Annotated in this window: 51 protein-coding genes and 1 tRNA gene (2 of these 52 running past the window's edge); 26 read left to right on the top strand and 26 right to left on the bottom strand. The window is 53.4% G+C overall.

Annotation, left to right across the window (positions count from 1 at the left end; all coding sequences use genetic code 11):
• From ACZ51B_RS16875 to ACZ51B_RS16865, 3 genes are all read left to right on the top strand, one after another.
• Positions 1-1,397 carry the 3' portion of a hypothetical protein gene (locus ACZ51B_RS16875; protein WP_464294513.1) on the top strand. 274 nt of this gene lie to the left of the window's left edge, so 1,397 of the gene's 1,671 nt are visible here — the last part of the coding sequence; its start codon lies off the left edge, out of view; it ends in the stop codon at positions 1,395-1,397.
• Between the two features lie 139 nt (positions 1,398-1,536).
• A complete protein-coding gene (locus ACZ51B_RS16870; protein ID WP_464294512.1) occupies positions 1,537-2,361 on the top strand; it encodes a prepilin-type N-terminal cleavage/methylation domain-containing protein in 825 nt (274 codons plus the stop codon).
• A gap of 6 nt (positions 2,362-2,367) precedes the next feature.
• Complete coding sequence (locus ACZ51B_RS16865) at positions 2,368-2,577, top strand: hypothetical protein (RefSeq protein WP_464294511.1); 210 nt, start codon at positions 2,368-2,370, stop codon at positions 2,575-2,577.
• Positions 2,578-2,610: 33 nt separating this feature from the next.
• Here ACZ51B_RS16865 and ACZ51B_RS16860 read toward each other — a convergent pair whose 3' ends face one another.
• Entirely contained in the window at positions 2,611-3,456 is an 846-nt protein-coding gene (locus tag ACZ51B_RS16860) for a prepilin-type N-terminal cleavage/methylation domain-containing protein (RefSeq protein ID WP_464294510.1), read from the bottom strand.
• Positions 3,457-3,550: 94 nt separating this feature from the next.
• Here ACZ51B_RS16860 and ACZ51B_RS16855 point away from each other — a divergent pair, with 94 nt between their 5' ends.
• Positions 3,551-4,249, top strand: coding sequence for a hypothetical protein (locus ACZ51B_RS16855; protein ID WP_464294509.1), 699 nt, complete (start codon positions 3,551-3,553; stop codon positions 4,247-4,249).
• On the opposite strand, the gene ACZ51B_RS16850 is transcribed toward ACZ51B_RS16855, so the two are convergent.
• Complete coding sequence (locus ACZ51B_RS16850; protein WP_464294508.1) at positions 4,246-5,670, bottom strand: aminotransferase-like domain-containing protein; 1,425 nt, start codon at positions 5,668-5,670, stop codon at positions 4,246-4,248. The two genes, ACZ51B_RS16855 and ACZ51B_RS16850, sit on opposite strands and share 4 nt — an antisense overlap.
• Before the next feature lie 149 nt (positions 5,671-5,819).
• On the opposite strand from ACZ51B_RS16850, the gene ACZ51B_RS16845 reads away from it, so the two are divergent.
• Positions 5,820-6,083 carry a DUF2917 domain-containing protein gene (locus ACZ51B_RS16845; protein ID WP_464294507.1) on the top strand — a complete coding sequence of 88 codons (264 nt, stop codon included), beginning with the start codon at positions 5,820-5,822 and terminating at the stop codon, positions 6,081-6,083.
• Here ACZ51B_RS16845 and ACZ51B_RS16840 read toward each other — a convergent pair.
• Positions 6,070-6,516, bottom strand: a complete 447-nt coding sequence (locus ACZ51B_RS16840; protein ID WP_464294506.1) for a carboxymuconolactone decarboxylase family protein — start codon at positions 6,514-6,516, stop codon at positions 6,070-6,072. The genes ACZ51B_RS16845 and ACZ51B_RS16840 overlap by 14 nt on opposite strands.
• 128 nt (positions 6,517-6,644) lie before the next feature.
• On the opposite strand from ACZ51B_RS16840, the gene ACZ51B_RS16835 reads away from it, so the two are divergent.
• Entirely contained in the window at positions 6,645-8,597 is a 1,953-nt protein-coding gene (locus tag ACZ51B_RS16835) for an alpha-L-arabinofuranosidase C-terminal domain-containing protein (protein WP_464294505.1), read from the top strand.
• Between the two features lie 65 nt (positions 8,598-8,662).
• On the opposite strand, the gene ACZ51B_RS16830 is transcribed toward ACZ51B_RS16835, so the two are convergent.
• Positions 8,663-10,963 (bottom strand): peptide-binding protein, encoded by a 2,301-nt coding sequence (locus tag ACZ51B_RS16830; protein WP_464294504.1) that lies wholly within the window; start codon positions 10,961-10,963, stop codon positions 8,663-8,665.
• A 218-nt stretch (positions 10,964-11,181) separates the two neighbouring features.
• Entirely contained in the window at positions 11,182-12,660 is a 1,479-nt protein-coding gene (locus ACZ51B_RS16825; protein WP_464294503.1) for a S10 family peptidase, read from the bottom strand.
• A 113-nt stretch (positions 12,661-12,773) separates the two neighbouring features.
• Between ACZ51B_RS16825 and ACZ51B_RS16820 the strand changes: the two genes are divergently transcribed.
• Positions 12,774-14,378 (top strand): M14 family metallopeptidase, encoded by a 1,605-nt coding sequence (locus tag ACZ51B_RS16820; protein ID WP_464294502.1) that lies wholly within the window; start codon positions 12,774-12,776, stop codon positions 14,376-14,378.
• A 62-nt stretch (positions 14,379-14,440) separates the two neighbouring features.
• Here ACZ51B_RS16820 and ACZ51B_RS16815 read toward each other — a convergent pair whose 3' ends face one another.
• Positions 14,441-14,668 carry a type II toxin-antitoxin system ParD family antitoxin gene (locus ACZ51B_RS16815; protein WP_464294501.1) on the bottom strand — a complete coding sequence of 76 codons (228 nt, stop codon included), beginning with the start codon at positions 14,666-14,668 and terminating at the stop codon, positions 14,441-14,443.
• 195 nt (positions 14,669-14,863) lie between these two features.
• Between ACZ51B_RS16815 and ACZ51B_RS16810 the strand changes: the two genes are divergently transcribed.
• On the top strand, positions 14,864-15,148 hold the full coding sequence (locus ACZ51B_RS16810) for an integrase core domain-containing protein (RefSeq protein WP_464294500.1): 285 nt from the start codon (positions 14,864-14,866) through the stop codon (positions 15,146-15,148).
• Between the two features lie 350 nt (positions 15,149-15,498).
• Here the strand turns inward: ACZ51B_RS16810 and ACZ51B_RS16805 are convergent, their stop codons facing one another.
• The 6 genes from ACZ51B_RS16805 to ACZ51B_RS16780 all read right to left on the bottom strand — a co-directional run bounded on the left by ACZ51B_RS16805 (position 15,499) and on the right by ACZ51B_RS16780 (position 20,530).
• Entirely contained in the window at positions 15,499-16,101 is a 603-nt protein-coding gene (locus tag ACZ51B_RS16805; protein ID WP_464294499.1) for an RHS repeat-associated core domain-containing protein, read from the bottom strand.
• A gap of 529 nt (positions 16,102-16,630) precedes the next feature.
• Positions 16,631-16,780 carry a hypothetical protein gene (locus tag ACZ51B_RS16800; protein ID WP_464294498.1) on the bottom strand — a complete coding sequence of 50 codons (150 nt, stop codon included), beginning with the start codon at positions 16,778-16,780 and terminating at the stop codon, positions 16,631-16,633.
• A gap of 325 nt (positions 16,781-17,105) precedes the next feature.
• The gene (locus ACZ51B_RS16795) at positions 17,106-17,837 is read right to left on the bottom strand and encodes a hypothetical protein (RefSeq protein ID WP_464294497.1); all 732 of its coding nucleotides are present in this window, start codon (positions 17,835-17,837) and stop codon (positions 17,106-17,108) included.
• Between the two features lie 488 nt (positions 17,838-18,325).
• The gene (locus ACZ51B_RS16790; RefSeq protein ID WP_464294496.1) at positions 18,326-18,973 is read right to left on the bottom strand and encodes a hypothetical protein; all 648 of its coding nucleotides are present in this window, start codon (positions 18,971-18,973) and stop codon (positions 18,326-18,328) included.
• A gap of 15 nt (positions 18,974-18,988) precedes the next feature.
• Positions 18,989-19,273, bottom strand: a complete 285-nt coding sequence (locus ACZ51B_RS16785) for a hypothetical protein (RefSeq protein WP_464294495.1) — start codon at positions 19,271-19,273, stop codon at positions 18,989-18,991.
• A gap of 861 nt (positions 19,274-20,134) precedes the next feature.
• Positions 20,135-20,530 (bottom strand): ketosteroid isomerase-related protein, encoded by a 396-nt coding sequence (locus ACZ51B_RS16780; protein WP_464294494.1) that lies wholly within the window; start codon positions 20,528-20,530, stop codon positions 20,135-20,137.
• Positions 20,531-20,729: 199 nt separating this feature from the next.
• Between ACZ51B_RS16780 and ACZ51B_RS16775 the strand changes: the two genes are divergently transcribed.
• The 5 genes from ACZ51B_RS16775 to ACZ51B_RS16755 are packed head-to-tail and all read left to right on the top strand — an operon-like array spanning position 20,730 to position 25,172.
• Entirely contained in the window at positions 20,730-21,665 is a 936-nt protein-coding gene (locus ACZ51B_RS16775) for a proline racemase family protein (RefSeq protein WP_464294493.1), read from the top strand.
• Complete coding sequence (locus ACZ51B_RS16770) at positions 21,662-22,771, top strand: NAD(P)/FAD-dependent oxidoreductase (protein WP_464294492.1); 1,110 nt, start codon at positions 21,662-21,664, stop codon at positions 22,769-22,771. Before ACZ51B_RS16775 ends, ACZ51B_RS16770 begins: the two co-directional genes overlap by 4 nt.
• Complete coding sequence (locus ACZ51B_RS16765) at positions 22,764-23,003, top strand: (2Fe-2S)-binding protein (RefSeq protein ID WP_464294491.1); 240 nt, start codon at positions 22,764-22,766, stop codon at positions 23,001-23,003. The genes ACZ51B_RS16770 and ACZ51B_RS16765 overlap by 8 nt, the downstream gene beginning before the upstream one ends.
• Positions 22,996-24,273: an FAD-dependent oxidoreductase gene (locus tag ACZ51B_RS16760; RefSeq protein ID WP_464294490.1), complete on the top strand. Its 1,278-nt coding sequence runs from the start codon at positions 22,996-22,998 to the stop codon at positions 24,271-24,273. Before ACZ51B_RS16765 ends, ACZ51B_RS16760 begins: the two co-directional genes overlap by 8 nt.
• A gap of 5 nt (positions 24,274-24,278) precedes the next feature.
• Complete coding sequence (locus ACZ51B_RS16755; protein WP_464294489.1) at positions 24,279-25,172, top strand: dihydrodipicolinate synthase family protein; 894 nt, start codon at positions 24,279-24,281, stop codon at positions 25,170-25,172.
• An 89-nt stretch (positions 25,173-25,261) separates the two neighbouring features.
• On the opposite strand, the gene ACZ51B_RS16750 is transcribed toward ACZ51B_RS16755, so the two are convergent.
• The 4 genes from ACZ51B_RS16750 to ACZ51B_RS16735 all read right to left on the bottom strand — a co-directional run bounded on the left by ACZ51B_RS16750 (position 25,262) and on the right by ACZ51B_RS16735 (position 29,135).
• Positions 25,262-26,707: an aldehyde dehydrogenase family protein gene (locus ACZ51B_RS16750; protein ID WP_464294488.1), complete on the bottom strand. Its 1,446-nt coding sequence runs from the start codon at positions 26,705-26,707 to the stop codon at positions 25,262-25,264.
• A gap of 155 nt (positions 26,708-26,862) precedes the next feature.
• Positions 26,863-27,342: a MarR family winged helix-turn-helix transcriptional regulator gene (locus ACZ51B_RS16745; protein WP_464294487.1), complete on the bottom strand. Its 480-nt coding sequence runs from the start codon at positions 27,340-27,342 to the stop codon at positions 26,863-26,865.
• Between the two features lie 417 nt (positions 27,343-27,759).
• Positions 27,760-27,990: a hypothetical protein gene (locus ACZ51B_RS16740; protein WP_464294486.1), complete on the bottom strand. Its 231-nt coding sequence runs from the start codon at positions 27,988-27,990 to the stop codon at positions 27,760-27,762.
• 170 nt (positions 27,991-28,160) lie between these two features.
• Positions 28,161-29,135 (bottom strand): glycosyl hydrolase family 18 protein, encoded by a 975-nt coding sequence (locus ACZ51B_RS16735; RefSeq protein WP_464294485.1) that lies wholly within the window; start codon positions 29,133-29,135, stop codon positions 28,161-28,163.
• Positions 29,136-29,311: 176 nt separating this feature from the next.
• Between ACZ51B_RS16735 and ACZ51B_RS16730 the strand changes: the two genes are divergently transcribed.
• Entirely contained in the window at positions 29,312-29,605 is a 294-nt protein-coding gene (locus ACZ51B_RS16730) for a hypothetical protein (protein ID WP_464294484.1), read from the top strand.
• A gap of 52 nt (positions 29,606-29,657) precedes the next feature.
• On the opposite strand, the gene ACZ51B_RS16725 is transcribed toward ACZ51B_RS16730, so the two are convergent.
• Both ACZ51B_RS16725 and ACZ51B_RS16720 read right to left on the bottom strand, forming a co-directional pair.
• A complete protein-coding gene (locus ACZ51B_RS16725) occupies positions 29,658-30,395 on the bottom strand; it encodes a hypothetical protein (RefSeq protein ID WP_464294483.1) in 738 nt (245 codons plus the stop codon).
• A gap of 17 nt (positions 30,396-30,412) precedes the next feature.
• On the bottom strand, positions 30,413-31,069 hold the full coding sequence (locus tag ACZ51B_RS16720; RefSeq protein WP_464294482.1) for a hypothetical protein: 657 nt from the start codon (positions 31,067-31,069) through the stop codon (positions 30,413-30,415).
• Between the two features lie 177 nt (positions 31,070-31,246).
• Between ACZ51B_RS16720 and hisC the strand changes: the two genes are divergently transcribed.
• Both hisC and aroF read left to right on the top strand, forming a co-directional pair.
• A complete protein-coding gene (gene hisC, locus ACZ51B_RS16715) occupies positions 31,247-32,359 on the top strand; it encodes a histidinol-phosphate transaminase (RefSeq protein WP_464294481.1) in 1,113 nt (370 codons plus the stop codon).
• Complete coding sequence (gene aroF / locus ACZ51B_RS16710; protein WP_464294480.1) at positions 32,356-33,405, top strand: 3-deoxy-7-phosphoheptulonate synthase; 1,050 nt, start codon at positions 32,356-32,358, stop codon at positions 33,403-33,405. The genes hisC and aroF overlap by 4 nt, the downstream gene beginning before the upstream one ends.
• 50 nt (positions 33,406-33,455) lie before the next feature.
• On the opposite strand, the gene ACZ51B_RS16705 is transcribed toward aroF, so the two are convergent.
• Positions 33,456-34,421 (bottom strand): tetratricopeptide repeat protein, encoded by a 966-nt coding sequence (locus ACZ51B_RS16705; RefSeq protein WP_464294479.1) that lies wholly within the window; start codon positions 34,419-34,421, stop codon positions 33,456-33,458.
• A 130-nt stretch (positions 34,422-34,551) separates the two neighbouring features.
• Here ACZ51B_RS16705 and ACZ51B_RS16700 point away from each other — a divergent pair, with 130 nt between their 5' ends.
• A complete protein-coding gene (locus ACZ51B_RS16700; protein WP_464294478.1) occupies positions 34,552-36,051 on the top strand; it encodes an AAA family ATPase in 1,500 nt (499 codons plus the stop codon).
• Between the two features lie 40 nt (positions 36,052-36,091).
• Positions 36,092-38,065, top strand: coding sequence for a glycoside hydrolase 5 family protein (locus tag ACZ51B_RS16695; protein WP_464294477.1), 1,974 nt, complete (start codon positions 36,092-36,094; stop codon positions 38,063-38,065).
• Here the strand turns inward: ACZ51B_RS16695 and glpX are convergent.
• On the bottom strand, positions 38,062-39,021 hold the full coding sequence (gene glpX, locus ACZ51B_RS16690) for a class II fructose-bisphosphatase (protein ID WP_464294476.1): 960 nt from the start codon (positions 39,019-39,021) through the stop codon (positions 38,062-38,064). The two genes, ACZ51B_RS16695 and glpX, sit on opposite strands and share 4 nt — an antisense overlap.
• 96 nt (positions 39,022-39,117) lie before the next feature.
• Positions 39,118-40,335 (bottom strand): rhomboid family intramembrane serine protease, encoded by a 1,218-nt coding sequence (locus tag ACZ51B_RS16685; protein WP_464294475.1) that lies wholly within the window; start codon positions 40,333-40,335, stop codon positions 39,118-39,120.
• A gap of 181 nt (positions 40,336-40,516) precedes the next feature.
• Here ACZ51B_RS16685 and ACZ51B_RS16680 point away from each other — a divergent pair.
• A tRNA-Asn gene (locus tag ACZ51B_RS16680) sits at positions 40,517-40,591 on the top strand.
• Between the two features lie 113 nt (positions 40,592-40,704).
• On the opposite strand, the gene ACZ51B_RS16675 is transcribed toward ACZ51B_RS16680, so the two are convergent.
• On the bottom strand, positions 40,705-40,953 hold the full coding sequence (locus ACZ51B_RS16675) for a hypothetical protein (protein WP_464294474.1): 249 nt from the start codon (positions 40,951-40,953) through the stop codon (positions 40,705-40,707).
• A 72-nt stretch (positions 40,954-41,025) separates the two neighbouring features.
• On the opposite strand from ACZ51B_RS16675, the gene ACZ51B_RS16670 reads away from it, so the two are divergent.
• A complete protein-coding gene (locus ACZ51B_RS16670) occupies positions 41,026-42,351 on the top strand; it encodes a hypothetical protein (protein WP_464294473.1) in 1,326 nt (441 codons plus the stop codon).
• A gap of 356 nt (positions 42,352-42,707) precedes the next feature.
• Positions 42,708-44,822, top strand: coding sequence for a hypothetical protein (locus ACZ51B_RS16665; RefSeq protein ID WP_464294472.1), 2,115 nt, complete (start codon positions 42,708-42,710; stop codon positions 44,820-44,822).
• Positions 44,823-44,852: 30 nt separating this feature from the next.
• Here the strand turns inward: ACZ51B_RS16665 and ACZ51B_RS16660 are convergent, their stop codons facing one another.
• Positions 44,853-45,218, bottom strand: coding sequence for a hypothetical protein (locus tag ACZ51B_RS16660; RefSeq protein ID WP_464294471.1), 366 nt, complete (start codon positions 45,216-45,218; stop codon positions 44,853-44,855).
• Between the two features lie 68 nt (positions 45,219-45,286).
• Here ACZ51B_RS16660 and ACZ51B_RS16655 point away from each other — a divergent pair, with 68 nt between their 5' ends.
• The 4 genes from ACZ51B_RS16655 (at position 45,287) to ACZ51B_RS16640 (ending at position 49,720) form a co-directional block, all read left to right on the top strand.
• Positions 45,287-46,288 carry a sialidase family protein gene (locus ACZ51B_RS16655; protein ID WP_464294470.1) on the top strand — a complete coding sequence of 334 codons (1,002 nt, stop codon included), beginning with the start codon at positions 45,287-45,289 and terminating at the stop codon, positions 46,286-46,288.
• A gap of 100 nt (positions 46,289-46,388) precedes the next feature.
• On the top strand, positions 46,389-47,852 hold the full coding sequence (locus tag ACZ51B_RS16650; protein ID WP_464294469.1) for a circularly permuted type 2 ATP-grasp protein: 1,464 nt from the start codon (positions 46,389-46,391) through the stop codon (positions 47,850-47,852).
• A complete protein-coding gene (locus tag ACZ51B_RS16645; RefSeq protein ID WP_464294468.1) occupies positions 47,849-48,844 on the top strand; it encodes an alpha-E domain-containing protein in 996 nt (331 codons plus the stop codon). The genes ACZ51B_RS16650 and ACZ51B_RS16645 overlap by 4 nt, the downstream gene beginning before the upstream one ends.
• 6 nt (positions 48,845-48,850) lie before the next feature.
• Positions 48,851-49,720: a transglutaminase family protein gene (locus tag ACZ51B_RS16640; RefSeq protein WP_464294467.1), complete on the top strand. Its 870-nt coding sequence runs from the start codon at positions 48,851-48,853 to the stop codon at positions 49,718-49,720.
• Positions 49,721-49,727: 7 nt separating this feature from the next.
• Here ACZ51B_RS16640 and ACZ51B_RS16635 read toward each other — a convergent pair whose 3' ends face one another.
• Both ACZ51B_RS16635 and ACZ51B_RS16630 read right to left on the bottom strand, forming a co-directional pair.
• Positions 49,728-52,388, bottom strand: coding sequence for a response regulator (locus ACZ51B_RS16635; RefSeq protein ID WP_464294466.1), 2,661 nt, complete (start codon positions 52,386-52,388; stop codon positions 49,728-49,730).
• 57 nt (positions 52,389-52,445) lie between these two features.
• A complete protein-coding gene (locus ACZ51B_RS16630) occupies positions 52,446-55,103 on the bottom strand; it encodes a tetratricopeptide repeat-containing hybrid sensor histidine kinase/response regulator (protein ID WP_464294465.1) in 2,658 nt (885 codons plus the stop codon).
• Between the two features lie 151 nt (positions 55,104-55,254).
• On the opposite strand from ACZ51B_RS16630, the gene ACZ51B_RS16625 reads away from it, so the two are divergent.
• Positions 55,255-56,013: a prepilin-type N-terminal cleavage/methylation domain-containing protein gene (locus ACZ51B_RS16625; RefSeq protein WP_464294464.1), complete on the top strand. Its 759-nt coding sequence runs from the start codon at positions 55,255-55,257 to the stop codon at positions 56,011-56,013.
• A 3-nt stretch (positions 56,014-56,016) separates the two neighbouring features.
• Here ACZ51B_RS16625 and ACZ51B_RS16620 read toward each other — a convergent pair whose 3' ends face one another.
• Positions 56,017-57,252, bottom strand: the 3' portion of a protein-coding gene (locus tag ACZ51B_RS16620) for a transporter substrate-binding domain-containing protein (protein WP_464294463.1). 714 nt of this gene lie beyond the right edge of the window; 1,236 of the gene's 1,950 nt are visible here — the last part of the coding sequence; the start codon falls outside the window, past its right edge; the stop codon is at positions 56,017-56,019.

The following is a 57,252-nucleotide window of genomic DNA, read 5'->3' as shown; positions in this document are numbered from 1 at the left end:
CAGAGTTTCAACGTCAACTCCTAGCCAGCACCACCGAAAAATCCCCCCTCAGAAGCATCCCAGCAAAAGACCTCTACGAACTTCTCCCGGGCCACATCCTCCGCTACTCCTCAAAACCCAGCCCCTACGCCGCGCCCCTTCCAGCCTCGATTGCAAAAGCCAATCCCGAAGGCACCGTCCTCATCCGCAGGTTCACCTATGGAGCCTTCGAGACAAGGTTGGCTTTGGGCAATCTCAGTCAGGGCCCCTTCGACCTGGACGCAGGGATCAACTTCAAAAAACTTCCTCCAGAAGTCGAAACCCTCCTTAAAGACGACCTAGATACAACCGCATTCACCAAAGAAGAGCAGGCAGCCATTCAAGCGACAGCGTCCCCCGATAAAATGGGCATCGACTGGAAAAAACTCCTCGAAAGAGATCCTATAGCAATCATAGCCCAGCCCATCAGCAAAGGACTCTCCACCCACATCCACACAGACTTCGCCATCGCACTTCCAGACCCATCACTCATGGGCATCGGCCTCTCAGGAGGCTTCGAAACACCAACAGTACGTAAAGCCCTTGAGGGACTATCCATTGCCATACGATGGGCCTCGGAAGACGGCGCACTCATCGGCAAACTCCCCGTCACCGAGCGAGCACACCCAACACAAGTAGACCGCGTCGTCCTCAACAAGTTCATCCAACAAACCAAAAACGTCGGCGTAGCCAGCATCGCTCCCCTCTCCGAATACGTCGCCGCACAAAAACCCGGAGCCAGCGAATGCTGGATGGACGCAGTCATGCTCGTCTTAGCCCAAATCGTCATCGACGAACAATACGTAGGCGACTACCCCTTCAACGTAAGACTCCACACCGCCCTAACAGAATCCGACTGGAATGTCCTCCGCTCCCAAGCCACACTCAACCAGCTCAGCGACAAAGCCCAAGCCCAGGTCCAAGAACTCCTCATCCAATCCAGAGAAAGAATGGACACCCACTTCTCAGACCCAGCCTTCTGGCCCAGCCTGCGAGCCGACCAAATCGGCATCAAAGCCGAACTCGAAGAAAAACCCATCCTCCTCATGCACGCGGGCATGAACCAGTCCGTCAGCACAACGGAAGAAGCCGCCAGGGACTACGACTCCCGTAAGCGCTACGCCAAAACCGAACCCCTCTACAAAACCGGCATGCGCAAGAAACTGAAACTCACCCTCTTCTCAATAACTCAACCCACGCTCACCGTGGAAACCGGCTTCTCAGAAGTCACCCCCGATCCCAAAAGCACCTTCATCCCCTGGACCAAACTCCCACCCGCCATCGCCAAAACCTTCGAACTCACCCTGAAAGGAATGCCAGAAGAAGCACCCGCAACAGCAGTCCCACCCCCTGCAACCATCCCACCCCGAAATCCCTAACAGACGCGATGGCTGAAAAGTATGATTTTCAGCCATCTAATCTACTGTTTTCGGTCGGATTTAATAAGTCTATTGGATACTTCAACTTTCAACGATACGATGTTGATTGGACTCAACTCAATGAAGAAGTGAAGATCCTATGAAAAAAACAAACACATTGAAGCCATCCACTAGAGGCTTTACTCTTATTGAACTGCTCGTCGTAATCGCGATCATTGCGATTCTCGCTGCCATTCTATTCCCCGTTTTTGCACAAGCCAAAGCCGCAGCAAAAACAGCCGCAACCATATCCGGCCTCAAGCAAACAGGTCTCGCAGTCGTCATGTACGCAGGTGACAACGACGACATGATGCTGATGCCAACAGGAGCGGACTACTACAACGATCCAACAACCCTACAAACGCTCTACCCATACGTCAAAAACGTCGGACTCTTCTGGGACGTCTCCGGAGGCGTGTATCCCGGCCCCTACCCGATGGTAAACGGCGGCCCTCCAGACGGACTCACCAACGCCTGGGGCTGGTGGGACTGGAACATCACCATATCCCTCAACAGAAACGCATCCTACATCTCCACCGGAGGCGTGCGTACCGTCCGAAATATGAGTTCACAACAGTATCCAACCGAACTCTCAACACTCGCAGTCATCCGCGCTCCCGGCTACAACGATGACACCATCGGTGCACCCCAATGGCTCGGCTACACAGCCATATGCTCCCAACAAGCCAAGGACGACCTATCCAATGACACCTACGCCAACTACTGGTTTGGAATGCTCGCCCTAGGTGCAAGCCGTCACAACGACCTCATCCTATCCTCATACATGGATGGGCACGCAGGCAAGAAGGCTCGCAAAGCGATCGTTCTGCAAAACTGCACCTACCAGTCCACCGACTACTACAACTGGTACGCCCAGCCAACAGTAAGTCACTTCGCAGGTACCACCTTCGATGCAACTCAATAAACGCCGATGAAGAAACAACTATCACCGGCAGCAATAGCGGGAAGTATCGGCGGACTTGTGGTTCTGCTCGCCGCGGTAGCATTCATGGTGTTCCGAGATCCCAAGCCAGAGAAGCACCCAAGCATGGACCCACGCGACAAAATCCCGGCCGCCCCAGTAGCCGGGGAACCACCCGAGTGGTTCAAAGAAAAAATAAGACAAAACAGTAACAAGTAGCCAATAGGGGCTGTACCAACAGCCCCCACTTTCTCAGTTCCAACTTCGAGCTTTATCAGCCAAGTACTGAGCCACATCCCCACAAGCAATATCCTGAGGCCGCATCCCAGTCGTCACAGGCACCAAAACCGTAGGATCAGCACAGAACGACCGACCGTAAGTCTTCAGATCCTTGGGAAACAGATACTTAGGCGCAGGACCAACAGGTCGAGACCGCACAATCCCCAAATGCCAAGGAAGCGACTTAGCATGCCCATCGGCAAATGTCATATTGAACTGCCCACCGTGCTCAAGCCCACTCGTCGAGTCCCCCTCATAAGTGGTCAAAATCGTATTCGTGGAGATCGTATACCAAGTCCGATCATGCGACTCCCCAAAAGCAAACGTATCCGCCGGAGCCACCACCTGACTGCTATTCCGCCCCTCAGCACCCTGCCCACCGGCTTCATAAAAGTGATAAGCACCCAGCAGTCCACCCTCATCAACCCCGTCCGTAAACTCCTGAATCGGCCCCCAGTTAAACCCATAACCGATGCACCGCGAGGTATCCCCATTCCCCGGATCTCCCGTGCATCCCGTATCCATCCTATCCGGACAATAAAACAGATCCATGTTCTTCGTGTAAGGCATCACCAGGTTCCAAACGTCGTAGTAACTCCCGTCCAAAGCCGATTGATAAGGTGAAGGAAACGTATCATCCGCATCCTGCAAATAAAGCGTCACAGCCGTCCCCTGCTGCCGCGTATTACTCAAACAAGCAGTCCGCTTGGCCGCAGCCTTCGCCTGAGCAAAAACCGGAAACAGAATCGCAGCGAGAATTGCAATGATCGCGATAACAACAAGGAGCTCTATAAGAGTAAAAGCATTGCGATTATTCATACTATGAATATCTTTAACGAGAATTTTCAGGCGTCAAAGCACGCCTCCGAGATTGATCGGCCTAGTTGGGACATAGCCCGCACTTTGGGTCAACATGCCAAAGGAATTTGATTTAGAAGAGGAAAAACGGATCCGAGAAACCCTGCAATACGCAGGCACACAAATGCGTAAATTCCGAACCGCACTCGGCTTCACCGTCCGCTCCGCAGCCGAACGAGCCCAGATCAGCAAGAACACCGTCCTCCGAGTCGAAGCCGGTCTACCCGTCCAAAGAAGCAACTGGGACCGACTCCGCAGAGCCTACTCCCTAGTAGCCATAGACCCCCTCACCCTAAAACCAAGCCCAGACCAAATCGCCACCCACAGAATCCACCGCCGCGAATCCGACGCCTGGTACGCAACCAAAGTCGACGCAGAAGGAAACGGAACAACCGTCCAAAGAGACGACCTCAACAACGAACAAGAACGCCACCGACTAGGAATCAACAACCTCGTCAACCACTTCGGACTCCCACTCCGATGCCGACGAGAACACACCAAAATCGTCCCCTTCCTAGTCGAAATCTACGGCCCCACCGACCGCACCGAAATCATGGACGGCGAACGCTTCCTCTACATGGTCCGAGGCAGCGTCCGAGTCCACATAGGCGAAGAATCCTTCGAACTTCACGAAGGAGAAGCAGCCACCTTCGACAACGCCGCCTCCACCTGGATGGAACCCCTCCACCCCATAGGCCGCGAAGACCGAGCCCCCCTCATGCTCAACGTCGGATGGATCAACCTCCAAGACTAACGTAGCATCTTCCCAAGCTTCTCCAGCGCAGACTCATGCTGCGGACTCCAAACACCCGCACTCAACCGGATGTAGTGCCGATACGTATCCCCAACCCCAAACAAATACCCCGGAGACAAAGCAATCTTCTCCTGCAAAGCCCGGTTATAAAGCTCCAAAGAGTCCACACCCTTATCCAACTCCACCCAAAGTAAAAACCCGCCCGCAGGCCGAGTCGCACACGTATCCTTAGGAAAGAAGTAAGCAATCGCCTCCGACATCCGCTCCACATTCTGCTGATAATGCTTCCGAGCACGCCGAAGACTCTGGTCATACCCCCCATCCGCCAGAAAAGCAGCCACCACCAACTGCTGCAATCCCGGATCCCCAATACTCGCAACGTACTTCAAACGCTCAATCTGTGAGTGCCACTTCGATCCCAACACCCACCCAATCCGGTACCCAGGAGCAATCGTCTTGGAAAAAGACGACACCGTAATCACACACTCGCTCCCCTCAAAAGACCGCAGCAACCGAGGCCGATCCTCCTGAAACCCAAGGTCCCCATAAACGTCGTCCTCAAGCAAAATCAACCCAGTCCGATTCGCAATCGAAACCAGCTCAGCCTTATCCGCATCGCTCATCAAAGACCCCAAAGGATTCTGGTAATTCGGACTCACAATAGCCGCCACCACATCCGGCAACTTAGCCGCCTCCTCCAAAGCCTCCAAATGAACCCCTTCCCGGGTCCGAGTCGAAACCTCCAAACTCCGCATCCCCGCCAACTGAACCGCCTGCAAAATCCCATAGTGGAAAGGCGACTCCACCAACACAATCCCACCCGGCTTCCCAATCGACTTCAAAGTGAGACAAAGCGCGTCCTGACACCCTGTCGTAATCACAATCTCATCCGGAGAAACCACCGCACCCGCCGCAAAAGCCCGCTGAGCAATCTGCTCCCGCAAAACCCGGTGCCCAGAAACCGGGCTGTACCCATAAGTAGCCTCCGGATGCTCCCGAGCAATCTGCCCAATCAACCGAGACAACCGAGCATGAGGCAACAAATCAGGGTTCGGCAAAGCCAGCGCCATATGGCAAAACCCAGGACTCTCCACCTGCTGCGCCATCGAGTGCACCAACTCATCACAGTCAAAAACAGAAACAACCGGAGCAGGCATCGACCGAGGAGGCTCTGCCACATGCACAGCCCGCGCGCGCACAAAATAGCCCGACTTAGGCCGAGGATGAATCAACCCCTGATCCTCCAACAACCGATAAGCCTCCAAAACCGTCGTCACACTCACCCGCATCTGACGACTCAAATCCCGAACAGAAGGCAAGCGATCCCCCGGACGATAAGTCCGACCCAGAATCATCCCCCGAACCTTCCCCGCTACCTCCTGGTACAGCAATTTCTCTTGCGACGCTGCAGGCGTGACCATACAATGATCATATCGCAGATTTACACAACCAACAAGTACAGATACAGGTTCTTTTACAATACACAGCAAACATCACTGAATCTGTTATGGTCCCGCACAGTCCCGGGTGTCCATGGAAACCACACCCCTAAATGACCAATCATAGAAGCATGCTGAGAAAAACACACATGCTCACAATCCCTGTCGCAGAAGCCGCCCAAAAGCAGCTCGAGTTCCGACTGGTAGATGGCGGCGTGTGGAGCTATCGGCCCTCCACACACCAAACCCTCCGAGTCCTCGACGGCGAAGCCTACGTCACCGTACAAGGCTGCCGCGATGACCTCTTCCTAACCGAAGGCCAAGCCCAACAGCTCCCCGCCCACAAGCTAGCAGTCATCCAAGGCTCATCCAGCGCAACCTTCATCCTTCAATAACAGCCGGCTCCGACCGAAACCCAATCGCAAACCGATTCCAGGTGTTGATCTGACAAATCACCATCTGGAGATCCACCACCTCGCGCTCACTCAAAAACTCCCGCAACCGCTCATAAGCCGCATCAGGAGCGTGAGTCTCAGCGATCAAAGTAACCGCCTCCGCCCAACCCAAAATCGCTTTCTCACGATCCGTAAACAACTGCGTCTCCCGCCAAGCAGGCAAACAGTCCAACCGCTGCTGACTCTCCCCCAACGCCCGCAACTCACGCGAGTGCATGTCCAAACAAAACGCACACCCATTCATCTGAGAAACCCGCAACTCAACCAAATGACGGGTCGCAGCATCAATCACCGACGTACGCGACAAATAGTTGTGCGTGTTGTAAAGAGCTTTCAAAGCCTCAGGAGCAATCTCGGGATAATTAATTCTCATGTTTTTGTATCCTGGATATATTTTATCCATATATAAGCAATAACAGTTCAACATTCACAAAAAATCAGGTCAACCCGCAACCCCACCCAAAACAAATTGGCATGATCTTAACAACGCACAGAAGGATCATGAAACTCACAGCACTCCTCGGTTGGACACTCCTCGCCTCAACAGCCACTGCCCAACAAACCAACATCGAAGTTCAACTTGGCAAAGGCCAGAAGCCCATCAGCACAGACCTCTTCGGCATCTTCTTCGAAGACCTCAACTACGCCGCCGACGGAGGCCTCTACGCCGAGCTCATCCAAAACAGATCCTTCGAGTACTCACACCAAGACAACAAAAACTGGAACCCCCTCACCTCCTGGGAACTCCAACCATCCAACGCCAAAGGCTCACTCTCGGTACAAACCGACCAAGCACTCAACCCCAACAACCCTCACTACGCAGTGCTCACCGCCGATACCGACCAAGAAACCGGCCTCCTCAACAAAGGTTTCGATGGCATCCCAATCAAAAAAGGCAACAAGTACAACTTCTCCTGCTTCGCCAAACGCCTCACCGGCCAACCATCCCTCCTGATCGTCCGACTCATCAACACCCAAGGCACCGTCCTTGCCCAAACCACCCTCGCCAAACCAGGCAAAGACTGGACCCAATACACAGCCACCCTCACCGCAACAGCAACCGATCCAGAAGCCCGATTCGTCCTCGCCACAACCGGAGCCGGCAGCATCGCCCTAGACGAAATCTCCCTCTTCCCAAAGAAGACTTTTCACAACAGACGTAACGGCCTCCGCCCAGACCTAGCGCAAACCATCGCCGACCTCCACCCCAAATTCATCCGATTCCCAGGCGGCTGCCTCGTCCACGGCGACGGTCTCAACAACATCTACCACTGGAAAAACACCATCGGCCCCACCGAACAACGTAAGGGCCAATCCAACATCTGGGACTACCACCAATCCGTCGGCCTCGGCTACTTCGAATACTTCCAATTCTGCGAAGACATCGGCGCAAAACCACTCCCCGTCGTCGCCGCAGGCGTCTGCTGCCAAAACTCCGAAGCAAAGATCAACGGAAAGTGGGGCCAAGGCCAAAAGGGAATTCCCATGGACGAAATCCCCGCCTACATACAAGAAGTCCTAGACCTCATCGAATACGCCAACGGCCCAACCACCTCAACCTGGGGAGCCAAACGAGCACAAGCAGGCCACCCCAAACCCTTCAACCTGCAATACCTAGGAATAGGCAACGAAGACGCCCAAACCGAGGTCTTCCGAGAGCGATTCAAACTCATCCACGACGCCGTAAAACGCAAACATCCCGAGATCACACTCATCGGCACAGTCGGCCCAGACCCCTCTGGCCAAGACTACGACCTAGGCTGGAAATTCGCCAACGAACAACACCTAGAAATGGTCGACGAGCACGGATACAAATCACCCGACTGGTACTTCCAAAACCTCCAACGCTTCGACACCTACGACCGATCCCAATCCAAAGTCTATCTAGGAGAGTTCGCAGCGCACGAGGACAACCGAGTCAACACCCTCCGCTCAGCCCTCGCCGAAGCCGCCTACATGACCACCCTAGAACGCAACGGCGATGTCGTCAAACTAGCCTCCTACGCCCCACTCCTCGCCAAGATCGGCCACACCCAGTGGAACCCCGACATGATCTACTTCACCAACACAGAAGTTCTGCGTACTGTGAACTACTACGTCCAACAACTCTTTAGCCGAAACCAAGGCGACACCTACCTACAAACTTCCGTGTCAGCCTCAACACTCAACGGCGTTCAGTCCTCCTGCGTCAAAGACTCCAAAACCGGCGAGCTCATCCTAAAAATCGTCAACGCAAACCCCACCGACCAACCCACCACCATCACCCTCACCGGTGCCAAACAGTTCCAAACCACCGCCAAACGAACCACCCTCACCGGAAACCCCAACGGATACAACTGGATAGACCGCCCCCAAGCCATCGTCCCACGCACAGACACTCTCCAAGTAGGCAACACCTTCACCTGCACCCTCCAACCCAACTCACTCACCGTCATCCGCTTCAAAGCAAACTGAGAACAAAAAAACGCCCTCCTCATTCATAAGGTTTCCTTACGAATGAGGAGGGCGCCTAAGAATGCCTAAGGCAGCCGAACGATCACTTCAACAAACTTCTGACCACGCCAAACGCTCAACTTAACGATGCCCTTCGTCGAGGCCAAAAAGCGATCGACATCCTGGGTCTCCTTCCCATCGATAGCCCGAATCACATCCAAAGTCCGAAGACCGAAACGATGACCAAGGCTACCTACAGGCACATCCACCAAAAGAATCCCCACCCTGCCAGGCAATCCAGTTGCAGAAACCTCTCCATCCGTATCGACCTTTTTAATTTGGCAACCTAACCATTTGACCTTTCCAGGTTCCTGGTCAATCGGAACTTTCGCAGTAGCCTGTGCCGGCAGTTCCGGCCTCTTAGCAATCGCCCTCAGAGACGCCCTGCTCACCCCAAACTGATCCATCGGGAAATTCTTAAACCCAATCGCAAGTGCCTCAGAATCAGGACGCACACGATAATCCCCCGATGCCGGCGCAACAAAAGCAGCCCGCCCCATCAGCGAATGCGCATCCCGTCCACTCTGCTCCTGCAACACAGTAGCAGGCACTGCTGATAACAAGGCGGGACGGTGATAGTAGTTCCAATCCACCTCAGCACCCCAAGGCTTCGGAACCTGAATCGGCTGATACTCCGTGCACACAATGTTGTGTCGAAACACATCCTGGCTACCCACAAACCAAACATGAGGATGGAACGAGTTCGCAACCATCACATTGTTCTGAACAACGCGCCGGAACCCCTCCCTGTTCTTAATGCCGCCATTGAGACAAAGATTATTCTCAATCAGATAGTTCGAAGAACCGTCGTCCAAATCGATGTCCCATCCATGATCGCAACGGAACCGGTTGTTGCGAATAACGATGGTCTCAATCACATCCAAAAACGGCAGTGAGTCTTGAATCTTGTTCGGATCAACATCCAAAAGACCCCAATAGCGATCGCGCCCCCAAGAGTTAAAAGATCCGTGGTCCCCAGTCTCCTTCACCGTATCAAACACATCGTTGAACTCAATCACATGACCGCCCCAGCAGCCATCACCAACATTAATGCCCGCCCTCGGAACGTCATAGATCGAACAATGCCGAACCCGGATTCGCCGAGCCATCTCAATCTGGACAGGAGCAGTCTGTTTTTCAACCCGACCAGTCCGAGTGATTAAACAATCCTCAACAGAACAATCCATCGGGTAGTCGTCCGTCTTAGGACCAGGAACCTTGTCAATGTCAGCAAGCTTCTGCCGCTGCTCATATTCAAACAGAGGCGAACGGACCGCTTTGGGTAACCCCACAAACGCAACTCCATTGCCTCCGATCTCTTCAATACGACACCCCACCACCCGAAAGCCCCGGTTGCGACCACTCACAAAAATCGCATTGCCGCCCAATTGATCCAGGAAGCTATCCTCAATGCTGCACCCCTCGGTGCCCTCAGCCAAAATCGCCCCGCCACGATAAGTGGTCCAGTCGCTCCTCAACAAAGGCTCACGGTTCTCCATGAAAGTGCGCTGGGACTGAGTAAACCGCACACCCTTGAAGTGAACGTCTTTCGCACCACGAAGCTCAATCAAGTGCTTCAGGCGGACCACTTCGACTCTCGCCTTGGAGAGATCAACGCCATCACGTGGATAGTAATAGAGCGTATGGGTCTTCCCGTTTAGGAACCACTCCCCAGGAGCGTCAAGCTCCTCAAAGATGTTCTCTACAAACCGGTACTCCGGATGCATGCCCATCTGGCGGTTATTCTGCCACCCACCTTCATATGTGACCTTACCGACCTTGTCCTTCCCCGTGATCCGATAGTGGTAGTCACCCCACATCGCAACGTGCATCGCATGCAAAAACCCACCAGTCGGATCAGCCCAGCGCTGAGCCCGCTCAGGACTGATAGCGTCCTTGGCATATCCGTGTAGAATGCGCTGGCTCAAATCCTCGTTCGGATAGCGAGCCATCGTTTGGCGCTGATCATTGATGAAAAGCTGATCAGTACTCACTCCCTCAGGAACCCTCGCCTGCATGATTCCATCACGGTAAGGCTTCCAAGCGAGTCGCAACTCAGTCCCACCGCTGATCGTCACAGTGGCCCCTCGGGCGGCCGCAAACGTCGTCCCAGAGTTCTTTACGCCCAACACCAACGTCTTAGGCAGATAGTAGGTGCCCGTCGCCATTTCCACCACAGGAACGTGTCGCTTCGCGGCCGCCTCCAACGAGCGCAGAGGCTTCGCCCGAGTACCTGGGTTCAGATCCGAGCCGTCAGGGCTAACATAAACGGTCGGCGGCACAGAATGACCTGCCAAAACCCACATAGCAATAACTAAGTTGTTCATCGAGTCCACTTTCCAGAAGCTTCACCCGTGCAGGTCAAACCCCCTGCCGATCCTCGAGCAACCAACACAGTTTCGAGAGAACGAAACGGAGAGAGTGCAAGAGCGACCTTAATCACAGATGATTTCCATTATCACCCTTGCAAACCCAATTCAAAACAATGCGACCCAATTGTGCGATTCTTATGACCGAATCTCACTAAGACGCATCAAGGGAACGCCTACCGAACTGCGTTCTTGATAAACGTCGCCAAGTCGTCGTGCAACTGCTTGCGGCACTTCTCATCCAGATACATCATGTGCCCGGCAGCGTAGTAGCCCTTGCTAATATTCGACTTCAATCGTGGATCCAACTCCATCTGACCCAAGATCTGCTCCACAGTCCCCATAGGACAAGCAAAGTCGTAATAGCCCATCGCAACAAACAGCTTCGTAAACGGATTCTGGGTCATCGCGCTGCGGAGCGACTCGCTAAGCTCAATCGGCCCCTCACCAGAATTCCAGCCACCCGTCAAACCTTCGCCCAGCACGAAGTATTTCGAATTGGTCTTGTAACCCAAATCGTTCCGCATGTACTCGTTCATACAGGAAGTGAAAGGAGGGGTGATCGCCGCATCCGAAGCGTCGTACTCCGGACTGTCCGTCGCCCAAATCCGATCAATCCCCTTGAACCGAGAATCAAACCGTCCAACCGTAAACTTCTCATCCCGAAGAATCTCTTTGTAAAACAAGCTATCAGAGATGCGCAGATTGCTGTTCTCAATGAACGTCTTGCTGAGTCCGGTATAGCGAGACAACTTCGCGACCAACGCCTTTCGCTTCTCAGGACTAAGCAGATCGCCCATCGTCAGGTCCGGCATGTACTCGTCATAAACAAACTTCTTCACCTCAGCCACCACATCCGCAAGCGGTCGCTTCTGAAGATCAGCAGGCAGCTTCTTGTGGTACCAAGCGGTCGCGGTGTAGGTCTGCAAATAGAACGCATACGGCTGGTTATTAGCCCGAGCAAAGTCTTGAACCGACCCATTGATGTACGGCGAAACCAAGATCAAACCGTTCAGCCCCACGCCATTACCCGTAAGCCACTTGGCCAACCCCGAGCCGCGAATCCCACCGTAGCTCTCACCCAATACAAAGACAGGAGAAAGCCACCGGCTCTCCTCAGTCAGATACATCCGAATAAACTCGCCAACCGACTGAATGTCCTCCTGAACACCCCAGAACTTCTTGCCGTACTCCGGTTTCTCAGGACGGCTATAGCCCGTACCAACCGGGTCAATCATCACCAGGTCCGTCTCAGGCAACATCGACTCATCATTCGGCACGAGCTCATAAGGAGGAGAAGGCATCATGCCATCCGGCTCCATCTTCACACGCTTCGGACCAGTGAAACCAAGGTGCAGCCACAAAGAAGCCGAGCCAGGACCGCCGTTAAACACAAACGTCACAGGCCGCTTCTTGCCCGAACCCTGAAGCTTGTAAGCAGTGAAGAAGATGCGCCCTTCCACTTCCCCACTCTGGGTGTTCCGAATCGGCATCAAGCCGCTCGTCGCCGTGTAGGTATAAGACTTGCCCGCAATCACCTGCGTGTGGTCCTTGCGAACCCAACCCACATCGTTCGGGTCAGGAGCCTTCTGTGCCAGGCAGCTCGCGGCAACGCCAAGAGCAAGAGTGAGGTTGAGAATTCGGAAACACTTCATAAAGAGAGATGCTCAGAATACGTCATTTACACTAGCCAAGCAAGCGCTCAATGCACTACTCTTGCGTTTAGTCGAACCACAGAACACGCTTCTCAGGTTCGAGGACCCAAACCATGTCGCGATTTAAAGCCGGTGTTCTTGTTGCCAGTAGCCTCCTCCTCTCTCACGCCCTCGCCTCCGAATGGCCACTCACACGGGCCGAGCGAACCAACTTCAATGAGACCTCTCACTATTCAGATGTAGTCACTTTCCTCAAAGACCTCCAGAAGATGGGAGCGCCCGTCTCAATCCAGATGATCGGAACCAGCCACGAAGGCCGCGATATCCCCATGGCAATCGCATCCTATCCCCCGGTCTCCACCCCCGCAGAAGCACAGCGCCTCGGAAAGCCCATCATCTACATCCAGGCCAACATCCACGCAGGAGAAGTAGAAGGCAAAGAAGCAGCACAGATCGTCCTGCGACGCCTATGCCAGGCAGGTCCCAAAGGGCTCCTCAGCAAGGTCATCCTCATCGTAGTTCCCATCTACAACATCGACGGCAACGAGAAGTTCGGCCCAGTCGCGGTCAACCGACCAGAACAAGACGGCCCACCAATGGTAGGCGTCCGACCCAATGGTCAAGGCTTCGACCTCAACCGCGACGCCATCAAATCCGAATCACCCGAAAACTCCGCACTCCTAGCCAACGTCTACAACGCCTGGAACCCAGACGTGATGATGGATCTCCACACCACCGATGGAACACGCCACGGATGGGAGCTCACCTACGCCCCACCCCAAAACCCAAACACCGAAGCCACCATCGCGAAGTTCTCACGCGACACCTTAATAGGTCATGTCCGACGTGAAATCCAAAGCAAATATGGCCTCCCTCTCTTCGATTACGGCAACACCGAGCGCTTCGGCAAGCAAACCGTCTGGGCAACATTCGGCATGGAAGGTCGCTACTGCACCAACTACGTAGGCCTCCGAAACAGAATCGGCATCCTCTCCGAAGCAACCACCTACATCCCATTCAAAGCCCGAGTGGAAGTCACCGACAAGTTCGTCACCAGCACCATCCAATACGTCGCCGACAAAGCCAAACAGGTCGTAGCTCTCACCCGAAGCGCCGATGCAACCGTCGTCGCATGGGGCCAAAACCCAGCGACAGCACCTCCCATGGGAGTCCGCTTCGACCTAGACCAGCGCGGACCAGACACAGTACTCCTCGAAAAGCCTCGTGCAAAAGGTGAGAAGTACGACATCGCTTCCCGCCCAACCGAGATCATCAAAGAGAAGATGCCGATCTACGATCGCTTCAAGATCACCAAAACATCCAAGTACCCCGCCGCCTACTTCATCCCAGCCTCAGAGTCCAAAACCATCGAACTCCTCAAGCGCCACGGCGTCATCGTAGAAAAGCTGGCCGAAACCTGGAGCGGAAACGTCGAGAAGTTCTCCATCAACAAAGTGACCACAGCCAGATCCGCCTTCCAAGGCCACAAGCTCATCACACTAGATGGGACGTTCACACAAGGGTCGGCAACGGCAGCCGAAGGAACCTACGTGGTCCGAATGGCACAACCCCTAGGAGTGCTCGCATTTCATATCCTAGAACCCGAAAGCCAAGACGGAGCAACCGCTTGGGGCTTCCTAGGAGAGAAGTTCGAAGCAGGCCAGACCTACCCAATCCTCAAGAGCTACGACCAAGTAAAAGCCGCCTTGGTCCGCTAACACAAACAAAAAGATGGCCCTGCTCTCCTAGAAAGGGCCATCTTTTCACGCTATGAACCAACCTACGCAGACAATCGCGGATCTGCTTGAATGCCGTTCGGAAACAGTTTGGAGTCAATGTCGTGTCGGAGTTGCTTCTTAAGCTCTTCCAACCGCATCCGCTTCAGCTCGTCTTGCTCTTCAAGAAGTCGCAGAGCTTCTCGAATCACCTCGCTAGCGTTGTTATAGAAACCAGACTTCACCTTCTGCTGGATCATATTCTCGAATTCGGGAGTCAGTGACACGTTCATAGTCTTACCAAGGGTTCTAAAATGACTATTGGCATTTCCCAAAAAAATCTCATCAACATCAGCCCGATTACACGAGAAAATGCAAATTCCTAGCATTTCTTAATAACTGACATCAGCAACTTAACCGGCAAACCCCCATAACACCCCCACACCCCATACTCACAGGCGAGAGCTCTAGTTATCCCGACTTCAACTATGTGGGCAGGCCAGGAGGTCGAGGTCTTCCATAACCTCGCGGATGCTAAGGTGAAGCTTGCGGCATACCGACGTTGGTACAACGAGCAGAGGCCGCATTCGTCGATTGAGAACGAGGCGCCGGACCTGTTCCGCACGCGGCGTTCAGAGTCCGGTCGGGCTAAGCCTTCCCTCCTTCCGAACGCCGCCACGACCACCCATACTCACAGGACAGCGGACTCTAATTATCCCGCCTTCACCGATGGGGTAGACCACTTAGCTTCTCCATACTTCTCTGCAGATTGACTCTTTTAATGGTCACCCATCTCCATGCTTTTTAGAATGTCACCCTTTCAAGGTGCGCCACCATTATCGCCGGCATCCCTTTTGCATATGAGCTTGCCAATGCTAAGAGACGCATAGATCACGACTGAAACAAACGCAAACCCAACTACCGATCGAACGGTGCCCACTAGAATGGCTGAAGCAGGCAACAAGACCAGTAATCCGAAACCGGCAAGAAGGAGTAGTGCCGAGTAAATGCGCTTGAAATGCGGTGACGTTTTGAATGTAGATCCGATCCACGACACACTGCCAATGACAAGACCCGCCAATGACCAAATTATGTCAAGCTTTACAATTTTCAAGGGAATTTCCTAGCCTCCATGAGTATCTTCACTACCACCAGATCCTTCGTAGCACCAGAACAAGCCAGCGACTAGGATCGTCGAATATGCCGCAGTCGGAACGATTGCTATTGCCTCAATACCATGAGCAGCGGGGCTATTCAAGCCTGCGGCTATGGCACTTAGGAGAGTTGCCCCAACACCAAAAACGAGGAATTCCAGGGCATCAACCTGAACTGTTGACCACTGATCAATGTCAGTACATCCTAATGCCATAAAAGTATCATATGCATACGTGAGCCTTCCTTCGGGGGTTTTGAACATCCCATTGCCATCTATAAAATTCACCGGATCGTTATCACAATACGTGAACCAGTCATGTCCGCTGATTGCGGAGTCTTCGCTTATGAAGCGTCCGCTTGCAAGATCGTAGTATCTTGAGTGCATAAAGATCAGGTCAGACTCATCGTCTTTTCTATGCCCCAGGTTTGCGCAGTATCGTCCTTTCGGATAGCCTGTCGTGTTTCCAGAACGGATTTCATACTCACAGGCGAGAGCTCTAGTTATCCCGCCTTCAACGATGGGAGGCAGACCACACGATCGCTCCGACACTGACCGCTGAGTATGCAGCATGTTCCTGCAGCAAGGGAGGTCCTCCAATATAGTGACCCTAATTTCACGTAGACAAGTTTGCAGAGCGCGACGCAGTGAGGCACAAACAATATCACGTTTAGGTACTGACCGGCACTCACAACCGTTCTGGCACTGCGTCAGGGTCTAGAGCGCTTCCCACAGCCAGTTGTGATTCTTGAGGTGGTTACTGACTGGGTTGGCCGACGATGACATCCTTCCTGTCATCGTTTAGTCTCCTTCGTCGAGTTTCCGAAATGCCAATCAAAGTCAGGCTCAAAACGATCATGAGAACACCCGTCGACACTGACTGGCGGAGCACATAGATTGAGGGAATCACGAGGACAATAGATCGGATATACACAGAGTTATGCCTTGATCTTCCAAGTATTCGCCCAATACCATTGTCGCTAACATGAGTGAAGACTGTTCCGATCAGCCACACCCCACACCAAGCCCAAACAGACATTAGCACCTCACCCGCTCTACTCTACAACTAGTGACTAGCATTGTCTATCGCCTCACTTACCATCTATGCAACACAGATGATTGTATATGCATAAGCAGCAGCAATCGCTGCATAGGCGAGTGTCTTCATTCCAAACCCTGCTCCTGCTGCAGTGGTTGTCAGAAAAGGTTTAGCCCACTCTAGGGCCCCTTCGACCGCCAAGCCAATGGTCATGTCAGCCATTCCATACGACCCATCTAAATTGTTAGCAGAAAAGGTAAAGGCAGCGAAAAGCACAGCTTTTTCAGCTGCCGCTATAGCAAGTTCTAGCGTTACCGTCGCGCCAACCGTCCGCTGTATGAAGTCGAGTTTCTATCCAGTCGAGATAATCGAAGAGCTCTTATTTATGAGACTAGCCATTAGAACGGGAATCGGTCAATTCCCTTTCATCTGGCTCAGAAAGACCGCATCCAGTAAACGCAAGAGGTTCACCGACTCTGACGAGCTACCGAGGTCTCCTCATAAGAAGAACCTTCAACGTTCCATCCTTAAAGTCACCTTATCCGACTGTATCGATGGCAGTGAGTTCTGAGCTGAATTTCAGCGAGAAGGTGAAGAGTTCTTCGAGTTCGTTCCCGTCGAGGGAACTGTCGGCATGCCGAGTTGAAAGTGCAAGAGCTCTTTTGATCGACTTCGCAAGGTCCTCACCATCGAGAAGCGTTCGCAAGTCGTCAACTCTCCGTTGGTCCCCAGCTTTCTCATAGCATCTCATGCAATGGGCAGCGCCACCGACCATCAGGGCCACGATATCGACGTATTGCTCACGCTCCCACTCCTGAAAGGTCTGCGGCAGAGGGAAGCGTTTCGATAGGCGGGAGGCCAACTCTCTCAACGACAAGGAACTTGAGTCAAGCGCTTCTATTTCGTCTAAAGACTGGTGATTGCTCTCTGGCTCGATCCGCCCCTCCTCCTGCCTAAGACAAAGCGACCAGAATCTGCGAACACAGCCAAACGCTTCAAGCACGTCGCCTGGACCAAAGGAGACATGCCCCTCGTCCAGCCGTGCGCGGGTGTGCTTGAAAAAATCCAAGAGGCCGCTCACCTTGAACGCACTCCAGGCACCTTCATCCGACACATAGGTCGGCAGAATCCCGTTCGGATGTGGCTTCAGCGCCAGAATGACACGAGAGGTAACCGCACATACTTCGAACGCAAACTTCTCCGAACCCGAGCCCAAAGACATCAGGCTACTTGCCGTGCTGCGAATCGACTCCATTTCCGCTTCGGTCATCTTTTGAACCACTCCCAAAGCTCTTGCCCCTCGCTCAAAAATTCGAGCATGATCTTTATCACCCCTATCGCGACTTGCGCTGCCAAGACGTTGACCACATTCATGCAGCCTATTCCCTGCTTGACCTAGCCGATCTTAGTATGCATCTCGCTGGCCCCGCCCATCGCTGCTACAGTCTGCTAATCCACCCCCGCTTCGTTGATGAACGCATCTCCTTGAGCTTTCGCGAATGGACCCGCACCTAGCTGGCCGGTTCGTTCCACCGCTTAGCGCGGGCCGATCACTCCGCGCCGTTCTGAGTTTCGTCTATAGCAACACACCGGCCCCTTCAACACCTAGCGTGCTTCCTTAAAATCAAAGGACCCGCTACGAGCCACGCGTTTGCCTTACCCAACTTAGAACTCCGCTTCGGATTCGATCTGAGCTTAAGCTTTCCTCCAACCGGAAATCCAATCATAAACTGGTATAGGCAAAGTCAATATGCATAACTAAGTGATGAACTTGGGAATGTCATCCATCCACTTGGCACACTCCTCTTGCAAGGTCTCAAAGCAGCAGATATCTTCGTAGCGGTTAACGCCCATTAAATCCCAGGACAGGCGACCCTCCCCCATAATGCCCACAGGGCTTAGGGCTTGACTCAGTTTGATAGTCCGAACCAATAACTCGTCACCAATAGCTATGTCGACAATAGATGCTCCATGCCATGACTGTAAAGCGACAAGTTTCGGCGTCAACCCAGAGACAATGTCAGTCAACACTCTTTCTCGAAGCTTCTCGAACCTGTCGAGTGGAGGTGAAGTATCAGGACCATGAAGAACTTTGATCGGTGCCAAGAGGGAGGTGCCCAATCGCTCGATTGCAGCCCCAATCCTCCAAGGAAATTGCAGATCCGTCTGAGACTCCATGTAGACATACCAGCGACTCCCTTCCGGCAAATCAAATTGAGTTTGAAAAAGGGCACCGTCTGACGACAATGAACTTACCCGCACGGCCAAGATATCCAAGAGAATCTTCGACCGCCTAATCACAATTGGATCAGCGGTCGAAGTTAGCCCAAGAGTTGAATGCATATCATCAAATCTTGACCTCAAGATCTTAATGCAATCTGAGTATTGATCTACTAAAGATTTCATTTTTGGGCTCTACAGCTAATTCAGGAGAGGATTGCCTCCTACAGATGGACCACCTCCGAGATAGTCTGCCATCTGCATCATCATCATCGACATTTGTCCCATGTAGATTAACCCGACTACATATTCGGCGATATACTTCGCGCTTTGTCCGCGAAGGAGATCACCCGCCTCTGGACTCGGAGAGCCCGCTGCCGTTGCTCCACGTCGTTGGGACTCTATAAGGGCACACTCTGCAAGAGTCATCATCCCGGTCATAAATTGCCCATACCTTACTGCGAAGAACTGAATGGGGGGTGCCATATTTATTTTCAATCAGTTCAATTGTAAACTAAAGCAGCATAGAATCCATCTCTGCAACGAAAGATTTTCCGCTAGCATCGAGTCCCGTGGTGGGCTTATTGCCGCACAATGCTCGCGATTATACGAAAGAAAATGTGTCTTGTGCGTATTATTTGTCACTTGTGGGTACTTTCCATTATTGAAGTGAGTTTTACTTCAATAATTAGTAAAAGTTTCTTTATGAAACCTACATCTTTCAGTCTCACCTATTTTTAGGGAGGATAGTTGGCATGGCTCCTCGCTGTTCGTATCGGGATAGGTTAACTGTGTTGTGTGGATGCCTCCAATGCCTCTGACCCAGCTCTTGTCTTCGTTCTCCTTTCGTTCTGAGTCGCGAAGTCTCCAGAAGCGACTCCCGGCCCGCCTTGCACATGAGGTGGGCAGTTTGTTTTTGACCACTTGTGTTCCCAACTCCTACTCCTGATGCCAGGTGGTGACACAGGCCCCGTCGCGACGCGCTAGACGCCCTTCCTGCTCTCTCAAACAACCATCCGCTTTTTCCCGAAAACTCACGAAAAACGCCCAAAAACACCCCAAAAAGAGGCAAATTTTAGTACTATTTTTCGCCCTTTAACCACTCTCAAACTCCGCTCCCAACCACCCCAAAGACCACCAAACCCACCTCTCCAATTCTAAAAATCAGGTTCAAACCCAGCCCAAAGCCCCACCCTCAACCCACCTGTTCCGTATCATCACGCACAAGGCCCAAAACCACAAAGCCCTTTGAAAACCGAATATCCAAAAAAATTCTGGAAAAACCCACAAAACAAAAAAAGCACATGGCAATGCATGTGCCCCTTGGGATCTGATCGAAACGAGCGCTTAGCTAACGCGAGCCAGCCAGTCTCGGAGGTTGTAGTACGAGGTGATGCGGGTGATCTTCCCATCAACCTCTTCAAAGAACGCAGCAGCCTGAATCGAATAGGTCTGCCCCTTAGCAGGTGGCAGAGAGCCGTCCGTGGTCAAATACTGCCCGGAACAAGTGAACTCAGCAGCACCCCGGTTACCGTTGGCAAATACCACCAGGTCCGTAATCTGCTCCTTATAACACTCATCCATATGCGCCTTAAAAGCCCGGAAAGCAGCCTTCCCAACCTCACGACCACCCTCGTTGATGTCATGCACCACGTCCTCCGACAAGGTAGCAATCATCGCCTCAGCATCGTGCTGGTTGAAAGCATCAAAGTAGGCACGAATCAGACGCTCAATTTCACTCATGCTCTATTCTGATCGAAACGAGGTTAAGGGAGGGGGCAACCCGCAGATCCCCATACTCATCATCCTACGTATCGAATTCGGTCTTCCCCGCGCAAGTTCACGGAATTTCAGGTTCAAGACTGTTCAACATTGAAGCATTTAATGTATCATCAATCCTTACGCCCCGGTTTGGTGCTGGTGGGCTGTATCCTTAATTCAAATGACCCGCATCGTAGTTATCGATAGTCACACCGAGGGTGAACCTACACGTGTAGTAGTCTCCGGCGGCCCCACCCTCTCACCAGGGTCCGTAAGTGACCAGCTTGAAGAGCTCTCAACTAAGTTCGACGGACTCCGTTCCGGAGTGGTTTGCGAACCTCGCGGTTCAGATGCAGTAGTAGGTGCCCTCCTCTGCGAACCCAGCGACCCAGCAGCTCAGTTCGGCGTGATCTTCTTTAACAACGTGGGATACCTAGGGATGTGCGGCCACGGAACCATTGGCCTAGTAGCAACCCTTCAGCATCTCGGTCGAATCGAACCAGGCGATGTAACCATCGAGACCCCAGTCGGCAATGTCACCGCTCGCCTACACCCCGACGGCAGCGTCACCATCACCAACATCCACAGCTATCGATATAAGAAAGCAGTATCTGTTGAGGTCCCCGAGTACGGAACAGTCGTAGGCGATATCGCCTACGGAGGCAACTGGTTCTTCCTAGCCAACAGCCCCTACGTTCTCTCACTCATCAACCTCAAGCAACTCACGGACTACAGCGTCGCCGTCCGAAACGCCCTGGCAGCACAAGGAATCACCGGAGCAGATGGAGCGGAAATCGATCATGTAGAACTGTTCGGCGAACCTGGAGATGCCGGAGCCAACAGCCGCAACTTCGTTCTCTGCCCCGGTTTGGCGTACGATCGCTCTCCTTGCGGAACTGGCACAAGTGCCAAACTTTCCTGCCTCGCAGCCGATGGCAAGCTTCTTCCAGGTCAACGTTGGATCCAGGAGAGCATTATTGGAAGCTCTTTTGAGGGACAATATGTACAGGATGGAGACGGAATTATTCCACAAATCACAGGAACAGCTTTCATCACTGCTGAATCAACTTTGATCTTTGACGACCGAGACCCATTCCGGAACGGCATCCTCCCATGACCGATGTGATCGTAGTGGGCGGTGGGATTGTGGGCACTTCCTGTGCCCTTGAACTCACCCGCCAAGGTCTCAAGGTGACCGTAGTCGAGAGCGGAGCCATCGGTGGCGGCTCCTCTGCTGCTGGCATGGGCCATGTGGTCGTCATGGACGACTCCGACGCCCAGTTCGCCCTCACCAGCTACTCTCAGAAGATCTGGCAAGAGCATTACGAGATCATGCCGAAGCGATGCGAAGTGACTCACACGGGCACCCTTTGGGTCGCGGCAGATGAGGAAGAGTTTAGCCACGTGGAGTCCAAGCATCAGTTCTACTCAGCCCGCGGACTCAAGTCGGAAATCTTGGATGCAAAACTCCTCCGCCAAGCCGAACCGAACCTGAAACACGACCTCGCCGGCGCCCTTCGAGTGATCGATGACAGCGTGATCTACCCGATGACTGCCGCTCAATGGATGCTGGATGAGGCGATTGCCAAAGGCGCGAAACTGGTGCAAAGCAAGGTGGTCGCCATGAACGGCAAGTCCGTCACCTTGCAAGACGGCACCCGCCTCGAAGCCAACAACGTAGTGAATGCAGCCGGTGGCCATGCCGCCGAACTGACTCCCAGCCTCAACATCCAGCCACGAAAGGGCCACCTCATCATCACCGACCGGTATCCAGGGTTTGTGAACCACCAGTTGGTGGAGCTTGGCTACTTGAAGAGTGCCCACACCATGAGCAAGGAGTCGGTTGCGTTCAACCTGCAACCCCGCGCAACAGGTCAGCTGCTCCTAGGTTCCTCCCGCCAACTTGTGGGATGGGATTCGAGCATTGACCGAAGCATTGTCAAGAAGATGGTGGACCGCGCATTGATGTATATGCCTGGCATCGCAAATCTCTCCGCTATCCGAGTGTGGACCGGCTTCCGAGCCACTACCCCAGATAAGTTGCCTTTAATTGGACCCTTGCCAGAGCAGGAAGGACTTTACATCTGTGCAGGTCACGAGGGACTGGGCATCACCACAGCAACCGCGAGTGGACGACTGATTGCGGACATGATTGCTGGCAAGCCCTCCCAAATCGACCCTACCCCCTACCTCCCTTCAAGGCCGGTGAAAGACCATGATTGACCTCAAAATCAATGGCAAATCGGTAAGCGTTGAACCTGGAACGACGGTGGCTGCAGCGGTGATGAACATGGGGGAGACCCGGTTTAGACGATCCGTGAAGGAAGATCCACGCGCTCCACTGTGTGGGATGGGGATCTGTTTTGAGTGCCGCCTGAAGATCAACGGCGCAACCCACCAACGCTCTTGCAACGTGGTTTGCGAGAACGGCATGGAGGTTGAAACAGATGCCTGAGCAGTTGGATTTTGACGTCCTAATCATCGGTGCCGGCCCCGCTGGAATGGCTGCCGCGATTGCCGCTGCCGAGTCTGGCAAGAGTGTGGGCCTGGTAGATGAGAACCCTGCTGCAGGTGGCCAGATCTGGCGTGCCAGCAAGGCCAAGATCCACCCCGAGGCACAACCGTGGGTGGATCGACTTGTTTCGAGTGGGGTCAATATCGTTCCTGGGACCTCGATTTTCGATGTCCCCAGGACGGGAATCGCAGTCGGGGAGCGCGCTGGGAAGCTGGTTGAGATTCGACACAAGTCGTTGATCCTGTGCACCGGTGCCCGAGAGCTGTTCCTTCCCTTCCCTGGTTGGACACTGCCCCGCGTGGTGGGTGTGGGTGGCCTTCAGGCGCTGACTAAGTCCGGTTTGGAGATCTCTGGCAAGCGGGTTCTGGTTGCCGGGTCGGGTCCTCTTCTGATGGCCGTGGCTGCTTCCCTCGCGAAGTCTGGAGCGCAGCTTGTTGGACTGGTTGAGCAGGCTTCTTTGTCTAGCTTATTTGGGTTTGGTTTTGAGATTGCGTTTCAGCCAACCAAGCTGAAGCAGGCGATTCAGTATTCACGGCAGGCCAAGAAGGCGTATCAGTTTGGAACCTGGGTGAAGTCGGTAAGTGGCGACGGTCAGGCTCAGAAGGTTGAATTGACGAACGGTAGCAAGACCTGGGAAGTGGAGTGCGACTATGTTGCCTGTGCTTACGGACTGGTTCCAAATACGGAGCTACCTCAGCTTCTTGGCTGTACCCTTGATGGCGATTTTGTGAAGGTGGATACCTACCAGCAGACCTCAACTGAGAGTGTGTACTGCGCGGGTGAGCCGACTTGTATTGGCGGTGTGGATCTCTCGATTGTCGAGGGGCAGATTGCTGGATACAGTGCTACTGGACAGAAGTCCAAAGCCGAAGCGTTATTCAGCCAACGCCAGCGCCACCAGAAGTTTGCGAAGAAGCTTGACGAGGCTTTTGCCTTGCGGGAAGAGCTGAAGTCTCTTGCGACTTCGGAGACCGTCATCTGCCGCTGTGAAGACGTGCGGCGCAATCAGCTTTCACCGGAGATGGGTTGGCGTCATGCCAAGCTTCAGACCCGGTGCGGAATGGGTCCCTGCCAGGGCAGGATTTGCGGCGCTGCAACCCGAACAATTTTTGGATGGAAACCGGATTCCGTGAGGCTTCCAATCTATCCGACGACACTTCAACATCTCGCCGAACTCCCTTCGGCAAATACCAATCACGAGGAACATTAATACCTATGCTATGGCGCGGAGTTTTCCCAGCAATCACCACCCCCTTTAACGAAGACCTAACAATCGACCATGCGTTCATCGCAACCCACGTCAAGTGGCTTGTGGAGAACGGTAGCAAGGGTATCGTCGCTCTCGGTTCGCTTGGAGAAGGCGCAACTCTTTCCTTCGATGAAAAGGTTGCCATTCTCAAGACTTGTGTTGCTGCTGTTGGCGACCAGGTGCCCATCATCGCAGGAATCTCATCGCTCAGCACTGCTGAAGCTGTGGCACTTGCTAAAGAAGCTGAAGCAGTTGGATGCGAGGGCTTGATGGTCCTTCCTCCATACGTTTACGCTCCTGACTGGGCAGAGGCCAAGTTCCACTTCAACTCCGTTATTCGCGCTACCAAGCTTTCGTGCATGTTGTACAACAACCCGATTGCTTACTCTTGCGACGTTCTGCCTTGGCAGATTGCTGAGCTTGCAGCTGAGAACGAGAACCTTCACAGCGTGAAGGAGTCTTCCGCTGACATCCGACGACTGGCTTCGATCCGATCGCTGATCGGCGACAGACTTGCTCTGTTTGTTGGAATGGATGACATCCTCGTTGAGGGTATCCAGGCTGGTGCGACCGGTTGGATCGCAGGTCTCGTCAACGCATTTCCTAAGGAGTCCGTTGTTCTTTACGATCTGTGCATGGCTGGCGAGTACGACAAGGCGTTTGAGCTGTACAAGTGGTTCCTGCCTCTTCTCAAGCTCGACGTCGTGGTGAAGTTTGTTCAGCTGATCAAGTTGACTCAGCAAGAAGTGAACATGGGAAGCGAGCGAGTCCGCCCTCCACGTCTCGAGGTTGTTGGAGCCGAGCGAGAAGCTGCTCTGAAGACGATCCGCGAAGGCATCGCCAACCGCCCTACTCTCTAAGAGAAATAGAAGAGGGCTCCTGTTCTGAAGAACAGGAGCCCTTTTTTGTTGCCCAACCTTTTGGGTTGGGCAACAACACCCTAAAGGATTTAAGGGTTGATTTGGACTGTCTTGTACTCGGTGTAGAACTCTTTCGCCACGGAGCCTTGCTCGCGAACGTGTGAGCTGGAACCCTTGAATCCGCCGAATGGGGAGTGTGGGTCGACGCCTGTGGTGTCTCCGTTTACACGAACCAGACCGGCTTCGATCTGATCGATGTACTTGAGGGCACTTGGGATGTCCTTGGTGTAGACAGCCGCGCTGAGACCGAACTTCGAGTTGTTCGCGAGTGCGATGGCATGCTCGTAGTCTTCGGCATCTAGCATGGCGAGTACTGGGCCGAACAGTTCTTCTTGTGCAAGAGGAGACTCAATGTCCACGCCTGTGAAGAGCGTTGGGGATACGAAGTAGCCTTCTGCAAACTCGCCGGTCATGTTCGCGTCAGGGCCTAGGACCTTCTCTGCTGTGGCGGCGTTGATTGCTTTGTAGAGATCGTTCTTGGAGTCGCTGCTGATGACTGGTCCGAGCGCTGAAGTTGCTTCAGCAGGATCGATCATGCTGAGTGCATTGGTTGCATCGATGAGCTCTTTGAGGAATGCTTCCTTGACAGCTTTCTCGACGACGACGCGGCTGGTGGCCGTGCATTTCTGGCCTGCAAATCGGAATGCTCCGCTTGCGACTAGGTTTGCGGCCTGCTTGAGGTCGGCGTCTTTGAGGACGATACCGACGTTCTTACCGCCCATCTCTGTTTGATACTTGATGTTGCGTGCAGCGCAGGTCTTTGCGACTACTTCGCCGACTGCGTCCGAGCCGGTGAAGCTGATTGCTCGGATGTCCTTGTGACCCATGAGGGCTCCGCCGATCCGTGAGCCTTTACCGAAGATGACATTGAAGACGCCTGCTGGAAGTCCGGCTGCTGCGGCGGTCTCTGCTAGGAGGCTTGCCGTGTAGGAGGACTGCTCTGCCGGCTTCATCACGACGGTGTTTCCTACTGCAAGAGCCGGTGCGGCTTTCCAGAGTGGGATGGCCAGTGGGAAGTTCCAAGGTGTGATGAGTCCTACAACGCCGAGCGGCTGTCGGAGGGAGTACTGGAGGCTACCGCCTACCTGTGCTGGAACGACTTCGCCGACGGAGCGGACTGCTTCTCCTGCGTAGTAGCGGAGGATGGCTACGCATCGTCCGACTTCGCCGCGGGCTTCTCCGATGGGCTTACCGACTTCTGCGACGACTGCGTTGGCTAGATCTGCGCTTCGGGCTTGGATTGCATCTGCCCACTTGTAGAGCGCCTCCGATCGAGCTGGACCGGATAGTTTTGCCCAAGCTTTTTGGCTTTCCGCAGCGGTGCTGACCGCAGCTTCGACGTCGGCGGCATCCCCACAAGGGATCATTGCCAGGACGTGCTGGGGTTTCGAGGGGTTTAGTGTCTTGCCCCAGTCTGCAGATTGAGACGGAACGAACTGTCCGCCTATGAAATTTTTAAGTTGAGTCGCGTCCATGGTTCAAATTGGAGAGCTACTTGAGCCTATAAGCCATCAAGCTTTGTAGATCGTTTATAACACATCCACACCGATGAGCAACTCGATCACAGTCTTCAATTTACCCATTCGTTGAAGGCAAAACCGTTCAATATTGATTAAATTCCGGTCGATTTTCAGGACTCGTCTTCTGGTGCGCAGAGAGGTTCGCCGAAAGTCGGATGAACTCTTTCGAGAAGCGCCAGCAATTGATCGCACTCTTGGTCGCTAAGTGGGTTCATTGCTTTGCGGATCCTATCGAGGTGCTCTGGATAGAGTCTGTCGAAGAGGTCTTCGCCTTCTTTGGTGATTTTCACGAAGACGATTCTTCTGTCTTCGGTATCTCGAATTCGCGTAACTAGGTTTTGCTTTTCGAGGTTATCCACCACGACGGTGACGTTACCACCTGTCTTGACAAGATATTTTGCAATATCCCGTTGAGCGAGGGGGCCACGGAGTTTAAGCACTTTGAGGGTGCTGAATTGGCTTGCGGTAAAGCCTTCAGACACCAAGCCACGGCTGACCTGATGGTGGAGGAACTCTCCGCTTCGGATTAGCTTGACATAGGCTCCAACTGCCTTCTCCGTCAGCTCAGCACTCTTAGTAGTAGTTCGCATATAAATCAAAAACCTACGGAAACTACATTATCCCGAATTTGAAGCTAAAAAACGGATAAAATTTGAATGACTTCACATTGTGTTATTCCAAGACTGCCCTAGACGGTCTTAGGGCCTTGCCCCAGACATTAGGTTGTCGGAATTTACAGTCAAGAGTGTCTTGATAGGGATGGGTAGTCCCCCGTCCACGAAGCGGTTCTCAGAGGCTAAGATGGCGCGTTAGTATGCTCCACACTTTCATCTGGTAAACGGACATGCAAGCGGCACACCTGACAGAGAGCACTTTGTTTCGACCTATAAAGGTCCTCCTAGAGTTTTGGGAGAATAGTTGACCGCTGACTCTATTTGACAAGTGAATTACAGGCATATCTGTTTTGGCAGTATGCCTGTAACATCACCCTTCTCAATCACTCGACCCTATACCAGAAGATCGAGTTCGTTTTGAGTTAGTGTCGGATGCATAGTCAGCCCCATCGCTTGCGCTTGTTCGTACTGATCCGCAGTAAGGATGTATCGCTTTGGTTCTGGAACCTGAAGCGTCTTCGCTACTACGTTTGGCTTATACGTGGAGCTTCCGTCCGAGTTCGACTCATGATCTGAGCCGGGTCTTGTTTGACTTGCAGGAGACACGGGTTGTGTCTTCTGCATGCTTGAAAGATCGGGCGGGACTATTACATATGTGCGTGTGACCGGGTCCATATCCAGACCTCCTCACCGTTTATCTTCCGCACGTAAGGAGGGTTTCTTCACACTGCATCCACCAGGATAAGAAAAAACTAAGAACAATACTTATTGGATAATATCCCTAGCTGTTATTCTTACTTATTTCGAATGAAACTATGCCAAATAGCCGGGTCTTCCAGCCCTAATCGCCACATTGCAAGTCCTCTTACACCTAGCTTTTTTGCCAACTCGATTTTGGGTTTACTTGCATCGGCATCTGCAAAGAAGACGACACGTCCATCGTAGCTACCTGTGAGTTCTTGTGACTCTAAATCTCTCTTAAATTGGTACTGACTTGAGAGTTGTTGAAATTCTTTCCAACCAAAAGATTCCCCTTTCTTACCTTTCCAGTTATAGCCATATGCTGGGATTCCTATTTCCAGTTTTTGTTTAGGGACGGTTTTTACGGCGTTAGACATTACTTCTGAGACCCAGTTGATGGACGCCACGGGTCCGGCTCCTGAGGTCTCCCAGTGCTGGTCGTAGCACATCACCCTAAATCGATCAACTACCTTCCCCAATCTGGGCCAGTCCTGAGCGATGGTTCCGTCCCATGTTCCAGGCTCTGAAACCTTGGGGTGAACTGCAATTGCGAGCATTTTTCGTTTTGAGTGAAGTTTCTTTGCGAGGAGCTCCACGAAGGTGCTGAAGGGGTCACGGTCTGCGGCATTGAGGCTTTCGTAGTCGAGATCCAGCCCGTCTACTCCCATTGTGATGGTGTGCTGGACGAGGGCGTCTGTGTGCTTTTCCATGAGCGAGGGAGAGCGGAGCATGTCGTGGAGGCACTTGGCATCGAAACCATCACCGGTGGAGTTGACCGCGATGACGAAGACCTTGGTGCGGTTTTGTTTGGCAATCTTCTTGGTCTTGGCTAGGTTTTCTTCTGATGGGGTGTTGTCTCGGATTGAGTCACCGTTGGCGGTGCATCGGATGCCTTCGATTGTTACCGTGTCGATTTGGGCAGCATGTGTCTCGAAGGAGTTCAGTGAATCGGGGTCCCAGGACATCATCCATGCGCTGAGTCGGAGTTGGGGGACCATGCAGCTTGCCCATATGACAGTGGCGATCATGATTACAACTTTACGCTTGGTGAAGTTGTTCGGCGACTGGAAACTGAAGAAATTCTGTCTGTCGTTGTGGACATCTGTGGCAGATTTATAGGATTTTTCGGATGATGACCTTCCCTAGACCCGATACTTTTGCTATAGTCACTCATCACGCGGTGTTCCGCTCTGGAGTCAGTCTTATGTTGCGACAAATTAAGTTTCCTCTCGTTTTCGGCGTTTCGCTCATCGTTATCGCCTGTTCTAGCTTCCAGGCAAACGCGATTCCTCCTTTCGCCAAGAAAGAGAAGAAGACTTGCGACTACTGCCACTTGAGCCCGTCGGGCGGAAAGCGCGGTTTCCGTGGCTTGTACTACAAGGGCCACAACCTTTCCTTTAAGGGCTTTGTTGAGGCTAAGGAAGCGAAGAAGGCTGGCGTGAAAGTCGGCGTGAAGGGCGTTGCCAGCAAGCCAACCAAGGCTTACACCGGCAAGTAAGATCTCTTAGGAGCGTCCGAGTCGTTTTGACTCGGGCGCTTTTTTGTGCGTCCTATTCGCTGTAAGGCCAGAAGTAGTTTTGTTTTTGGGAGAGCCAGAGGGAGCGGAGTTTGATATGTTTTGCGTGTCCATCGCCAAAAGCGAAAAGCTCATAGTCTTGATCTCGCTTGTTGTCTGCGTTCCTGTAGAGTTCGAGTGCGGCTTCGCGGTCAATGCTCGGTGTGAATGGCTGCGGCCATGTGTTCGCGCTCTGTTCTCCCCAAAGCCACCAGTGGAAGATCCAGGCTCGGGTCGGTAGTTTGCTGTTGTTGTTTCGGATTCCTAGCGTCACCCAACTGCCAGGATTCTTGGCCTCTGCAGTTTTGAAGCCGTAGGCTGCCCAGGCGTTGAGGGTGAATGACGTTTTGTATTCGCCGTTGCTGATGCTTGGGTGGTTTGGGTCTTTGGGAGGCTTGGACGTGTCGAGCGGTGATCTGTATAGGGATGCATCTTTGACGTATGGGAAGATCGCAGTGGTCCAATCTTTGTCTTCGGATGCGTAGCTGGCCCTATCGTCCCATACTGGGGGCAGGTGTGGGTCTTGGACTGTGCGAGTGGCGTAGGTTGGGAACTTATCGTTGAAGTCGCTCGTGTACATGAAAAGGCCGACAGACATTCGCTTCATGTTGGAGAGGGTTAGCCAACGTGTTGATTTGCCACATTCGATGAATACGGGCATGAAAAGTGCGGCCATGACAGCCAGGAAGAATGTGATACAGAGGACATCGCGGAAGAGGATTTTTTTGAACATCTGAGTGCTGGTTGATCCTAATTGTGGGGATCGAACTGGTTTTTGTCCTTTGACCAGACGCGGTCAAAGCTCCATGGAATCACTCCGCCATCCAATGTAAGAAAGTAGCTGGCCGTCCCTTGGAAGGTCAGATCGTTTTGGGCTGCTTTGAATCTCTCTTTTGGATCCTTATTTGCCCATTGAGTCCAGTCGAAAATCCAGGCTGTTGTCGGGGGGAGTTTAGCATTGTTTCTGATGCCCATGAGAATCCAGTTTTTGGTCTGGATGTCGTCTTGGCGGGGACCGAGTGCGGCGCTGACGTTGAGCGCATAGGTGGTGAGGTATTTGGTTGGATTTGAGCCGTCTAGAGGGTCCCTCAGGATGGATGGTGTGGCGTAGTAGGGTTTTAGGATGGCTGTCCAGTCTTTGGCTGGGTCGAAGGATGGGGTGATGTCTTCGGGTCGGTTGGCGTAGTGGGGGAACGTTTGGTCGAAGTCGTTTAGGTAGAGGTTGATTGCCTTGTACAGGGTTCTAAGGTGGCGTTTTCGACTGGTTAATGGGGACTCATTTGGGTTTGATCTGACCACCAAGAATAGCCAGGTGATTGGACCGATGACCAAGGCGAGAAGGAGCAGCTGCCATCCATCGATGCGCTTGGGTTGCCAGACTTCTCGAACCTTGGGTGACGTTCTCATTCTCTTGTTGGTGCGGATTCAATTATAAGACGTTCATGCCTTGGTACAAAATTCTCTGAAATCGTTGCGGTTGTACGGCTACTAACCTGTTAGCGGTGTTAAATTCCTTACCAGGAATGGTCGGTGTGTAGGTTCAAGGGCGCATCTGGGTGGGTTCGCCTGTCACAATATAGGCTTATGGGGCTCAAGATTCGTTCGAACGTTTTGAAGATGCAGCCTTACTCTCCTGGAAAGCCGATTGAGGAAGTAAAGCGCGAACTCGGGCTTGATCGTGTGATCAAGTTGGCATCGAACGAGAACCCATTTGGACCTTCACCTAAGGCGGTTGCTGCGGTGCAGGCTGCTGCGGCAGAGATGCACATTTATCCTGATGGCGCGGCCTATCAGTTGAAGCAGGCGATTGGCCAGAAGTATGGCGTGCCGATGGAGCAGATCATTGTTGGCAACGGCAGTGATGAGTTGATTCATCTGCTTGGGTTGGTTTTCTTGGGCGGGCCTGATGACGAGATGTTGATGGGTGATCCCTCTTTCTCTCGTTATGATGCGGCGGCTCACCTTGCTCCAAGTCCGTTGGTTAAGGTTGCTCTTGACGGCGATTTTAAGCACGACCTTCCTGCGATGGCGAAGGCCGTTACTGCCAATACCCGGTTGATTTGGATTGCGAATCCTAACAATCCGACCGGAACGATTGTGCGGAAGGCTGAAATGGATGCGTTTCTTGATGCGATTCCGGCCCATATTCCTGTGGTGTTGGATGAGGCTTATTACGAGTTCGCTGCTGACGAAGCCGACTATCCAGTTTCTCTCGACTACATTCGCGCGGGCCGCAACGTGATTGGCCTTCGCACATTCAGCAAAGCCTTTGGGCTGGCCGGGATCCGCGTCGGTTTCGGTTTTGCGCCTGAAGAAATCGTCGATGCGATTAATCGTATTCGCGAGCCATTTAGCATCAACTCTCTGGCCCAGGTTGCAGGTATTGCGGCCCTCGGAGACGACGATCACGTGAGGACAACGGTGGAGAACAACCGGCGAGGAATTCAACTCCTCGCCGGTACCTTCCGGGAACTCGGAGCGAAGCCGGTTGAGAGCTTTGCTAATTTCGTGTTCGCCGATTTGGGGCGGCCAGCCAGGCCCGTCTTCCAGGCGCTGCTTGAACGCGGCGTTATTACCCGTCCTGGCGATGTACTCGGTAGCCCGAACTGCCTTAGGGTTAGTATTGGGACCGACGAGGAGATGCAGATTTTCGTGAAAGAATTGAAAGAAGTTATGGCACCGGCGGTGGTTCGTTGATTATTGTGATGAAGGGCGGCAGTGAGGCCCGACAGGTTCAGGAGATCAGCGATCGCCTTGTTGAGATGGGTTACGTTGTGAACCCTATTTATGGAGTTGAGAAGACCGTGATTGGCGCCGTGGGTGGCAAAGAGCACGAGAAGGTCGACTTTATTGATCAGTTGAAGGCGTATGACAGCGTTGAAGACGTGATCTTGATCACGAAGCCATACAAGTTTGTTGCCAAGGAGTACAACCACGGCAAGAAGTCGATTGTTGACGTTGGTGGCGTGAAGATTGGTGGCGACGAGGTCGTCATGATGGCTGGTCCTTGTACTGTTGAGTCTGAGGAGCAGTTGTTTAGAACCGCGGATGCGGTGAGCAAGGCTGGCGCGCAGATTCTTCGGGGTGGTGCTTACAAGCCTTGTACTTCACCTTATTCCTATCAGGGAATGGGGGTTGAGGGGCTGGAGCTTCTGAAGGAGGCTGGGCGTCGGTATAACCTGAAGGTTATTACTGAGGTGATGCACGTTCGCAAGGTTGAAGAGGTTTCGCAGTATGCGGACATTCTTCAGATTGGAACGCGGAACATGCAGAACTATGACTTGCTTCGTGAGGTGGGTCAGTCTCGCATTCCGGTTATGTTGAAGCGCGGTATGACTGCTAAGTTGGAAGAGTGGCTGTTGGCTGCTGAGTACATCGCGAGTGCGGGCAATGAGCAGATTATGCTTTGCGAGCGGGGTATTCGGACGTTTGAGCCTTACACTCGGAACACGCTTGATTTGAGTGCGATTCCGGCTATTAACAACCTGTCGCACTTGCCGGTGATTGTGGATCCTTCTCAGGGTACTGGTCGGCGGGAGTTGGTTGGTCCTACTTCTAAGGCTTCGGTGGCTATTGGCGCGGATGGTCTGATCATTGAGGTTCATCCGAATCCGGATCATGCGATTAAGGATGGCGCTCAGAGCATTACTATTGAGGCGTTTGAGACGCTGATGCCTGAGTTGGCGGCGATTGCCCATGCTGTGGGTCGGTCGGTTTCGCTTAAGTCTGGCGTATTGGCTTAAGGCTTCTGAACGGCGCCTCCCATTCTTTGAATGGGAGGCGCTTTTTTGTTTTAGGGTGCTACGGAGCTGGATTCGATGTGTTTGAGGCCTAGTTCGCATTCTAGGTAGAGGGGGTTTTTGGGGCCTAGGCGGGCTCGGAAGGTTTCCATGGCTTTGGTTAGGAGTTCGCGGGCGGGGTCTGGTTGGGACATTTCTACTAGGGTTTTGGCGAATTCTAGTTTGAGGATGGCGGATTCGATGGGGTCGATTCCTTTGGTGTTGAGTTCTAGGGCTTGGGCTTTGAGGAAGGTGTCGGCGGACTCTTGGAGTTGGCCAAGGACGCCGTAGCAGGTGGCTAGGTCTCGGTAGTAGGTCCAGAGGATGGCACTGGGTTCTTTCCAGACTTGCTCGCCGATTTGTGCGGCTAGGCGGAACTGTTCTAGGGCTTCCTTCTCTAGGTCTTTTTTGATGAGAAGGAGGGCGTAGAGGTAGCGGTCTTGGGCTACTTCTGGGTGGATTTTGCCTAGTCTTGCTTCGCAGAGTTCGAGGAGGAATTCGACGTTGCTGATTCCTTCTTCGAATTTGCTGAGGCGTAGGCAGAGGCCGACTAGGTTTCGGAAATGGGGGAGCATTTCGTCGTCGGCTCGGCGGAGGACGTGGGCGGAGATTTCTAGGGCTTGGGTGTAGAGTTCGTAGGCTTCGAAGTTCTTGGCTTGTTTGAGTTTGGTACAGCCAAGGAGGCACTGGAACATGACCGTGCTGGGGCTTTTGGGGCCGGTGGTGGTGACGGAGTCTGCTAGGCCTTCGGTGAAGAGGCTGCCTGCCCGTACGAAGTTGCCGAGTTCTAGGAAGAGTTGGCCTAGTTGCTTTCGGGCTTCGATGGATCGGAGGTCTTGTCTGCCAAAACAGGCGTCGCAGATGCGTACCCATTCTGAGCCGCTTTCTACGGCTGCATCTAGTTCGCCGGCTGTTTTCTGGAGTTTGAAACGTTCGGCCAGCACCGAGTGGTCCCCTAGGGGGGTCTTCTTAAACATCATGGTCTTCTCCGCAAGCAAATGAACGGCAACCAAAGCGGTTGCTACGTTCCAATTTTAACCCGAATTCGTTTAGAAACCACTACGGTCTAGTGGCCCAATTGGGTTGCAAGTCGCGGGTAGCATCAACGTCATGCCAGCTTCCCAAGAGATCGAAGTCTTGATCCGCGCGAAATATCCCATTCTGTATGTCGTTTCTTGGGAAGAGAGGCGGGTGGAAGAGGCTCTTACGGCTATTTGCCAGAACTTGAAGCGGAGCTTTCACACTTGGAGCGTGACGAAAGGGATGAACCCTCCGGTGCCTCGCCCTGCTGGTGCTCCTAAATCGACTGCGTTGCCTGGGGAGTTGGAGGCTTTGGCCAATATTCATGAGGCTCCTGAGCGGTCTGTGTTCTTGCTGAAGGATTTTCATCCTTATATGAAGGATTACCGCGTGATCCGGATGTTGCGGGATTTGGCGGCTCGAGCGCGGAGTCGGTCTCAGACGATTATTCTTCTCTGCCCTACTTTGGTGTTGCCTCCTGATCTTCAGAAGGAGATCACGGTGATGGAGTTTCCTTTGCCTGCTGCGGGTGAGATCTCGGCGACGTTGGATCGGGTGATTTCGGCTGTTCAGGGGAATGCGAGCATCAGTACGGAGTTGGAGCCTGCGGACCGTGAGCGGCTGGTGAAGTCGGCTCAGGGGCTGACGATGGATGAGATTGAGTCGGTGTTTGCTCGGTCGCTTGTGGAGAAGAAGCGGTTTGATGTGGACGCTGTTTTGGAAGAGAAGAAGCAGATCATCCGTAAGTCTGGGTTGCTGGAGTATTACGCACCGGATAGCAGCATTAAGGATGTTGGTGGGCTGGAGCTTTTGAAAGAGTGGCTGGATAAGCGGACTCAGACTTTTACTGACAAAGCGCGTGACTTTGGGATTCCTGCTCCTAAGGGGATTTTGCTGCTGGGTGTTCAGGGCTGCGGTAAGTCTTTGGTGGCGAAGGCTGTGGCTGCTCAGTGGAATCTTCCTTTGTTGAAGCTGGATGTGGGGCGCATTTTTGGGAGTTTGGTGGGGCAGAGCGAGGAGAATATTCGGCGTGCGATTAGTACGGCTGAGTCTGTGGCTCCGTGCGTTTTGTGGGCGGACGAGTTGGAGAAGGGGTTTGCGGGCGTTGGGGGTAGTGGGACCAGCGACAGCGGCACTACGGCGCGTGTGTTTGCCACCTTCCTTACTTGGATGAGCGAGAAGACTTCGCCTGTGTTTCTTTTGGCTACGGCGAATGATGTTTCGGCGCTTCCTCCGGAGATGCTGCGTAAGGGTCGGTTTGATGAGATCTTCTTTGTGGACCTTCCGGATAAGGAAGAGCGGGAGCAGATTTTTGCGATCCACCTTTCGAAGCGGAAGCGGGATGTGAAGAAGTTTAAGTTGAAAGAGCTTGCTGCGGCTACTGAGGGCTTTTCTGGGGCTGAGATTGAGCAGGTGATTGTTGGCTCGCTTTATGTGGCATTTGATGCTGGGCGGGACCTGTTGCAGAAGGACCTTATTGCTGAAGTGAAAGCGGTGGTTCCGTTGAGTGTGATGATGCACGAGGAGATTGATGAGCTTCGCACTTGGGCGGAGTTGCGGACTCGTCCGGCTAGTAAACGGGATGAGTAGGCTGTCTTTTGGGCACGCTAGGGTGTAACCTCAGCTTGGAATGTTCCCTGTTATAATTGCCGCCCTCGCGACGTGCCAAGACCTCCCTAAGACATGGTACGGACCCGCGACGGCGACGTTTGCGGTCCAGTTTGCGGGCAACCCCTACGATCCTGCTGAGAACGATGTCCATGTCGTTTTCTTGGGTGAGAAGGGGCAGAAAGAGGATCGGCTTGCGTACTTCGACTCGGAGGAGAGTGCGTGGAAGGCGGTGCTGGTTTCCAAGCAGCCTGGGACTTATCGTGCTGAGTTGGTGCGCAATGGGAGTCCGACCCAGGAGACGGCGAAAGAGGGGTATTTGGAGCTCAAGAACCCTCTTGCTAAGGGCTTTGTTGAGTTAGACCCGAAGCATTCCAACCGGTTCCGGTTTTCGGATGGGACGCCTTACTATCCGATTGGTTTTAATATGGCTTGGGATGGCAGTGTTCCCTTGCCTGTTGATGAGCAGATTCTGAAGAGTGGGAAGGTTGGGGTGAACTGGTCTCGCGTTTGGGCTTGTCATTGGGGTGGGAAGAATCCTTGGTGGCCCAAAGAGGGCGAGGTGGACAAGGGGCAGTTTTGGGAACCGGCTCTCACTAGTTGGGACAAGGTGGTGGATGCGAGCACCAAGGCTGGGGTTCGGTTCCAGATGGTGATGTTTCATCACGGGCAGTTCAGCACCAAGGTAAATCCGAACTGGCAGGACAACCCCATGAATGAAGCCAAGGGGGGATTCCTTAAGGACCCTGCTGATTTCTTTACGGACAAGCGGGCCAAGGAATTGGCTAAGAAGTGGCTTCGTTATGCGGTTGCGCGTTACTCGTCTTCGCCTAATGTGTTGGCTTGGGAGTTGTTTAACGAAGTTGAGTGGGTGGATGCGCGATACAACAACCGTTGGGCGGATATTGAGAGCTGGCACAAGGAGATGGCTGAGTATTTGCGGTCCATTGACCCTTACCAGCATTTGATTACCACGAGTTCGGAGCAGCGGCCTGGGCTTCTGGGTGTGGTGGATTATGCTCAGCCTCACACTTATCCGCCGAGCATTAGGCTTGCGGTGGGCGGGTTTGCTGTTCAGAGGGACAAGCCGACGTTCTTTGGCGAGTTTGGGCCTGCTGACTTGGAGCGGGATGACTCTCGGGCTGCGCTTCGGGATGGGGTTTATGCGGCGATGCTGGCCAACCATGCAGGGACGGCGATGTTTTGGCAGTGGGATGCGGTTGAGAAGAAGGATCTTTATGGCGAATATGCCACTGCGAGTCAGATCCTTGAGGCTAGCCAGTTAGCGAAGCATGCGGATGCCAAGCCGATTAAGGTGAAGGTTTTGACAGAGCAGAAGTCGGACCTTACGTTTGGGCCTGGGCTTGGGTGGGCGGCTTCGACTCAGGTGAAGTTCAACCTACCTGAGGATGCTTTGGGTACTGCGTTTAGTGGGCTTTCCTCCTACATTCAAGGCAAGTCTCACCCTGAGATGATGCCGGGGCCGATTCAGTTTCAGATTGAGAGTGGTGAGGCTGGTGAGTTTCGGATGCATGTGTCGGGATCTTCGAAAGGCGGGGGGCATCTGCAGGTTCGGTTGAATGGGGCTTTGGTGAAGGAGAAGGTGTTCCCTGCGGGTGCGACCGAGAGTAAGGCTCAAGAGGATTGGGTGTTCCCGATTGCGAAGGGGAGCACGAAGGTTTTGATTGAGAATATTGGAGACGACTGGGTGAGCGTGGATCGGTATGTGGTGACGAAGCTGGCTCCTCAGGCTACCGCGAGTGTGCTTTCTGAGTCGGACTGGATGATGAGCCGGATTACGACGCGTGAGGGATTCAAGCTCGGCGAGGATGTGACTCTCCGGGGGATTCCGTTGGCGGACGCGGAGTACGACGTGGACGTGTTTGACTTGGATACTGGGAAGAAGTCGCGGATGATTCAGGCCATCCACGACTTTAGCTTTACCCTTGGCATGCCTTGCAAGGATGCGGTCCTGGTGTTTCGGCGCAAGTCCTAGAAGGTGTGGCGGTCCACGTTTCGGTGGACTGTTTCGATTCTTCGGAGGGTGCCGGTTGCGCAGCGCATGATGATGGAGTCGGTGAGGGCGTAGCCTCTTCGGTATCGGACGCCTTTTAGGAGGTCGCCTGAGGTGATTCCGGTGGCGGCGAACATGACGTTGCCGTCTGCTAGGTCTTTTGTGGTGAGGACTCTGTCTATGTCACCGTCGACCATTTTTTCGGCTCTTTCGCGTTGGCTTTCGGTGGTGAACTTGAGGCGGGCTTGCATCTCGCCGTCGCAGCAGAGGACTGCGGCTGCGGTGATGACCCCTTCTGGTGCACCACCTGTGCCCATGAGGCCGTCTACGCCTGAGTCTGGGTCTAGGGCTGCTATGGCTACGGAGAGGTCTCCGTCTGGGACTAGGTGGACGCGGGCGCCTGCTTCCCGGATTTCGTTGATGAGGTTTTCGTGTCTTGGCCTGTCTAGGATTCCAATGGTCAACTCGTCAACATCTTTGCCAAGTGCCTTGGCCATGAGGCGGACGTTGACTCTTGGGGGCAAAGTGATGTCTACAATTCCACGGCATTCTGGTCCAGCGACGAGCTTTTCCATGTAACAGTCGGGGGCGTGCATGAGTCGGCCGTCACCCTCTACTGCTGCCGCGAGGACCGCGATGGCGTTGGGGGTTCCGTTGGCGCAGAGGTTGGTGCCTTCGAGTGGATCGACAGCGATTTGGATGTTTGGGCCGGTGCCTGTTCCGACACTTTCGCCTATAAATAGCATCGGCGCTTCGTCTCGTTCGCCTTCTCCGATGACGATGGTGCCGCACATGTCCATTTCATTGAGGACTCTGCGCATGGCTTCGCAGGCGGCTTGATCGGCATTGTTTCGATCTCCTTTGCCGACCCAGCGGGCGCTGGAGAGAGCTGCGGCTTCTGTGACGCGCAGGAAATCGAGGTGGTGGTTTCGGTTCATTTTGGTCTACTCCGTTGTAGCTGGTTGTCTCCAACCAGAATATTAGACAAAAGTGTACTTCACACGTAACGGTCTTCGCTGACCGTTTACCGTGCATTAATAGTTATAGGGTGTTTGCGGCTGATTTGAAGGTGGCGGGGGAATCATCAGCTTGGGGACGACGCTGGCCAGACGGGTTTTGGCTTGGTCTGCGAATGGGCTCATGGGGCTCATCTGAATGACCTGATCGTAGCACTCTTTTGCTTTGGGGTAGTTTTTGTAAGCTGCCTCGTAGAGCATTCCCATTCGGTAGGTGGCTGCTTCTCTGTCACCAAGATCGGCGCTTTCGTGGCGCATGACGCCTTGATACATGGCCATCGCGGCGTTGTAGTCGCCGACTTTGTCGAGGGCGTCTGCCATTTGGAACAGTTCTCTTGGTTTGGCGAGACCTCTTTGGTGGAGGCCTTGGAGGGCTGGGTAGATGGCTCGGGCGTCCGATTCAGCGAACATTCTTGGGAAGTGCTTGAAGAAGGCGTCGCAGCACTCTTGCGAGAGTCGGTCATCTCGGAGAGATCGGAGGGTCCAATGGAGCGTGAGGACGGGGGAGTCGTTTTGTGTTTTGTATAACTCTGAAAGCTCATGCCTAGACAAAAGACTCAAGTCTCGCGTTTCGTGAAGCGTTGATTTCGCTTGACTGACAAACTCAGAGTCTCTGGGCATTCTGAGGGCTAGGCAGACGAGAGCGCCGCCTATTGCGCCTCCGACGTGGGCAAAGTGGGCCACGCCATCGTGAGCTTTGATGAGGCCCCAGAAGAGGTCGAAACCTAAGTAGAAGAGGCCGACACCCCACATGGGCCAGCTGAATGTGCCGAATCGGAAGGAGAACCAGAACACGACATCGATCTCCGCGAATGGGAACATGTACATGGCCGCGCCGACGACGCCCATGATGGCACCGGATGCTCCCAGGCTTGGGATGTCCGGGTTGGCGATACCCATGGTGAAGTGGTGCAGCAGCGCCGAGGTGAGCCCAGAGACGGCATACATCAGGACGAACTTGGGTGTTCGGAGCCGACCTTCTACTGCGAAGCCGAACAGGTACAGGAACGCCATGTTGCCGATGAGGTGAATCGGGCTTCCGTGTAGGAACGAGGAGGTGAGGATTCTCAGTGGGTCGAGTGAAGAACCTGGAAGTGCTAACTGATCTACTGCGGCTTGCGTGACTTGTCCTCCCTGTTGGGTGAGGAAGAACACCACCACGTTTGCCACGATGATGAGTACCGTTGCGATGGGAAGGCTTTCTGGGGGATTTTTTGCTCGGTAAGGTAGCAGCATTTTGGGGCAGCCGGCTGGGCCGACCCAGATGATACTAAACGGACACCCTGGTTAGTTGCAATGGTTCTTCCGACACTTAGAGAACGAGTCTTTAGTTGCACAAGTGCAAGGATGTTTCAGCTGCTTTTCGCTGGCCCCTTGACGAACCCCGAACTTGGGGGGTAACTTATTGACCGTCCATTGCCGCATAGCTCAGTGGTAGAGCAGCTGACTGTTAATCAGCGGGTCCAAGGTTCGAGTCCTTGTGCGGCAGCCATCGTTTTAAAACAAAAGCGTCCTTGGGAATGCCCCAAGGACGTTTTTGTTTTTAAGCCGCTTGATTTTGCTGAACGCGTACGGAGTCCGGTTGTTTCAGCTTTGATTTGAGCTTTAGCCGCGCCGATCTTTGGCGCGTTTATGAGAACCCTTCAGGGAGGTTTGGCCGCAGTTGGGGATGTTCGGCTCTTTGAAGTCTTGCGGACTGAGAGTTCGTTTCTGCTGGTTGGTTTTCTTCGTCGTTCGGGCGAGAGGGGCGATTCTTGCGGGTTCGACAGGTGCCCAGGAATTGACAACGATGACCGTATGTAGAGTTGTGACGTCTTTGTGACGTTGGAATTGGGTGGCTGTGACTATGGCCACCCAAACTCCTTTTATCGCCGCTCAGTTAAGAGCGGAGGCTTTGTGAAACACCGCAGAGTCGAAAGGAGAACCATGAAAGCGATTCGACAACTCTTGATTCCCGTGTTAGCTGTTTTGGCGACCCAAGTGGCAAGTGCCCAGAGCGATCCACCAAGTATCAGCTACCTTCAGACCAAGGCTGGACTGCCCCACGGTTACCCGGCGAGCCTGGCATTCGCAAAGTTCGGCATCGTTGGGCAACACTTTATGCCGCAAAGGGGGGGAGTCTTCCAGGACATTATCCACTTCGAAAAATCATCCTTCGCATATGGTGGCGCGGATACGTACGTTGAAGTAGCGACCACGAATGCCATCGATGGTGATGACCTCGGCCTTTTGGGAAAGGTGCCGAACATCCTTCCGGGGTTCTACTACGTAAGCGTGGAAGTTCCGGGCTTGGGACGTTCCAACCGACAGATCATGGAGGTGGTTCCACCCGCGATCGGAGCAAGGCCCCGCATCGCGTCGGTAAGCCAGAGCAGCTTGAAACAGGGCGATTCGTTCTTCGTTACGGGTTCAGGGCTCCAGGCGGGAGGTGGTCTCGTCCTGCATCCGCTGAACAACCCGTACCAGAAGGATACTTTTTTGACGACAACCGGAACCGGCGACGTGAGCAAGATTCCCGCGACTCAGTGTGAAGGTGATTACCTGTTGTACTACGTGGCTCCCGATCACGTGACTCTGAGCAACAGCGTCAATGTCACGGTCAAATGCATCAAGGCACCTCAATACGAAGTCGTGCTTGGTTCGGCGGAATGCGTTGAAACAGATAGTGGGATGAGCACCGATGATCCGTACTTCTTCGCGATCGCGCTGGATGAGAACGGAACGAACACGCCGCTGACCCGAATCTTGCACAACGTTGTGAACCACACGTATATGGCGTTGGGTGACGAAAGCCTAGAGGGGTACGTTGAGCTGGACCGCAAGCCGGTTTGCGCAACGACCACCCACCCGGAGAAAAACTTCTATCTCGCTTGCGCTGCCAACTGCTGTCAGTACTACTGGGACGTCTATTTGCAAAAGTGGATGGGAGATTTCCCCAACGGGAATAACGAGCTCACCTGGGTCCCCTGGATCGTTGAGGTGGCGATGTCTCATCTTCAGAATGACACTTTCAGCAAGCAGTACCCTAACGCGCCATGGGACGTGAAGATGAGCTACTTCATGGCCGACGTTTTGACCGGGGTGGAGTCCGAGGGAGATAACTGCCTTGGAGTTCAGTGGTTGCGATGGACTGCGAACGATGTCAACGCGGCGCGCCTCATGAACGGTCAGAGGCTCGACAAGACGCTTGATTTTTACAGGCACGGGTCGCACTACAAGATGACCTTCAGCCTCCGCCGGGTTTACCGATAAGGGATCGGATGATTCAGCGGTGGGGAGTATCTCGGGGCGATGTGGTCTGCATTTTCGCTCCGAGGAGTTGGTCGTGGCCGACACCAGACGGTGTTTGGTTCGAAAGCTGACACTTATGGACGAGTAAGTTTCCAGAATGAAGCCATCTTACGGGGTGGCTTTTCTGTTGTTGGGCTTCTGGTTTGGTTGTATGAAATTAGTAAAACCGGTCGGGGGACTTCCTCATTTTCGTCAATGGTTTTGTTTGGACAGGCAATGTTGCGAGTAGGATGGTGGGTGCATATGAGACTCGTATCAAAGTTCGCTATGAGCACCGTTCCATTGTTGGACCAAGTCTTGGTGGGAGTTTTTGAGCTGTGATTAGTTCGCTTCTCCTTGGGTTCGTCATGCTTCAGGGACCGGTGGATACTCGGGGTCAGGAACGAACGGTGTTCCAGACGGGGAGTCCTTACAAGGATCGGATCAACATCGGGGCGGATGTGGCGATTGTTTATGGGATCGATAAGTCGATGCCTGATCGCGTTCGTGGGTGGCGAAACAAGGGCTACAAAGTCCATCTGATGACCGGTGTTGCTTGGGGAGAGTATCAGGACTACTACTTTGGGCGATGGGACGGGGTGAACCACGAGGAAGAGGCTCAGGCCAAGCAGAACGGCGAGAAGATTGGCCATGGTCGGGACGTTTACTATATGTCGCCGGGTGCCAACTATGGGAAGTATTTGGCGAGCGGTGTTCGTCGGGCGCTTGAAGTTGGAGTTGAGGCCGTTCACCTGGAAGAGCCTGAGTTTTGGAATTTTGGCGGCTACGGGGTGGGCTTTAAGAAGGAGTGGAAGAGCTACTACAACGAGGAGTGGCAAGATCCTACTAGTTCCCCAGATGCACGTTGGCGCGCTGCCAAGTTGATGTACTTTTTGTACCGGCGGGCGCTTCAGCAGGTGTTTGATTCGATTCAGGAATATAACAAGGAGCACGGCACCAAGGTTCGGTGTTATGTGCCGACCCACAGCTTGTTGAACTACTCTTCGTGGAACATTGTGAGTCCGGAATCGAGCTTGGCGAAGTTGAACGGGTGTGATGGTTATATTGCCCAGGTTTGGACTGGGACTGCTCGGACGCCTAATTTTTATCAAGGAGTTGAGAAGGAGCGGACTTTTGAGACTGCTTTCCTTGAGTATGGGTCGATGCAAAATCTGGTGCGGTCGACTGGGCGGAGTGTTTGGTACTTGGCGGACCCGATTGAGGACAACCCGGATCATGACTGGGGCGACTATCGGACCAACTATCACGCGACGCTGCTGGCATCGCTGTTGCAGCCTGAGGTTTCGCAGTATGAGGTGATGCCTTGGCCGGAGCGGATCTTTACGGAGAAGTATCCCTCGGAGACTGATAAGGGCAAGCGTGTGTTGATTCCGGACGAGTATGCGACTGAGTTGCAGACCGTGATCAATGCGCTGCGGGATATGGATCAGAAGTCGGTGAAGTGGGAGAGCGGCAGTCACGGGATTGGGGTGATGGCTAGTGACTCGCTGATGTTCCAGAGGGGTGGTCCTTCTGCGAGTGATGCTCATCTTGGGCATTTCTATGGGTTGGCGCTGCCGTTTGTGAAGCGCGGCGTGGCTGTGGAGCCTGTTCAGCTTGAGAACGTGACACTTCCCCACTATTTGGACAATCTCAAGGTGATCCTCATGAGCTATGAGGGGATGAAGCCTCTTTCGGCGGATGTTCATGATGCAATTGCGAAGTGGGTGAAGGGCGGCGGTACGTTGGCGTTTGTGGACGCGGACAAGGACCCATTTCTGGCGGTACGCGAGTGGTGGAATGAGGGTGCCAACCGTTATAAGTCACCTCGCGAGCATCTGTTTGAGGTGATGGGGCTTGATCGGAATCCGGCTGAGGGCGCTCATAAGGTTGGGCGTGGGAAGCTGGTTTATCTGAAGCGGAGTCCAAGTGAGATCTCGCATAGCGCGGACGGCGCGAGCTGGTTGGCGGAGAAGATCAAGAATGAAGGTGGGAGCCGGAACTGGAGTGAGTCTTCTGCGCTTGTTTTGCGTCGCGGGCCATATGTGGTTGCGGCTGGCATGGACGAGACCGTTCTTCCTGTTAAGAGTTTGAAGGGGTCGTTTGTGGACCTGTTTGATTCTGAGTTGCGGTTCCAGAACGTTATTGAGTTGAAGCCGGGTGCGCGGCACTTGTTGGTGGATCTGGCGAAGACGAAGCAGTCGGTGATTGCGGCTTCTGGGCGTTTGATTCAGAAGTCGAGCAGTGCTACTCGGTGGACGGGCAGTATTGAGGGGATTGCTGATACTAAGGCGATTGTGTTGCTGCGGGCGCCTTCTGCGGTGAAGAAGGTGACCTTGAGTGACGGTGCGACCGTTCAGGTTTCTTATGACGGCAAGCTGGGGCTGGTTTGGCTTCGGTTCCCTAGTCAGTCGCGGGTTCGCGAGATTGACGTCGAGTTCTCGGGACGCTGATGAGATTGGGACTTTAAAGGTCCCAATCTCTTACTGAACGGATTTGATCCATTCGTCGCCTTTGAAGGTGAGCGAAAAGCCTTTGCCGTATCCGTCGTGGGTGTTTTCGCTACTGATCTTTCTGGGGCCGGGTCGTAGGTAGCCTTTTTGGCACAGGGACCAGGCGGCTTCCATGTAGAGCCTATCGAGGGCTGTGGCTGGGATTAGGTCGGGCTCGCCCTCTGCGGGCTGGTTGATTACTATCTCGCTCAGCCAGGGGAGATATAGGTCGTAGTCGTGCGACTTGAGTCGCTTTACCGTTTCGCTCTGTTTTTGGTAGCCACAGAGGAAGTTGAAGATGTACCTTTCTGCTTCTTCTACACAGTGGACCTTTCGTCCGCTACAGTCAATCGCCATTGAAGACCTCCGGTATAGATGTTACGACGTTCTGGCGTTTTGTGGGTTCAAAATGATTGGAGACAGATATGCTTGCTACGTTTATGTTTGCCAACCCTATGCCCGACATTCGTAATTCGTTCATTTTTGAGACCGCGCCTTTTGCGGAGTGCCATGCCTCGACGATTGAGGAGTCGAAGCATGGGATGGTGGCGGCTTGGTTTGGCGGGACTCAGGAAGGGACGGATGATGTTGGGATTTGGTTAGCTCGGGAGGAGCGCGGGGAGTGGAGTAAGCCGGTTGAGGTTGCGGTGGGGTTGGAGGGTGGCAAGCGGTATCCGTGTTGGAATCCGGTTTTGTTTCAGCCTCGGAAGGGGCCTTTGTTGCTGTTTTACAAGGTGGGTCCTGATCCTCGGCATTGGTGGGGGATGTTGATGTCTAGCAAAGATGGGGGGCGGACTTGGGGGTCTGCGCATCGGTTGCCGGACGGGATTTTGGGGCCGATTAAGAACCGACCGATTCAGCTTGGGAACGGGGATATTTTGTGTCCGAGCAGTGATGAGAGCTCTGGGTGGACGGTTCACTTTGAGCGGTCGCGTGATTTGGGGAAGACGTGGACTAGGACTGGGGCGGTGAATGACGGGGTTGCGATTCAGGCGATCCAGCCTAGTATTTTGCGCGTTGGAAAGGGGCGGTTGTTGGCTGTGGGGCGGAGTCGGCAGGATCGGATTTTTGAGATTGAGTCGGCGGATGATGGGGTTAGTTGGGGGCGGATGGTGCTTGGGGAGCTTGCTAATCCGAACTCGGGGACGGATGCGGTGACGCTTCGGGATGGGCGTCATGTGATGGTTTATAACCCTGTTCCTGGTACGCCGGGGCATTGGGGTGGGAAGCGGTCGCCTTTGGGGGTGGCTGTTTCTGGTGACGGGCATCACTGGAAGCCGTTTTTGGTTTTGGAGAATGAGCCGGATCAGGAGTTTTCTTATCCGTCGGTGATGCAGGCTCGGGATGGGAAGATTCACATTGTCTACACTTGGAAACGGAAGCGGATTCGGCATGTGGTGATCCCTTTGGAAAACTGCCCGAAATAATTCTTTGGCGTTACCGGTTGGCATTCTGGGGAACCAGTGTTAAGATGCACGAAGAAGTCTGGACAGCGGAGTCCTGGCACTGTGAGGAGGCTCCGCAACATTGCGCTTTGATGCATACGATCCAGAGATTTTTTACGACGAGTACTTCTCGTCTGCCCAGTTTCCTCGCCCCGAAGTAGAGCTTCTTATCAACTCTTTGCACGATCTTTCGGGCAGTGAGCTTCTTCAGCGTCAGCAGGCGGCGGAGGCTGCTTTGTTGTACATGGGGATCACTTTTAATGTTTATGGTGATCAGCGTGGGACTGAGAAGATCATGCCTTTTGACATTTTGCCTCGGGTGATTAGTGGGGTGGAGTGGGATGCGATTGTTCTTGGTTTGAAGCAGCGGATTAAGGCTCTCAATCTGTTTCTGGCTGACATTTATGGGGAGCAGCAGATTGTTGCGGATGGGGTGATTCCTTCTCATGTGATCACTTCGGCTAAGTCTTTTCGGCCTCAGTGCGTGGGATTGAAGCCTGCTCAGGGGATTTGGTGCCATATCACGGGGATTGATTTGGTGCGGGACGATTCGGGGCAGATGTTTGTTTTGGAGGATAATCTCCGGTGCCCTTCGGGTGTGTCTTATGTGCTGGAGAACCGTGAGGTGATGAAGCGGACGTTCCCTCAGGTTTTTGAGGGGCTTAACATTCGGCCGGTGAATGAGTATCCGAGCAAGTTACTTGCGATGTTGGAGTCGCTTTGTCCTAATGGTTCCAGTTCGGCGCGGGTGGTGGTGCTTACTCCTGGAGCTGCGAATTCGGCTTATTTTGAGCATTCGTTCTTGGCTCAGCAGATGGGTGTGCAGTTGGTTGAGGGGCGTGATTTGGTTGTACAGGACAATCGGGTTTACACCAGCACGACGCGTGGGCTTGATCCGGTGGATGTGATTTACCGGCGGATTGATGACGACTTTTTGGATCCGCTGGCGTTTCGGCCCGATTCGATGCTCGGTGTGCCCGGGTTGATGGAGGCTTATCGGGCTGGGCGGGTTGCGATTGTGAATGCTCCTGGAACGGGGATTGCGGATGACAAGGTTGTCTATGCCTATGTGCCCAAGATGATTCAGTACTACTTGGGAGAGAATGCGATTCTGCCGAATGTTCCGACTTATCTTTGTTGGGATGAGAAGGATCGGGAGTATGTGTTGGCGAACATTGGGCAGTTAGTAGTGAAGGCTGCTAATGAGGCCGGTGGGTATGGGATGTTGATTGGTCCTCACTCGACGAAGGAGGATCAGGCTGAGTTTGCTCGTCGAATTGTTGCTAATCCTCGGAACTATATTGCGCAGCCGACTTTGGGTCTTTCTCGTGTGCCGGTGATTGCTGGGCAGCAATATGAGGGGCGGCATGTGGATTTGCGGCCTTACATTCTTTATGGGGCGGATGAGATGTTTGTGCTTCCCGGTGGGCTTACTCGGGTGGCTTTGCAGAAGGGTTCTTTGGTGGTGAATTCGTCTCAGGGTGGTGGGAGCAAGGACACTTGGGTGGTTGATGGTGTTCCGTCTCATGCGGTGGTTGTGCTGTGAAAGAACCGTTATTGCTGAGTCGAGCTGCTGAGTCGGTGTTTTGGGCGCATCGATATATTGAGAGGGCGGAGAACATTGCTCGTTCGATTGATGTGAACTTGAATTTGAGCATGGATGCTCCACGGTCTACTGTGGAGCAGTGGGCGCCTCTGTATCAGGTTACGGGGGATGAGACTGAATATAGCAGTCGGTATGATTCGCCGACGAAGGCGAATGTGATTCGGTTTCTGACTTATGACGAGTCGTATCCGAATTCCATCGTTTCTTGCCTGCACTCGGCTCGAGAGAATGCTCGGTCGGTTCGGGAGATTATTTCGAGTGAGATGTGGGAGCACATCAATCAGTTTTATTTGATGGTGCAGGATGCTGCGCGGACCGGGAATGGGCACAAGAATCCGCATGAGTTTTATCGGTCGGTGAGGATGGCCAGCCATTTGTGGGAGGGGCTGACGTATGCGACGATGTCGCATTCTGAGGCTTGGCACTTTGGGCAGATGGGGCGGATGATTGAGCGGGCTGATCGGACTTCTCGTATTCTCGATGTGAAGTATTTCTTGTTGCTTCCGAGAGCGGACTATGTGGGGTCTCCTGTGGACGACATTCAGTGGGGAGCGGTTTTGAAGTCTTGCAGTGGCTTTGAGATGTATCGGAAGCGGTTTGGAAGGTTGTCGCCGGACAAGATTGTTGAGTTCCTTTTGCTGAGTCGCGACTTTCCTCGTGCTGTTTTGTATTGCTTAAACTGCGCTAGTGATTCTTTGAATTTGATCACGGGTTCTCCTGCTGGTACGTTCATGTATTCGAGCGAGCAGAAGTTGGGGCAGTTGCGGTCGGAGTTGATGTGGGCGGATGTGAACGAAGTCATTTTGGGTGGGCTTCATGAGTATCTGGACGATTTGCAAGTAAAGCTGAATGGGATTGGCAATTGCATCCATACTAACTTTTGTGCCACCCGGGTTTCGGCGCAGCAGTCGATGCTGCAAGGACAGGCATAACTTCTCATGGTCTATAACATCGAGCACACCACGACTTACTCTTACAGCGGTGACGTTCGGCTGGACCCGCACATCGTTCGTTTGACACCTCAGTCGAACGCCCATCAGCGGTTGTTGAAGCATCAGCTTTTGATTGAGCCGACTCCGAAGGGGATGTGTGAGATGGTTGATGCTGAGGGCAACACGGTCATTTCGGTGTGGTTCTCGGAACCTACCAACATGCTTCGGGTTACGAATATTTGCACTGTTGAGACGCTGACTCCCAATCCGTTCAACTATTTGGTGACTTCTGCGAATGCGAAGATTCCGCTTGTCTGGACGCAGCTTGAGCAGGAGTCGCTTGGGATTTATCTGAAGCGGAAGGAGCAGAGTCTTGCGGTGGATGTGTTTGCAGGTGCTCTTTTGCAGAGTGCTGAGTACAAAACCGTTCAGTTCTTGAGGTTGCTGAATCAGGCCTTGCACGAAGACTTTGAGACTGTGCTCCGCGAGGATGGGGATCCTTATGAGCCTGAGGACTGTTTGATTCTTCGGCGAGGGGCTTGTCGGGATTTGACGGTTTTGTTTATGGACGCTTGTCGGTCGGTGGGACTGCCTGCTCGGTTTGTGAGTGGGTATCTGGAAGGGGACCCAGACTTGAATCAGCGACACCTTCACGCTTGGCCGGAGGTGTATCTTCCGCAGGCGGGGTGGCGGGGTTATGATCCGACGACGAATCTTGCAGTGGCTGATCAGCACATCGCTGTGGCGAGCAGCTATTCCTCTCACCTTACTGGTCCCATTGAGGGGAGTTTCTGGGCGTACCAGATTCAGACAACGATGGACTACGAGATTAAGCTGGAAAGCAGCCCGGACACATTGAGTAGCAGTTTGGTGTAGTTCCTTTTTAGGCTGCTAATCTTGCGGGGAGAGTTGACTGGATTACTTCGACCAGGTCCGCTGGTTTGACAGGCTTGGACACGTAGTTGTCCATTCCTGCTTCTAGGCACTTCTCACGATCGCCTTGCATTGCGTTGGCGGTCATGGCGATGATGGGTGTGTGGAGCTTTCTTGGTGTCTCCCAGTGTCGGATGTGGTTGGTTGCTTGGTAGCCATCCATCTCTGGCATGTGGCAGTCCATGAGGACGAGGTCGTAGCGGCCGAGGCGGACTGCTCTTACGGCATCGACCCCGTTGTTGACGATCTCGACTTGCGCACCCATTCTTTCCAGCAATGCTCGGGCCACTTTCTGGTTCACGAGGTTGTCTTCTGCTAGGAGGATGATTAGGTTGTTGAGTGGCAGATCGGTGGGGATGCCTGATTCGAAGCGAATGGACGATGTGTTGGTTGTGCGACCGCAAGCGCGAACCAGGGATTCGTAGAGCTGGTTTTGCCTTACTGGTTTGTTGATGACTGCTGAGAATCCGGTGAGGTCTTGCAGGCCGTTTTGACTGACTAGTCCCATGGAAGTGAGGAGCACGACCGGAGTGTCTACGTGCGATGGGATCATTCTGAGGTGCGTGAAGGTCTCGACACCGTCCATTTGAGGCATTTGCATGTCCATGATCACCAGATCGAAGGCTGTCTCTTGTTGGAGCCAGCGGAGGGCTTCTGGGCCGCTGCTGGCTTCGACGACTTCGCAGCCCCAACTGGTCAGTTGCTCACGAAGGATCAACCGGTTGGTTGCTACGTCATCGACGATGAGGACGCTTTGCCCACTGATGCCTAGCAGCTGAGGTGGATCGTCGAAGTTCCTTTGTTGCTGTTCTAGTTTGAGTTCGAACCAGAATGTACTGCCGACTCCGGGTTTGCTTCGGAGTCCTACTCGTCCGCCCATGAGTTCGATGAGACGTTTGGAGATCGTGAGGCCAAGGCCAGTTCCTCCGTATTTTCTTCGAGTTGATCCGTCTGCTTGTGTGAAGCTGTTGAAGATCTGCTTCTGAAGTGCTCTCGGGATTCCTATGCCCGTGTCGGTCACCTCGACTCGGAATTTCGCCTTGCCTTTTTTCGACTGAATGAGTTTGCAGTCGATGACCACTTCCCCGCATTCGGTGAACTTGATGGCGTTTCCGACGAGGTTGATGAGGACTTGGCGTAAGCGATCTGGGTCACCTATCAGATCGGTTGGGAAGTTCGATGGGATGCGCTGTGCGAGTTCGACTTCGCGCTCGTGGGCTTTCGGGCTGAGGAGCTCGCAGACTTCCTCGACTACTTGTCGGAGATTGAACTCGGCGGAATCCATGATGAACATTCCGGACTCCATTTTTGAGAAGTCTAGGATGTCGTTGATCACGGTTAGGAGCGCGTCCCCCGAGGTGCGGATGGTTTTGACGTACTCGCGTTGGCTTTTGTCTAGGTTGGTGTCTAGGAGAAGGGTGGTCATGCCCACGACTCCGTTCATGGGAGTTCGGATCTCGTGGCTCATGTTCGCGAGAAACTCTGACTTCATGCGGTTTGCGACTTCAGCGGCTTCTTTTGCCTCGATCAGCTCCGCGTTAAGTTGACGAAGGATCTCGGCTTCGCGTGTGGCGAATTCTGCTTGTTTGAGTGTTTCCGCAGCCTTGACGCTTTTGTCGATGTCCTCCTGAGCAGTTCTCGCTACTAATTCTGTATGTGCAAGGAGGCTCTCGTAGGCGAGCTGATATTGCCCCAGTTTTTGATAAACATCTGACTGAAGCTTGGTGATGCGTCGCATTGACGGTTGGTTATCGAATTCCAGTGAGAGGTGTCTGGCCTTCTCAATCTGTTTTGCTGCTTCGTTGAGTTGACTGCTCTTGAGGCAGACTTCGGCGAGGTCGAGATAGGCCTCTGGGAGCTGGGAGATGTTGCCCGTCTGGCGGAGAAGTTGTTGCGAGCGGTCCATGAGGTCTTCGACTTCTTGGGTGACGCCGTTTGGACTCAGGGCGATTGCTTTGCTGCTCAGAAGGTGCGCGTATACGTAGGCTTCTTTTTCTTCCGAAGCCTCGGCTAGGCCTTGTTCGGCGTGGTAGAGAGCTTCTTCGTACTGACCAATTTCTGCGAGAGAAGATGCGAGGTTGTTATGGATGATGACGCGTTGCCGAAGGTCGCAAAATTCGGAATAGTCGTCGAGGATTCTTCTGAAGCATTCGATCGCTTCTGGAACCCGCTTTTGCATGGAGTACATGTAGCCGAGGGTGACTAGGCTGAAACTCACTTCTATCGGGAGATTCGCATTCTCCGCGATCTTGACGGCCTCTACCGTGCGCGCGAAGGCTTGTGTTTGGTTATGCAGTTCGAAGAAGCAGAGGCCTACGCAGCAGTGTGCGCGTACGAGGTGCGCTGGTTCGTCAAATTCTGTGAGGATCTCGAATGCTTCGTTGGCGAGGTTGAGCGCTTCGTGGACCTTAGAGTTGCTTCGGAGGCAGTTCGCCTCCATGTAGCTAAAGACGGCGTATTCAAACCGAGCGTTGTTTTGAAGAGCCAATTCGCGTAGGTTGGAGGTTCGGACGATGGTGGCTTCGGCGTTGTCGAGACGCTGTCGATTGAGTTCCTTAACGAGGTTGTCCCAATCGTCTTTGTTTGTAAGCCAGCCTAAAGTTCCTCCCATCTTTGACGCACCCTCTAGGAGGGCTATGCCATGTTTTGCGGGAGAATTAAGCAGGTATCAAGCCGCGTTTATTAAATTTGTACAGCGCTTGATAGCTTCGATCAGTTCGCCTGGGTTTACTGGTTTTGAGACGTAGTCGTCCATGCCTGTTGCGAGGCATTTTTCTCGGTCGCCTTGCATCGCGTTGGCCGTCATGGCGACGATTGGGATGTATCTGCCAGCTTGTGCTTCCCATTCGCGGATCTGTCTTGTGGCTTCGTAGCCGTCCATTTCTGGCATGTGGCAGTCCATGAGAATCAGGTCGTATGGGATTTGTTGGATGGCTTCGAAGGCTTCTCTACCGTTCTGTACGAAGTCTACGTTTGCGCCTGATCGCTCTAGGAGGGCGATGGCGACTTTCTGGTTCACCACGTTGTCTTCGGCGAGAAGGAGTTTCAGACCGGTGAGTGGCTTGGGCCCTTCGGTGGGGACTGCCGGTTTGGGTTGATGTTCGAGGACGCAGCCCATGGCTTTGACCACGGCATCGAACAGATTGGATTGCCGCACTGGCTTGTGGAGGACGGCAGCGAATCCCTCGCTGCCTATGATGGACATTGCCGGAGTTGTTGTGGAGCTGAGAAGGATGACGGGTGTCTCTTTGTAGGTTGGAACTCGGCGGATGAGTTTGAGTGCTTCGCATCCATCGACATCGGGCATTTGCATGTCTGTGATGATGAGATCGACCGGCGGCTGAGTTTTGATATGATGTATGGCTTCTGCGACGCTGGTGGCTTCGAGAACTTCACAGCCCCATGCTTTCATTTGGTCTCTGAGGATCAGGACGTTGGTCGGGATATCGTCGATGATGAGCACCCTCGAGAAGTTGACTCGTAGCGCGGACTCTCGTTTGAGGATAGCGTGCTCTTGTTCTTGGAATGCGATTTCGAACCAGAATGTGCTGCCTTTGTTGGGGCGGCTTTTGAGGCCAACGCTCCCTTTCATGAGTTCGACAAGCCGTTTGGAGATGGTGAGTCCGAGTCCGGTTCCACCGAAGCGTCTGCGGGTGGATCCGTCGGCTTGCGTGAAGCTGTCGAAGATGGTGGAGTGTAGGTGTTTGGGTACTCCGATGCCCGTGTCGCTGACTTCGACGCGGACTTTGACGAAGCCTTTGTTTGCACGTTTGGTGATGCAGTTGACGACTACCTGGCCGTGTTCGGTGAACTTCACGGCATTTCCGACGAGGTTGATGAGGACTTGCCGTAGGCGATCTGGGTCACCTACGAGGTGGCTTGGAAAGTCGTGCGGGATGTTGTGGAGAAGTTCGATTCCTTTCTCGTGCGCTTTGGCCGCGAGGAGGTCGCATACTTCTTCGACCAGCACGCGCATGTCGAAATCGCCCATGTCCAGCGTGAACATCCCGGACTCCATCTTGGAGAAGTCGAGGATGTCGTTGATGATGGTGAGGAGGGCGTCGCCTGAGCTTCGTATGGTCTTTACGTATTCTCGTTGTCTGTCGGTGAGTTCGCTATCGAGCAGGAGTCCTGTCATTCCGATGACGCCGTTCATGGGTGTTCGGATTTCGTGGCTCATGTTTGCCAGAAACTCGGACTTCATGCGGTTTGCTTCTTCGGCTGATTCTTTGGCGACGAGGAGTTCGTTGTTGATCTGGCGGAGGAGTTCGGTTTCTTTCTTAGCCCAGTCGGCTTGGTGGAGCAGTTCGGCTGCTGTCACTCCTCGGTTGATGTCGTCTTGAACTTTCATTGCGCTGAGGCGGGAGTAGTTCTTGAGCGATTGGTAGGCGTTACCGATATCTCCCATGGATTCGTAGACCGTTGAGAGGATTCGCTCGATGCGAATCATCTGCTGGCTGTCTTCCAGATCATCGGCCATGAGTTGGGCTGTGAGGAGGAGGTCCTTGGCGAGTCCCCAACGGCGTTGTTTGACGTAGACGTCGACCAGATCTAGATAGGGCTCCAACAGCGCGATGAAGTTTCCAGTTCTTTGGAATACAGCCTTGCCTTGCTCTGCCAGGAGGAGTGCTTCGTCGTCTTCCCCTCGGGAGGCCATGACCGCTCCTTTGTTGCTCAGGAGGTATCCGAGAACGAGGGTTTCTTCTTGTCCGTTGCACGACTCAAGGCCCATTTCGATGTACTCCATGGCCTCTTCGTAACGCGTTTGGAGGATGAGGGCGCCTGCAAGGTTGTTGACTAGGAGTAGCCAGTTGCGTGGTCCACAGGCGTCGAAGCCTTGATTGAGTGCTTTTCGGTAGTGATCGACTGCTCGGTCGCTTCGTCCTTCTTGGGTGGCGTAAAGGAAGCCTAAGTTGAGGTGACACAGGGCGATGTTTTTAGGGTCTCGTTCCTGCTCTGCTAATCTCAATGCATGGGAGAGGTTCTCGAACGCACCGCCCATATTGTTGAGATCTGAGAGGCAAAGCGCGTAGCTGTTGAGGCATCGGATGGTGAGTTTGGGGATGCCTACGTTGGTGAGGACTTCGAGAGATTCACAGATGAGTGTGTAGGCGATGCTGGGATTTGAGAGACACCTTTGGCATGAGCTTTCAACGCAGCAGAGGATTCCGTAGGCAGCTTGGTTGCACCGGTTGATCGCCATGCTCTTGTAATCGGCGACCCGCTTGAGGGTTCGGTGCGGATCTCGCTGACGCTCATCCATCAGATCGTCGACGAGTGCGTCGAGCGCATCCAGATTTTCTAACCAACTAATCTCTTCACTCATCTAAAACACCTGAAAGATGAGGAAATTGTCGGGTGCTTGGGACACAATACTCAAGTCCTAACTTTAGTAAGAGATGGGGCCACAAACACTTTTCTTAGTTTTCTTTAAGGTTTCTATTCTCAATTTAACATTCGGTGCGCAAAATGGGACTATGCACCGTCGTCGTGGATTTACGCTTATCGAGTTGCTTGTTGTTATCGCGATCATCGCGATTCTTGCAGCGATCCTTTTCCCTGTGTTTGCGAAAGCCAAGGAAGCGGCCAAGAAGACGGCGAGTCTTTCTAACGAGCGACAGATTGGCATGGGCACGATATTGTATGTGAACGACACCGACGACAGGATGTTTTTCTATGCGAGTAGCTCGACTCCTTCTCGCTCACGTACTGGTGCCGTTGTGCCTGCAGCCTCGATTAACCCTGTTCGGTGGTGGAATGCTCTGATGCCTTACTTGAAGAGCAAAGATCTGCTTCGGTCGCCTGGGGATGATAAGCCTACAGCTAGTAAAGATGAGACGGGTGCGTTGACTGTGATGCGGAGCTATATTGCTTGCCGGCATGCTGAGGCTGTGACGACGACTCAGGTTGAGGCGATTGCCGAGACGATCTTGATCACGGAGAAGTGGGGAGAGGTTTCGGACAGTTGGATCGAGCCTTTCAATGGTGACTTCATGGTTAACCCGGCGACAGGAAAGATGGGAGTTGCTGCTAACCGATATTCGGGTGGGCTGAATTCATCGTTCATGGACGGTCATGCGAAGTGGATGACGCCTGGGGCGATCAATGCTAGCAAGAACTATACGGGTTGTCAGTTGGTACACGATATGCCCGTGTTTCCTGATATGTGCGATATGTCGGTTGCTGGCTGTGGGAACCCGTCTCCCGAGAATGTTTGCAATACGTTTAAGTATTGATTGCTAGAGTGCCATGAAGGCTTCGCTGGCTGCGGCGATTCGGAACCAGAAGGTGGCACCCTCGTTGGGAGCGCCTTCTGCCCAGACTTTTCCGCCGTGTCTTTCGACGATGCGTTTGACGATGGCGAGCCCGACGCCTGTTCCGTCGTAGTCTTCTGGCACGAGTCGTTCGAACACTTCGAACATTTTTTGAGCGTACTGAGGATCGAAGCCGATTCCGTTATCTCGAACAAAGAAGGCTTGGCGAGCGGAGTCGAAGCCGAATTCCACCCAGGGGTTTTGTGAGTCTGCGGTGAACTTGAAAGCGTTTCCTAAGAGGTTTTGTAGGAGCTGCTTGATCAGGGTCATATCCCCTAGCGCTATGGGTGTGTCGTGGAGGATGAGTCTGGGGACTGGCCTCGTTGCGTCTTGGGTGATGAGTTCCCAGACCTCTTTTACCATGGAGCCGATTGAAACTTCGGTGAGGGTTAGGGGTGCTCCACTTGTCTTGGCGAAACCTAGCAGGTCGTCGATGAGCCTTCCCATTTTCCGGGCGTTTTGGTCGATGCGCTTCAGGAATTCCATTGCCTCTTCGCTCAGTTCTGATCCGTGGTCTTTCATGAGCAAGGAGGCGTAGCCGCCCATGGCGCGCAAGGGTGCTCTTAGGTCGTGAGATACGGAGTAGGAGAAGGATTCTAGTTCGCTGAATGCGACTTGCAGTTCGGCAGTGCGCTCTTTCACGCGGAGCTCTAGTTGTTCGTTGAGTTGTATGAGTAGCTCCTCCGCGTGTTTGCGCTCGGTGATGTCGCGCACCATTCCTTGGAATCCAACTCCAGGGATTTTTCTGGCGCTGATTTCACCGATGAAGGTTGAGCCGTCTTTTTTGAGAAACACTCGTTCTGAGATGACGTGGTCGCCGCGTTCCAGCTCTCTGGCCATAAAAGGACGTTCCGCGAGCTGGGTTGATTCGAGGAGTTCCATGAACGATCTGCCGAGGAGTTCGTCGCGCGTGAAGCCTGTCATCACGCAACCGGCCTCGTTTACTTCGGTGAGTTCTCTGTTTTCGTTCGCGGCGAAGATTCCGTCTAGAGCGTGCTCGACGAGTCCTCTGTATTTGACTTCGCTCTGCCTTAGTTCCTCCGTGCGGGTTCTGACTTGCTTTTTGAGTGTGATGACCCAGATTGCGGAGACACCGGTGAGGATCAGTGCACTGAAGAGAATCCAGCCTGCGATTCGAATGAGGTCGTCCCACTTTGAGTT

The sequence above is a fragment of the Fimbriimonas sp. LA-C6 genome, from assembly GCF_055398105.1.
The sequence above is the reverse complement of the archived record's forward strand: the minus strand, read 5'-3'. Positions and strand labels throughout refer to the sequence as shown.

Excerpts from the sequence above, each read along its gene's own strand:
- ACZ51B_RS16870 (WP_464294512.1), top strand. The coding sequence starts at position 1,537 with ATGAAAAAAACAAACACATTGAAGCCATCCACTAGAGGCTTTACTCTT.
- ACZ51B_RS16865 (WP_464294511.1), top strand. The coding sequence starts at position 2,368 with ATGAAGAAACAACTATCACCGGCAGCAATAGCGGGAAGTATCGGCGGA.
- ACZ51B_RS16860 (WP_464294510.1), bottom strand. The coding sequence starts at position 3,456 with ATGAATAATCGCAATGCTTTTACTCTTATAGAGCTCCTTGTTGTTATC.
- ACZ51B_RS16855 (WP_464294509.1), top strand. The coding sequence starts at position 3,551 with ATGCCAAAGGAATTTGATTTAGAAGAGGAAAAACGGATCCGAGAAACC.
- ACZ51B_RS16850 (WP_464294508.1), bottom strand. The coding sequence starts at position 5,670 with ATGGTCACGCCTGCAGCGTCGCAAGAGAAATTGCTGTACCAGGAGGTA.
- ACZ51B_RS16845 (WP_464294507.1), top strand. The coding sequence starts at position 5,820 with ATGCTGAGAAAAACACACATGCTCACAATCCCTGTCGCAGAAGCCGCC.
- ACZ51B_RS16840 (WP_464294506.1), bottom strand. The coding sequence starts at position 6,516 with ATGAGAATTAATTATCCCGAGATTGCTCCTGAGGCTTTGAAAGCTCTT.
- ACZ51B_RS16835 (WP_464294505.1), top strand. The coding sequence starts at position 6,645 with ATGAAACTCACAGCACTCCTCGGTTGGACACTCCTCGCCTCAACAGCC.
- ACZ51B_RS16830 (WP_464294504.1), bottom strand. The coding sequence starts at position 10,963 with ATGAACAACTTAGTTATTGCTATGTGGGTTTTGGCAGGTCATTCTGTG.
- ACZ51B_RS16825 (WP_464294503.1), bottom strand. The coding sequence starts at position 12,660 with ATGAAGTGTTTCCGAATTCTCAACCTCACTCTTGCTCTTGGCGTTGCC.
- ACZ51B_RS16820 (WP_464294502.1), top strand. The coding sequence starts at position 12,774 with ATGTCGCGATTTAAAGCCGGTGTTCTTGTTGCCAGTAGCCTCCTCCTC.
- ACZ51B_RS16815 (WP_464294501.1), bottom strand. The coding sequence starts at position 14,668 with ATGAACGTGTCACTGACTCCCGAATTCGAGAATATGATCCAGCAGAAG.
- ACZ51B_RS16810 (WP_464294500.1), top strand. The coding sequence starts at position 14,864 with ATGTGGGCAGGCCAGGAGGTCGAGGTCTTCCATAACCTCGCGGATGCT.
- ACZ51B_RS16805 (WP_464294499.1), bottom strand. The coding sequence starts at position 16,101 with ATGCTGCATACTCAGCGGTCAGTGTCGGAGCGATCGTGTGGTCTGCCT.
- ACZ51B_RS16800 (WP_464294498.1), bottom strand. The coding sequence starts at position 16,780 with ATGACCATTGGCTTGGCGGTCGAAGGGGCCCTAGAGTGGGCTAAACCT.
- ACZ51B_RS16795 (WP_464294497.1), bottom strand. The coding sequence starts at position 17,837 with ATGACCGAAGCGGAAATGGAGTCGATTCGCAGCACGGCAAGTAGCCTG.
- ACZ51B_RS16790 (WP_464294496.1), bottom strand. The coding sequence starts at position 18,973 with ATGAAATCTTTAGTAGATCAATACTCAGATTGCATTAAGATCTTGAGG.
- ACZ51B_RS16785 (WP_464294495.1), bottom strand. The coding sequence starts at position 19,273 with ATGGCACCCCCCATTCAGTTCTTCGCAGTAAGGTATGGGCAATTTATG.
- ACZ51B_RS16780 (WP_464294494.1), bottom strand. The coding sequence starts at position 20,530 with ATGAGTGAAATTGAGCGTCTGATTCGTGCCTACTTTGATGCTTTCAAC.
- ACZ51B_RS16775 (WP_464294493.1), top strand. The coding sequence starts at position 20,730 with ATGACCCGCATCGTAGTTATCGATAGTCACACCGAGGGTGAACCTACA.
- ACZ51B_RS16770 (WP_464294492.1), top strand. The coding sequence starts at position 21,662 with ATGACCGATGTGATCGTAGTGGGCGGTGGGATTGTGGGCACTTCCTGT.
- ACZ51B_RS16765 (WP_464294491.1), top strand. The coding sequence starts at position 22,764 with ATGATTGACCTCAAAATCAATGGCAAATCGGTAAGCGTTGAACCTGGA.
- ACZ51B_RS16760 (WP_464294490.1), top strand. The coding sequence starts at position 22,996 with ATGCCTGAGCAGTTGGATTTTGACGTCCTAATCATCGGTGCCGGCCCC.
- ACZ51B_RS16755 (WP_464294489.1), top strand. The coding sequence starts at position 24,279 with ATGCTATGGCGCGGAGTTTTCCCAGCAATCACCACCCCCTTTAACGAA.
- ACZ51B_RS16750 (WP_464294488.1), bottom strand. The coding sequence starts at position 26,707 with ATGGACGCGACTCAACTTAAAAATTTCATAGGCGGACAGTTCGTTCCG.
- ACZ51B_RS16745 (WP_464294487.1), bottom strand. The coding sequence starts at position 27,342 with ATGCGAACTACTACTAAGAGTGCTGAGCTGACGGAGAAGGCAGTTGGA.
- ACZ51B_RS16740 (WP_464294486.1), bottom strand. The coding sequence starts at position 27,990 with ATGCAGAAGACACAACCCGTGTCTCCTGCAAGTCAAACAAGACCCGGC.
- ACZ51B_RS16735 (WP_464294485.1), bottom strand. The coding sequence starts at position 29,135 with ATGATCGCCACTGTCATATGGGCAAGCTGCATGGTCCCCCAACTCCGA.
- ACZ51B_RS16730 (WP_464294484.1), top strand. The coding sequence starts at position 29,312 with ATGTTGCGACAAATTAAGTTTCCTCTCGTTTTCGGCGTTTCGCTCATC.
- ACZ51B_RS16725 (WP_464294483.1), bottom strand. The coding sequence starts at position 30,395 with ATGTTCAAAAAAATCCTCTTCCGCGATGTCCTCTGTATCACATTCTTC.
- ACZ51B_RS16720 (WP_464294482.1), bottom strand. The coding sequence starts at position 31,069 with ATGAGAACGTCACCCAAGGTTCGAGAAGTCTGGCAACCCAAGCGCATC.
- hisC (WP_464294481.1), top strand. The coding sequence starts at position 31,247 with ATGGGGCTCAAGATTCGTTCGAACGTTTTGAAGATGCAGCCTTACTCT.
- ACZ51B_RS16705 (WP_464294479.1), bottom strand. The coding sequence starts at position 34,421 with ATGATGTTTAAGAAGACCCCCCTAGGGGACCACTCGGTGCTGGCCGAA.
- ACZ51B_RS16700 (WP_464294478.1), top strand. The coding sequence starts at position 34,552 with ATGCCAGCTTCCCAAGAGATCGAAGTCTTGATCCGCGCGAAATATCCC.
- ACZ51B_RS16695 (WP_464294477.1), top strand. The coding sequence starts at position 36,092 with ATGTTCCCTGTTATAATTGCCGCCCTCGCGACGTGCCAAGACCTCCCT.
- glpX (WP_464294476.1), bottom strand. The coding sequence starts at position 39,021 with ATGAACCGAAACCACCACCTCGATTTCCTGCGCGTCACAGAAGCCGCA.
- ACZ51B_RS16685 (WP_464294475.1), bottom strand. The coding sequence starts at position 40,335 with ATGCTGCTACCTTACCGAGCAAAAAATCCCCCAGAAAGCCTTCCCATC.
- ACZ51B_RS16670 (WP_464294473.1), top strand. The coding sequence starts at position 41,026 with ATGAAAGCGATTCGACAACTCTTGATTCCCGTGTTAGCTGTTTTGGCG.
- ACZ51B_RS16660 (WP_464294471.1), bottom strand. The coding sequence starts at position 45,218 with ATGGCGATTGACTGTAGCGGACGAAAGGTCCACTGTGTAGAAGAAGCA.
- ACZ51B_RS16655 (WP_464294470.1), top strand. The coding sequence starts at position 45,287 with ATGCTTGCTACGTTTATGTTTGCCAACCCTATGCCCGACATTCGTAAT.
- ACZ51B_RS16640 (WP_464294467.1), top strand. The coding sequence starts at position 48,851 with ATGGTCTATAACATCGAGCACACCACGACTTACTCTTACAGCGGTGAC.
- ACZ51B_RS16635 (WP_464294466.1), bottom strand. The coding sequence starts at position 52,388 with ATGGGAGGAACTTTAGGCTGGCTTACAAACAAAGACGATTGGGACAAC.
- ACZ51B_RS16630 (WP_464294465.1), bottom strand. The coding sequence starts at position 55,103 with ATGAGTGAAGAGATTAGTTGGTTAGAAAATCTGGATGCGCTCGACGCA.
- ACZ51B_RS16625 (WP_464294464.1), top strand. The coding sequence starts at position 55,255 with ATGCACCGTCGTCGTGGATTTACGCTTATCGAGTTGCTTGTTGTTATC.